This is a genomic window from Geofilum rubicundum JCM 15548, assembly GCF_000974365.1.
Lineage (GTDB): Bacteria > Bacteroidota > Bacteroidia > Bacteroidales > Marinilabiliaceae > Geofilum > Geofilum rubicundum.
In genome coordinates this window covers 1-57671 of the sequence record NZ_BAZW01000021.1, presented here as the reverse complement: position 1 = coordinate 57671, position 57671 = coordinate 1, and the positions used below count along the sequence as shown (strand labels likewise).

General features: G+C 41.8%; 46 protein-coding genes, 1 other RNA gene and 4 pseudogenes. 23 read left to right on the top strand and 28 right to left on the bottom strand.

Going from position 1 to position 57671, the window contains the following annotated elements; genetic code table 11:
- Positions 1-120 precede the first annotated feature (120 nt).
- The 8 genes and pseudogenes from JCM15548_RS10875 to sucD form a co-directional block, all read right to left on the bottom strand.
- Entirely contained in the window at positions 121-903 is a 783-nt protein-coding gene (locus JCM15548_RS10875) for an amidohydrolase (protein WP_062125218.1), read from the bottom strand.
- A gap of 16 nt (positions 904-919) precedes the next feature.
- Positions 920-2373 (bottom strand): annotated as a pseudogene (gene dacB / locus JCM15548_RS23855) (D-alanyl-D-alanine carboxypeptidase/D-alanyl-D-alanine endopeptidase).
- Positions 2318-3376, bottom strand: a complete 1059-nt coding sequence (locus JCM15548_RS10860; RefSeq protein ID WP_157482665.1) for a DUF6340 family protein — start codon at positions 3374-3376, stop codon at positions 2318-2320. The pseudogene dacB and the gene JCM15548_RS10860 overlap by 56 nt, the downstream one beginning before the upstream one ends.
- Before the next feature lie 28 nt (positions 3377-3404).
- Positions 3405-4568: an iron-containing alcohol dehydrogenase gene (locus tag JCM15548_RS10855; protein WP_062125210.1), complete on the bottom strand. Its 1164-nt coding sequence runs from the start codon at positions 4566-4568 to the stop codon at positions 3405-3407.
- A 246-nt stretch (positions 4569-4814) separates the two neighbouring features.
- Complete coding sequence (gene fabG / locus JCM15548_RS10850) at positions 4815-5561, bottom strand: 3-oxoacyl-[acyl-carrier-protein] reductase (protein WP_062125208.1); 747 nt, start codon at positions 5559-5561, stop codon at positions 4815-4817.
- Positions 5562-5719: 158 nt separating this feature from the next.
- Positions 5720-6778, bottom strand: a complete 1059-nt coding sequence (locus tag JCM15548_RS10845; RefSeq protein WP_062125206.1) for a mechanosensitive ion channel family protein — start codon at positions 6776-6778, stop codon at positions 5720-5722.
- A 6-nt stretch (positions 6779-6784) separates the two neighbouring features.
- Positions 6785-7522 (bottom strand): SIR2 family NAD-dependent protein deacylase, encoded by a 738-nt coding sequence (locus JCM15548_RS10840; protein WP_062125204.1) that lies wholly within the window; start codon positions 7520-7522, stop codon positions 6785-6787.
- 185 nt (positions 7523-7707) lie between these two features.
- Entirely contained in the window at positions 7708-8592 is an 885-nt protein-coding gene (sucD, locus tag JCM15548_RS10835; RefSeq protein ID WP_062125202.1) for a succinate--CoA ligase subunit alpha, read from the bottom strand.
- A gap of 169 nt (positions 8593-8761) precedes the next feature.
- Here sucD and mnmE point away from each other — a divergent pair.
- The 9 genes and pseudogenes from mnmE to JCM15548_RS10790 all read left to right on the top strand — a co-directional run bounded on the left by mnmE (position 8762) and on the right by JCM15548_RS10790 (position 20054).
- Positions 8762-10173, top strand: a pseudogene (gene mnmE, locus JCM15548_RS10830) (tRNA uridine-5-carboxymethylaminomethyl(34) synthesis GTPase MnmE).
- Between the two features lie 240 nt (positions 10174-10413).
- Positions 10414-10782 (top strand): helix-turn-helix domain-containing protein, encoded by a 369-nt coding sequence (locus JCM15548_RS10825; protein ID WP_062125200.1) that lies wholly within the window; start codon positions 10414-10416, stop codon positions 10780-10782.
- A gap of 142 nt (positions 10783-10924) precedes the next feature.
- A pseudogene (locus JCM15548_RS10820) lies at positions 10925-11886 on the top strand (IS30 family transposase).
- A gap of 44 nt (positions 11887-11930) precedes the next feature.
- Positions 11931-13118, top strand: a complete 1188-nt coding sequence (locus JCM15548_RS10815; protein ID WP_083985091.1) for a hypothetical protein — start codon at positions 11931-11933, stop codon at positions 13116-13118.
- Between the two features lie 6 nt (positions 13119-13124).
- Complete coding sequence (locus JCM15548_RS10810) at positions 13125-13691, top strand: condensin complex protein MksE (RefSeq protein WP_062125196.1); 567 nt, start codon at positions 13125-13127, stop codon at positions 13689-13691.
- Complete coding sequence (locus tag JCM15548_RS10805; protein WP_062125194.1) at positions 13675-17328, top strand: ATP-binding protein; 3654 nt, start codon at positions 13675-13677, stop codon at positions 17326-17328. Before JCM15548_RS10810 ends, JCM15548_RS10805 begins: the two co-directional genes overlap by 17 nt.
- 2 nt (positions 17329-17330) lie before the next feature.
- Positions 17331-18191, top strand: a complete 861-nt coding sequence (locus tag JCM15548_RS10800) for a DUF7281 domain-containing protein (RefSeq protein WP_062125192.1) — start codon at positions 17331-17333, stop codon at positions 18189-18191.
- Between the two features lie 178 nt (positions 18192-18369).
- Positions 18370-19095 carry a DUF6088 family protein gene (locus JCM15548_RS10795; protein ID WP_062125191.1) on the top strand — a complete coding sequence of 242 codons (726 nt, stop codon included), beginning with the start codon at positions 18370-18372 and terminating at the stop codon, positions 19093-19095.
- Positions 19092-20054 carry a nucleotidyl transferase AbiEii/AbiGii toxin family protein gene (locus tag JCM15548_RS10790; RefSeq protein ID WP_162198220.1) on the top strand — a complete coding sequence of 321 codons (963 nt, stop codon included), beginning with the start codon at positions 19092-19094 and terminating at the stop codon, positions 20052-20054. Before JCM15548_RS10795 ends, JCM15548_RS10790 begins: the two co-directional genes overlap by 4 nt.
- A gap of 177 nt (positions 20055-20231) precedes the next feature.
- Here JCM15548_RS10790 and JCM15548_RS10785 read toward each other — a convergent pair whose 3' ends face one another.
- The 3 genes from JCM15548_RS10785 to JCM15548_RS10775 form a co-directional block, all read right to left on the bottom strand.
- Positions 20232-20582, bottom strand: a complete 351-nt coding sequence (locus JCM15548_RS10785; RefSeq protein ID WP_062125187.1) for a hypothetical protein — start codon at positions 20580-20582, stop codon at positions 20232-20234.
- 59 nt (positions 20583-20641) lie between these two features.
- Complete coding sequence (locus JCM15548_RS10780; RefSeq protein WP_062125185.1) at positions 20642-21811, bottom strand: ATP-binding protein; 1170 nt, start codon at positions 21809-21811, stop codon at positions 20642-20644.
- A gap of 100 nt (positions 21812-21911) precedes the next feature.
- A complete protein-coding gene (locus tag JCM15548_RS10775) occupies positions 21912-23324 on the bottom strand; it encodes a sensor histidine kinase (protein ID WP_062125183.1) in 1413 nt (470 codons plus the stop codon).
- Positions 23325-23454: 130 nt separating this feature from the next.
- Between JCM15548_RS10775 and JCM15548_RS10770 the strand changes: the two genes are divergently transcribed.
- A complete protein-coding gene (locus JCM15548_RS10770) occupies positions 23455-24366 on the top strand; it encodes an NAD(P)-dependent oxidoreductase (protein WP_062125181.1) in 912 nt (303 codons plus the stop codon).
- Positions 24367-24504: 138 nt separating this feature from the next.
- Here JCM15548_RS10770 and JCM15548_RS10765 read toward each other — a convergent pair whose 3' ends face one another.
- Together JCM15548_RS10765 and JCM15548_RS10760 are read right to left on the bottom strand one after the other, a co-directional pair.
- Positions 24505-27663 (bottom strand): cadherin-like beta sandwich domain-containing protein, encoded by a 3159-nt coding sequence (locus tag JCM15548_RS10765; RefSeq protein ID WP_162198219.1) that lies wholly within the window; start codon positions 27661-27663, stop codon positions 24505-24507.
- Between the two features lie 218 nt (positions 27664-27881).
- A complete protein-coding gene (locus JCM15548_RS10760; RefSeq protein ID WP_162198218.1) occupies positions 27882-30620 on the bottom strand; it encodes a LamG-like jellyroll fold domain-containing protein in 2739 nt (912 codons plus the stop codon).
- A gap of 471 nt (positions 30621-31091) precedes the next feature.
- Here JCM15548_RS10760 and JCM15548_RS10755 point away from each other — a divergent pair, with 471 nt between their 5' ends.
- Positions 31092-34079, top strand: coding sequence for an insulinase family protein (locus tag JCM15548_RS10755; protein WP_062125176.1), 2988 nt, complete (start codon positions 31092-31094; stop codon positions 34077-34079).
- A 71-nt stretch (positions 34080-34150) separates the two neighbouring features.
- Here the strand turns inward: JCM15548_RS10755 and JCM15548_RS26620 are convergent, their stop codons facing one another.
- Together JCM15548_RS26620 and JCM15548_RS25460 are read right to left on the bottom strand one after the other, a co-directional pair.
- A complete protein-coding gene (locus JCM15548_RS26620; protein ID WP_439645449.1) occupies positions 34151-34408 on the bottom strand; it encodes a hypothetical protein in 258 nt (85 codons plus the stop codon).
- Between the two features lie 89 nt (positions 34409-34497).
- The gene (locus tag JCM15548_RS25460; RefSeq protein WP_262487005.1) at positions 34498-35025 is read right to left on the bottom strand and encodes a tRNA-dihydrouridine synthase family protein; all 528 of its coding nucleotides are present in this window, start codon (positions 35023-35025) and stop codon (positions 34498-34500) included.
- A 348-nt stretch (positions 35026-35373) separates the two neighbouring features.
- On the opposite strand from JCM15548_RS25460, the gene JCM15548_RS10745 reads away from it, so the two are divergent.
- The 4 genes and pseudogenes from JCM15548_RS10745 (at position 35374) to JCM15548_RS10730 (ending at position 39501) form a co-directional block, all read left to right on the top strand.
- Positions 35374-36078, top strand: coding sequence for a DUF6250 domain-containing protein (locus JCM15548_RS10745; RefSeq protein ID WP_062125174.1), 705 nt, complete (start codon positions 35374-35376; stop codon positions 36076-36078).
- Positions 36079-36101: 23 nt separating this feature from the next.
- Positions 36102-37459: pseudogene (locus JCM15548_RS25455) on the top strand (exo-rhamnogalacturonan lyase family protein); the annotation flags it as partial.
- A gap of 87 nt (positions 37460-37546) precedes the next feature.
- Positions 37547-38779: an exo-rhamnogalacturonan lyase family protein gene (locus JCM15548_RS25450; protein ID WP_369403693.1), complete on the top strand. Its 1233-nt coding sequence runs from the start codon at positions 37547-37549 to the stop codon at positions 38777-38779.
- A gap of 50 nt (positions 38780-38829) precedes the next feature.
- Entirely contained in the window at positions 38830-39501 is a 672-nt protein-coding gene (locus JCM15548_RS10730) for a DUF2293 domain-containing protein (RefSeq protein WP_062125168.1), read from the top strand.
- Here JCM15548_RS10730 and JCM15548_RS10725 read toward each other — a convergent pair whose 3' ends face one another.
- From JCM15548_RS10725 to JCM15548_RS10710, 4 genes are all read right to left on the bottom strand, one after another.
- Entirely contained in the window at positions 39502-39714 is a 213-nt protein-coding gene (locus JCM15548_RS10725; protein WP_062125166.1) for a putative Se/S carrier protein, read from the bottom strand. It lies immediately after the preceding gene.
- Between the two features lie 2 nt (positions 39715-39716).
- Positions 39717-40841 carry an aminotransferase class V-fold PLP-dependent enzyme gene (locus JCM15548_RS10720; protein WP_062125164.1) on the bottom strand — a complete coding sequence of 375 codons (1125 nt, stop codon included), beginning with the start codon at positions 40839-40841 and terminating at the stop codon, positions 39717-39719.
- Positions 40838-41176, bottom strand: a complete 339-nt coding sequence (gene yedF, locus JCM15548_RS10715) for a sulfurtransferase-like selenium metabolism protein YedF (protein ID WP_083985089.1) — start codon at positions 41174-41176, stop codon at positions 40838-40840. The genes JCM15548_RS10720 and yedF overlap by 4 nt, the downstream gene beginning before the upstream one ends.
- 79 nt (positions 41177-41255) lie before the next feature.
- A complete protein-coding gene (locus tag JCM15548_RS10710) occupies positions 41256-42431 on the bottom strand; it encodes a PP2C family protein-serine/threonine phosphatase (protein WP_062125159.1) in 1176 nt (391 codons plus the stop codon).
- A gap of 282 nt (positions 42432-42713) precedes the next feature.
- On the opposite strand from JCM15548_RS10710, the gene JCM15548_RS21650 reads away from it, so the two are divergent.
- Positions 42714-42875 carry a hypothetical protein gene (locus JCM15548_RS21650; RefSeq protein WP_157482663.1) on the top strand — a complete coding sequence of 54 codons (162 nt, stop codon included), beginning with the start codon at positions 42714-42716 and terminating at the stop codon, positions 42873-42875.
- Positions 42876-43117: 242 nt separating this feature from the next.
- Here the strand turns inward: JCM15548_RS21650 and JCM15548_RS10705 are convergent, their stop codons facing one another.
- Positions 43118-43309 carry a cold-shock protein gene (locus JCM15548_RS10705; RefSeq protein ID WP_062125157.1) on the bottom strand — a complete coding sequence of 64 codons (192 nt, stop codon included), beginning with the start codon at positions 43307-43309 and terminating at the stop codon, positions 43118-43120.
- 301 nt (positions 43310-43610) lie between these two features.
- Between JCM15548_RS10705 and JCM15548_RS10700 the strand changes: the two genes are divergently transcribed.
- Positions 43611-45248 carry a DUF8614 domain-containing protein gene (locus JCM15548_RS10700; protein WP_062125155.1) on the top strand — a complete coding sequence of 546 codons (1638 nt, stop codon included), beginning with the start codon at positions 43611-43613 and terminating at the stop codon, positions 45246-45248.
- A 109-nt stretch (positions 45249-45357) separates the two neighbouring features.
- Here the strand turns inward: JCM15548_RS10700 and JCM15548_RS10695 are convergent, their stop codons facing one another.
- The 4 genes from JCM15548_RS10695 to JCM15548_RS10680 all read right to left on the bottom strand — a co-directional run bounded on the left by JCM15548_RS10695 (position 45358) and on the right by JCM15548_RS10680 (position 48632).
- The gene (locus JCM15548_RS10695) at positions 45358-46155 is read right to left on the bottom strand and encodes a M48 family metalloprotease (RefSeq protein WP_062125153.1); all 798 of its coding nucleotides are present in this window, start codon (positions 46153-46155) and stop codon (positions 45358-45360) included.
- 64 nt (positions 46156-46219) lie between these two features.
- Positions 46220-46684: a MaoC family dehydratase gene (locus JCM15548_RS10690; RefSeq protein ID WP_062125151.1), complete on the bottom strand. Its 465-nt coding sequence runs from the start codon at positions 46682-46684 to the stop codon at positions 46220-46222.
- A gap of 56 nt (positions 46685-46740) precedes the next feature.
- Positions 46741-47901 carry a THUMP domain-containing class I SAM-dependent RNA methyltransferase gene (locus tag JCM15548_RS10685; RefSeq protein WP_062125149.1) on the bottom strand — a complete coding sequence of 387 codons (1161 nt, stop codon included), beginning with the start codon at positions 47899-47901 and terminating at the stop codon, positions 46741-46743.
- 227 nt (positions 47902-48128) lie between these two features.
- Positions 48129-48632 (bottom strand): ferritin, encoded by a 504-nt coding sequence (locus JCM15548_RS10680; protein ID WP_062125146.1) that lies wholly within the window; start codon positions 48630-48632, stop codon positions 48129-48131.
- A gap of 233 nt (positions 48633-48865) precedes the next feature.
- Between JCM15548_RS10680 and accC the strand changes: the two genes are divergently transcribed.
- Positions 48866-50377 (top strand): acetyl-CoA carboxylase biotin carboxylase subunit, encoded by a 1512-nt coding sequence (accC, locus tag JCM15548_RS10675; RefSeq protein WP_062125143.1) that lies wholly within the window; start codon positions 48866-48868, stop codon positions 50375-50377.
- A 129-nt stretch (positions 50378-50506) separates the two neighbouring features.
- The gene (locus tag JCM15548_RS10670; protein ID WP_062125139.1) at positions 50507-51010 is read left to right on the top strand and encodes an acyl-CoA carboxylase biotin carboxyl carrier protein subunit; all 504 of its coding nucleotides are present in this window, start codon (positions 50507-50509) and stop codon (positions 51008-51010) included.
- Positions 51011-51030: 20 nt separating this feature from the next.
- Here JCM15548_RS10670 and JCM15548_RS10665 read toward each other — a convergent pair whose 3' ends face one another.
- Positions 51031-51891, bottom strand: coding sequence for a histidinol-phosphatase (locus JCM15548_RS10665; protein WP_062125134.1), 861 nt, complete (start codon positions 51889-51891; stop codon positions 51031-51033).
- A 113-nt stretch (positions 51892-52004) separates the two neighbouring features.
- Between JCM15548_RS10665 and JCM15548_RS10660 the strand changes: the two genes are divergently transcribed.
- The 4 genes from JCM15548_RS10660 to JCM15548_RS23845 all read left to right on the top strand — a co-directional run bounded on the left by JCM15548_RS10660 (position 52005) and on the right by JCM15548_RS23845 (position 54822).
- Positions 52005-53582 carry a peptide chain release factor 3 gene (locus JCM15548_RS10660; RefSeq protein WP_062125130.1) on the top strand — a complete coding sequence of 526 codons (1578 nt, stop codon included), beginning with the start codon at positions 52005-52007 and terminating at the stop codon, positions 53580-53582.
- 126 nt (positions 53583-53708) lie between these two features.
- Positions 53709-54098, top strand: a complete 390-nt coding sequence (locus tag JCM15548_RS10655) for a thioesterase family protein (protein ID WP_062125125.1) — start codon at positions 53709-53711, stop codon at positions 54096-54098.
- Between the two features lie 140 nt (positions 54099-54238).
- Positions 54239-54643 (top strand): DUF2179 domain-containing protein, encoded by a 405-nt coding sequence (locus tag JCM15548_RS10650; RefSeq protein ID WP_227625713.1) that lies wholly within the window; start codon positions 54239-54241, stop codon positions 54641-54643.
- The gene (locus JCM15548_RS23845; protein ID WP_227625712.1) at positions 54622-54822 is read left to right on the top strand and encodes a DUF2179 domain-containing protein; all 201 of its coding nucleotides are present in this window, start codon (positions 54622-54624) and stop codon (positions 54820-54822) included. Before JCM15548_RS10650 ends, JCM15548_RS23845 begins: the two co-directional genes overlap by 22 nt.
- Before the next feature lie 399 nt (positions 54823-55221).
- On the opposite strand, the gene JCM15548_RS10645 is transcribed toward JCM15548_RS23845, so the two are convergent.
- The 3 genes from JCM15548_RS10645 to JCM15548_RS10635 all read right to left on the bottom strand — a co-directional run bounded on the left by JCM15548_RS10645 (position 55222) and on the right by JCM15548_RS10635 (position 57587).
- A complete protein-coding gene (locus JCM15548_RS10645; protein ID WP_227625711.1) occupies positions 55222-56535 on the bottom strand; it encodes a YihY/virulence factor BrkB family protein in 1314 nt (437 codons plus the stop codon).
- A 38-nt stretch (positions 56536-56573) separates the two neighbouring features.
- An RNA gene (gene rnpB, locus JCM15548_RS10640) (RNase P RNA component class A) lies at positions 56574-56952 on the bottom strand.
- A 5-nt stretch (positions 56953-56957) separates the two neighbouring features.
- Positions 56958-57587, bottom strand: coding sequence for an SPOR domain-containing protein (locus JCM15548_RS10635; protein ID WP_062125120.1), 630 nt, complete (start codon positions 57585-57587; stop codon positions 56958-56960).
- Positions 57588-57671: the final 84 nt, after the last annotated feature.

Genomic DNA, 57671 nt, shown 5'->3' with positions numbered 1-57671 from the left:
TCGGGGGATAAACAGGTCATATTTATGGATGTATTATAAGCAAAGACAATCAGAATATTACATAATCATCCTTCTTTTAAACACGTATTATGTTATCATTTTGGAAGGTAATCCAAGGGCTTAGGGCAAAAAATTGAACTGGTCCGCATCCATCCAAGCAGGAAAGGTGGTTCTGAACGCTTCGAGGTCATTAAGGTTGACCATACCTGTCACAACAACTTCTATATTATCAGCAGCTTCATTAAGAACCGCTCCTTGGTAGTCGATCAACATGGTTTGGCCGGAATAGTACTCCGAGGGGGACTTTCCTACCCGATTAACTCCCACCACGTAACATTGATTTTCAATGGCTCTGGCCTTCAAAAGTGTTTGCCACACCTCTCTTCTTTTATGTGGCCAGTTGGCCACATAAACAGCCATATCATATTCCTTGAGATTGCGCGACCAAACAGGAAATCTCAGGTCATAACACACAAACAACGCAACCCGCCATTTTCCAACCTGAATAATGACGCGATCCTCCCCTTTTTCATAAACATTTTGTTCCCCCGTCATCCGAAACAAGTGACGCTTATTATATGAGGTAAGGTGTCCGTTCGGCTCAACGGCTAAAAAACGGTTGTAATAGCGTCCTTCCTCATGATAGGCCATACTTCCGAGGATGGTAGCTTCATGCTTATGAGCCATCTCCTTCATCCAGTTAATGACTCTCCTATTGGTCTCATCAGAAGCAATCCGCTCAGGACGCATCGTAAAACCAGAATTAAACATTTCGGGGAGTATTATCAAGCCTGAATTAAAGTGATCATTTTCAAGCATTTCTGAAACCTTGTGAAAATTCACTTCCATGTCTTCCCAGGCAATATCAAACTGTACCAATGAAAGTTTTAATTCGTCAAGCATTGATTTTCTTCTTTAATTAATAGCGTATAATTAAGTCTGAAATATAGGATTCTATCGACTGGCGAACGATGGGCAGATCATTGGTCATTTGGTTGACCATTACTGAAAAGGCCAAAAAATCACCCTTTTGGGTGTATATGTAACCACAATACCCCAGTGTACCTTCCATATAACCACTCTTGGCCATAACTTTCCCCTGCAGTGCCGGCGCTTTCCACATATGGACAAGTGTTCCTGATTGTCCACCGACAGCCAGAGATGACCTGAACAAATCAAAGTTAGACGATTGATACATAAATTTCAACACGCCTACCATAAAATCAGCAGAAACAAGATTTTTAGGGGATAAACCTGAGCCGTCGAGTATTCGAACAGGCGTCAAAGAAAGGCGCTCCTCCCAAAACTTTTCAAAATGGTGGCGGGACACATCCCAGTAATAGGCAGTATTTTCTGTCCGGCCTGCAGCCAAAAACAGATGATCGGCCAGCAAATTGTGACTTTTCTGATTAACTACCTGAATAATTTCTCTGACAGGTGGCGATTCTATTTCCGTTAGTTTTATCAGACGGTCATAATTGAATGGACGACTGGAAATCTTCACATCTATTTTTCCTCCGGGAGACAACAGGGCGGCTACTTCTTCTCCCAGGCGAATTCCAGGAAAGGGCAATGCACCTTTTATTCGAAAGGATGACTGACTGGCAGGAATACTTCCCCGAACTTCCCATTCAGTACTTCCGGGATATCCAAAAATATAGGCACTGTCCTTTCGACTGGCAGCTGCTTTTACTGAACTCTGGAAGCGAATATCGGAAAAAACCGGATCCGTTCGGACAACTTCACAGACAGACCCTATTTGATCAGGTGATTTCAAGAACAACTCAAAAGTATTGTCACGCCAGGTAACAGCGGCCGGCGGAGCGCCATAGTAATTCGCCATATCCTCCATAATCGCCCGGCAGGATAGTGATGGTCGGGGAAAAGAGATGAATCGATCCAAATGGAACCTTCCATATGGATGATACCGGCGCCATGTAGCTTTTGCTGAAGGTGAGCGATGACTTGTTTGGCGGAGCCTGAAGAAAAATGAGCGGAGCCTAAGGTGCCATCTCCGCCTCCCTTAATTAGCAAATCACCTTTTAAGGTGCCATTTTCAATGACGCCATCTATATAAAAACCTGTAGTGAAGGTATAATCGCCACCTAAAACCTCCAGTGCCAAAGCCGTGCTGGCCACTTTCAAAGTACTGGCCGGAGTCATTAACAGATCGGCATTTTTTCTGTCAATGATTTCTCCTGAGATTAGGGATTCAACCTGCACTGAATAACGGCTACCATCCCCTCCGTTAATGGTTTGAGCCAACAGGGAAGCATTAAAATACAGAACAAAAATAAGGAGCTGGGTTATAATACCACTATAACCCGGCACCGACCTGCTCTTCCAACTTTTGTGTTTCTCTGATTCGTTCATTGAGTTCTTCCGTGTACAATGTTGTCCGGACTTTATCCGGAGTTGAAACCCTGACAGGACTCATCTCTTCAAAAAGTTTTTTGCTGATCTCAGCCCAGGCCACAGCCTCTTTAAAATCACCTCTGACCTCAAAGGACAAAGCAATGTTAAAAGCAGCCATGGCCTTTTGTTTCTTATTACCCTCATCAAAGACATAATACCACACCCGGGCGGCATGGTCCCAATTATTGGCTCTTAAAAGGTCTTTGGCCCGCGAAAACAGGTGATGTCCGGTAGAATAATAAAATCTATTCTGAGATTCCCAGTAAGGGGCGATTCTGTCGGGATAATATTTTCCCATAAAATCAGCCAAAGACTCCATGGCATATCTGATACCCGGAATAGAGGAATAGTCCCCTGAATACATCGCATCACTGTTATCCCAAAATATAGAATCCTGCTGTATATAAGCATCCATTGTTTGGCCCTGGGCATCGTATATCTTCCATAGGAGTCTGCTGTTAGCGTCCAGGCTGGCATAATAAAAACCTTCCAGGGTTTCCACTTTAAAGCGACTGCGGTATTCGACAGATTCAAGGGCTATAACAGCCTGAACATTATAGTCCTCCAGAATTCTTCCTACCTGGTAGGGCGACAAGGGCAAATTCGGCCTCCCGGCCGGAGGCCTGTTGAGTGATACAGGATGCAGAAAAACGGAATCAAAGAAGGCCCGATTATCCAATTCAACGGCCATCGACTCTGCAACTCTCAACCCAAAATCATCTATCCAAATGGTATCTACAACGGTGGTTTTTTGTGGCGACAGACTGAGTACATGGGTACTGTCTCCCCTATATGGAAAGGAAAAATCAACCACCACTACAGACAAAACATCCGGAGGAACGGAATAATCGGCCGGGCGCATCACCTCAATCGGAATGGTGGAAACGGATGCACACGATACGAAAAACATAGTTGACAGGGTAAATAAAAACCCGAATTTCATTTTTTTTACTATTCTCATTAATCTATGGCTTTGAAAATTCCTTCCCTTACAAGGCACCCTCTAAAATCGACCTAACATCATCAATCTTAAGCTTTTTAATGTTGCCCAAATCACCGTAAACACATGCTTTTTTAGCCATTACAGCAATATGCGTGCCATCTATGTTCAAATCACTTAGTCGGGAAGGCATGCCCAAACGACTAAAAAAGTCGCGTACGGCTTCAATACCCTGCCGGGCAGCCGTCAGGTCATCCTTCTCACTTACCCCCCACACATTTCTCGCCATTTGCGCAAAACGCCAGGCATTGTCCGCGTCCAGCACATACTCCATCCATACCGGGAATATAATGGCCAATCCGGCACCGTGCGTCACGTCGTAGATGGCACTGATCTCATGTTCAATCATGTGCGTGGCCCAATCACCCGGCAATTTACCAAAACTGAGCATGCCATTCAGGGCCAAAGTGCCCGCCCACATCAGATTGGCTCTGGCCTCGTAGTTTTCCGGCTCATCAATGGCCACCAAGCCATACTGCAGGCAGGTTTTCATCAATGCTTCAGCCATAGCATCAGGCACAAATACGCCTTTATCGGTTGTATAATATAGTTCAAAAATATGACTCATTATGTCCGTTACACCAGCACCCGTTTGCCATTTATTGACCGAAAATGTATAGGTCGGATCCAGGACAGAGAACTTAGGCCGCAAGGAAGGGTGTCCCATCGGCCTTTTATCCAGCGTCTCATCGTTACTGATCACTGCACCGCCATTCATTTCTGATCCGGTGGCCGCCAAAGTCAATATCGTACCAATGGGTAACGGATTTTCAACCTGGGCCTTACCAATCATAAAATCCCAGGCATCTCCTTTATAATTCACGCCCGCAGCAATGGCTTTACAGGCATCTATAACGCTGCCCCCACCAACGGCCAAAATCAAGTCGATCTTATGCGCCCGGCACAACCTCACACCTTCTCTGACAGAACTAATGCGTGGGTTGGGCTGAATGCCGCTCAATTCGACAACAAAAATATCGTTCTTTTTAAACAAGGTCACTAAAGTATCATAGAGCCCGTTCTTCTTAATGGATCCTCCGCCATAAGCCAGCAAAAGGCGGCTGCCGAACGTCTTTATTTCAGGCATCATCTCCTCTACCTTGTTCTTTCCAAACAAAATTTTTGTAGGGATATCGTAATTAAAATTTCTCATATTTCGCAGCTTTTGTGACCAATTCAATTTTCGTTTTGATAATTAATAAAAGTACAAAAGATTTTGAAATGAAACCACCGCATAAGGGTATTTAAGTTTTTATTAAGTCCACTAAACAGCTATTTAATGACAACCATCCGATTCAGTAATTACCCAAAAAACGGGGACTGAATTTTCATTCAATCCCCGTTTTTTTAGTTTCAAATCTTTTTAACAGAGGGCTAAACCATCCGGTAAAAAGCGGTATTACATATTCATTCCACCACAAACATGAATGACCTGTCCCGATACATAGGACGACAAATCAGAACCCAAATATACGCAGGTATTGGCTACATCTTCAGGTGTTCCGCCACGGCGTAATGGGATTTGTCCTTCCCAGGCCTTCTTTACATCATCGGGTAAGGCACCAGTCATCTCAGTAATAATAAAACCAGGTGCAATGGCGTTGCTACGAATACCACGCGATCCCAGTTCTTTGGCAATGGATTTGGTGAAACCGATCATGCCTGCCTTAGAAGCAGAGTAGTTCGACTGACCAGCGTTACCACTAACGCCAACCACAGAACTCATATTGATAATGGAACCGGACCGCTGTTTCAACATAGTACTCTGAACCGCTTTGGTAAAGTTGAAACAAGATTTAAGGTTCACATTGATGACAGCATCCCACTGATCTTCCGTCATGCGCATCAAAAGCGTATCTTTAGTAATTCCGGCATTGTTAACCAGGATATCCACACGGCCAAACTCCTTAACAATTTCTTCAACCACTTTCTGGGTTTCTTCAAAATTAGCTGCATTTGAAGCGAAGCCTTTTACTTTAACCCCAAGCGCTGCAATTTCTTTTTCCGTTTCCTGAGCTGCCTCATTAATGGCCAGGTCGGTGAAAGCCACATTACATCCTTCAGCAGCAAAACGCAAGGCTATGGCTTTACCAATACCCCGGGCAGCGCCAGTAATAATTGCTGTTTTTCCTTCTAATAATTTCATCTCTATACAATTAAGTTGTGTTAATTGAAATTACAAACGTCACATAAGTAGTTATACGGACCAACTGCCCGCTTACTCATGCAACATTCATCGTGTATTTATACCTCAAACAGGACAAAAAACAGAGCAAAGTTAGAATTTTTTGTCATTTCAGCAATCTAAGATTTAGGCTCTTCCATTTTCAGGCGATTCTGAGGCAGATAATCGGGATAATTGATTCGGATAAATTCAATCAAATCTTCGCGGAGCTTAACCCTTAAATCCCATGCCGTACCCGAATCTTTGGCACTGGCCAGGGCCCTTAATTCCATCGACTTCTCCGTACAATCAGTCACCTGCAGCACATTCACTTTCCCATCCCAATAGGGGTTCTCCGACAATGATTGCGTCATAAACTCCCTCAAACGTTCCACTGGAAAACCATAATCCACATAAATAAAAACAGTTCCCAGAATTTCAGATGTCTGGCGTGTCCAGTTCTGAAAAGGCGTATCAATAAAATAGGTCACAGGTAACACGAGCCGCCGCTTATCCCATATGGCCACCACCACAAAAGTCAGCGTAATCTCCTCTACCTTACCCCATTCTCCTTCCACAATCACCACATCATCCAGCCTTATCGGCTGTGTAATGGCCAACTGAAAACCTGCCAGAAGCATGGAAATGCTTTTTTGGGCAGCAAAACCAATGATAATACCTGCGATACCGGCCGAAGCCAGCAAGCTCACCCCCACCTGACGTATGGCCTCAAAGCTAAGCAAAGCCATGGCAATGGTAAAAAAAACAATCAAGACCACAGCAATCCGCTCAAACACCTTTATTTGGGTATGAATTTTTCGTGCTTTTAAATTATCCTCAATACCCACATCGTAATTGGCAATGATCACGGCCTTTACCGCCTTAACAACAGAGATGGCTAACCAGGTAATTACCGTTAAAAACAAGATATAGAAGAGCTGCCCAAAGTTACTACCTTCAATAAGAATGGAACTCTGCAGATGCACCCGCACAAAGTTGAGCGCTACTAACAGCACCAATACTTTAAAAGGATATTGAATAATGGAGGCAATTCGCTTAAATGCGGGATTTTTGTATTTTTTCAATATCTTTTTTAGGATTCGAAACAGCCAAATAGAGGCTACAAAACCGCCAATAAGAATCAGAATCGATATCAGAATGACCTTCAATATGTCATTGTCAATTTCAGGTAGCGTCATAATCAATTAAAATAAATGTTTTTCCAATTCTGAAAATACAGCACCAGCCGTACCTTGCAAATGAATGTGCGTTACCTCTCTGGTAAACAGGGAATCCTCGGGATTTATTTCGATAATCACGGCACCGTTTCGTCTCGCCTCCCGCGGAATCATTGCAGCAGGCATCACTTCGCCGGTGCTGCCGATAATAAGACAGACATCCGCTTTCCGGGCAGCTTCCAGACTATTCTGATAAGCCGTTTCAGGTATTCTTTCCCCAAAAAATATAAAATCAGGCTTAACCAGCCCTTCACATCTGGAACATTTTAAGGGCAGGGTCAGATCAACTTCATCGGCCGTTTGCGAATTACCACATGCCAAACAAACAAGATGATGTGAGTTCCCGTGAAACTCATAAACCTCCTTAGAACCAGCTTCCTGGTGCAGGTTATCAATATTCTGAGTCACGATGCATTTTACAATCCCCTCCTCCTCCAGGCGTGCCAATATTTCATGTGCCTTATTGGGCCTGGCTTTTCCAAAAAAATCATAAAAAATTTCTTTTATAACCGGCCATGAAGCTTCGGGGTAGTTTTCAAAATACGTCAAATCCAAAATAACGGGATCGTATTTGGTCCAGATACTGTTCTCACCCCTAAATGGCGGAATGCCACTCTCTACCGAAACACCTGCTCCGGTAAACGCCATACAATATTTAGAATCTCTGATGATTTCCGCTACATCACGTAAAGTTTGTTCATCCATACACGCTGTTATTCCATTTTTTAAAAGTCCCGTTGCTGATCCAAACAGAATCAAACTCTTTAAATATAAGCATTTTGAAGGAGATTCAAAGACTGGCGATCGATATTTAAGATAATTTACCCATCAAAAAAGCCGCCATTTGAGATATCTGCAAATGGCGGCCACGCTATCTTATTTTCTTTTCCTTACACTGCTTTTTTTTGCTTCAAAGCATTTTGCATGGTTTCTCCAATGGCGGCAGGCGAATCAACCACGTGGATTCCACACTGTTTCATCACCTTCATTTTGGCAGCTGCCGTATCATCCTTTCCTCCTACAATGGCACCGGCATGTCCCATACGACGTCCGGCAGGCGCTGTTTGTCCCGCAATAAAGCCCACAACCGGTTTGGTGCCATGCTCCTTAATCCAGCGAGCAGCATCGGTCTCCATACTGCCACCAATCTCTCCAATCATAACAATGCCTTCCGTATCCGGATCATCCATCAATAACTTAACCGCATCGAGCGTGGAAGTCCCAATGACAGGATCACCGCCAATACCAATACACGTACTCTGACCCAGCCCCAGCTTGGTCAGCTGATCCACCGCTTCGTAGGTCAGGGTACCCGATCGACTTATGACACCAATGCTCCCTTGTTGGTGAATAAAGCCCGGCATAATGCCCACCTTGGCTTTTCCGGGTGAAATAACTCCCGGACAATTGGGACCAATCAATGTCACATTTTTCATATCGGTAAACGACCTTACTTTAACCATATCTGCTACAGGAATACCTTCCGTAATGGCTACAATAACGGAAATGCCAGCTTCTGCTGCCTCCATTATGGCATCGGCCGCAAAGGCCGGAGGCACAAAAATGACCGATGTATCTGCACCAGTTGCTTCAACCGCCGTCATTACGGTATCAAAAACAGGTAAGCCCAAATGCACCGACCCGCCTTTTCCGGGCGTTACACCCCCTACGACATCTGTACCATATTCCAACATTTGTCCGGCATGAAAGGTCCCTTCACTACCGGTAAAACCCTGAACTATTACTTTCGAATGCTGATCAATTAATACGCTCATATATAAAGAATATTTAGATGGTATGTTTTACATTAAAAATAGTCTTTCTTATAACAGGATGCAAGGGCAAAGGTTCATTTTATTACCACTACTATTGCTGCTTATAGCAGGCTGTGGCTTTAATCAGCTCGCAAAAATGAGTAACTTTGTATTCGAAAATATTTGAAACATGACAACCGACGATACGATTTGTGCCATATCCACCGCCCCGGGCATGGGTGCCATTGCCGTGATACGCTTAGCAGGTGAGCAAGCCTTTTCCATTTGTGAAAAAGTTTTTATTCCCGCAAAAAGTGGGAAAGTTCTTTCGCAGCAGCCTGCCAATTCCATTCACTTTGGAAAAATAACTGACGGAGAAAAGGATCTGGATGAAGTCCTTGTCTCAGTATTCAAAGCCCCTCATTCATTCACCGGCGACCATATCGTAGAAATTGCCTGTCACGGCGCTCCCTACATACAGCAACAACTATTACAACTACTGGTTAAAAACGGAGCCCGGCTGGCCCTGCCCGGCGAGTTTACCCAACGTGCCTTCCTCAACGGAAAAATGGACCTGAGTCAGGCCGAAGCAGTGGCCGACCTGATCGCCTCCAGCAATGAGGCAGTCCGCCGGGTTGCCCTGCAACAAATGCGCGGTGGTTTCTCCTCCGAGCTGATCAAACTTCGTGAGCGTCTGTTGTGGTTCATATCCCTCATTGAGCTGGAACTCGACTTCAGCGAAGAAGATGTCGAATTCGCCAACCGGGAGGAGTTAATTGCTCTGGTGAATGAAATTGAAGCACACATCGCCCGACTGGTGACCTCCTTTTCATTGGGTAATGTTATCAAAAATGGCATCCCCGTAGCCATTGTTGGGCATACCAATGCCGGCAAAAGCACCTTGCTCAACGCGCTTCTCAACGAGGAGCGCGCCATCGTCTCCGACATCCATGGTACCACCCGCGATGCCATTGAAGACAGCATCAATATCGGTGGTATCGCTTTTCGTTTCATCGATACTGCGGGTATCCGGACCACCGCCGACAAAATCGAAAGTCTGGGCATTCAACTAACCTACAGCAAAGTCAAACAAGCCTCCATCGTTTTGCTATTGGTCGATGTCACCGACCCGGAAGACAAAATTCACGAAGCGGTATCAGACATAATGGAAAAAATAGATCGAGAGCGGCAACAATTAATCGTCATCGTCAACAAAATTGATTTATCCGACCCCTCCACCATTCAGGAAAAATTTTCACAGAAAGCCTTTTCAGAACTAAGCGGTCACCACAGCGTGGTTCCCATCGCCGCCAAATTCCGGACCAACCTGGACCAACTCACCACCGAGCTGCTCCGCACCATCGACCTGCAAGCCGTCAACAACGATGAAGTGATCGTCACCAACGCCCGCCACCACGAAGCCCTCACTCAGGCCCTTCAAAGCTCCTTAGGGTAAAAGATGGCCTGCATAGCAACATCTCCGGCGACTTTCTGGCTCAGGACATCCGCGAAGTCCTCCACTACCTCGGCAGCATCACCGGCCAAATCAATACCGACGAAATTCTAGGCAATATATTCAAGCATTTCTGTATCGGAAAATAGGTTTGGTGTTTTATGTTTTCACTTTATTTCTTTTCTTACACTATACCAACTACTTAAAAGACTTATTCCTGTTATTTGACATTTCATAATTTCATGTTTTTTAATTATTATTGTTGCCAATCTGTTGCCCAGAATGAAGATTTGTTGCCCTGGCACCAAATATTTTAGAAGTGGCGAAAAATTGCACCATATAGCACTATTTAGCACCATAATGCTACTTAGTACACAAAATTGGAAAATATGAGTAGTAATATTAGTTTACCAAAATTCTGCGAATACTGCGGTGCTTCTTTTATAGCAAAGCAAGTGCGAACTCAATATTGCAGTCATGCATGCGCGAGTAGAGCATATAAACAACGCAAACGAGAAAGCATGGTATTAAATGCTCTCACGAATGAAATTAACAAACAAAAAGGGAGTAGCTCAAAAGCTAAATCTTCAACACTCCCCTTGCAAATAGGAAACCATGTTAATCTCAGAGACAAAGACTTCCTTAGTGTAATTGAAGCATCCATATTATTAGGTGTTAGCAGATGGACAATACAACGCCTTATTAAACAGGAAAAGATATTTGCTTCTAAAATTGGCAGACGAACTATTATTACCTAAATTCAAGTAGTAAATGCAACTTTTAGAGGAGAAGTAATTGATAAAAATATTTTTTCAGAAGAAAGAGAGAAAAATAATTCCTCCCTTTCCTGCTGAATGGATATATGTCTTTATATTGCGTCTCCGTTGAAAAAGTTTTAATATGAGCCATATAACCAGAGAGCAAAGATACACTATTGAGGTATTATTATCAAGAGATGCATCGCAAGTATTTATTGCAGAAATCATAGGGAAATTAGCCGCAACTGCGATAAGCGTAGCGGACAGTATAGAGCTGTTTTGGCGCAGCGAAAATATGAGCAACGTAAGGTGTGCATACCAAAACGAAAGAAATTTACAACCTCAGTTCAAGCCTGCGTTGACCAACTACTTAAAGAGGATTATAGCCCCGAACAGATTGTGGGCTACTGTAAGGATGTTGGAGAAGAGTTTGTTTCCCCTGAACGGATATACCAGTATGTGTGGTCCGATAAGAAGACTGGGGGATCCCTTCACACCCATCTTCGCAGAAAAGGTCGGCGCTATCGCAAGCGGGGCAGCAAAAAGGATACAAGAGGTATTATAAAGAATAGGGTGGGAATAGACCAACGTCCCAAAGAGGTTGAGGACAAGAAGCGTTTTGGTGATTTGGAAATAGACACCATAATAGGGCAGAATCATAAGGGAGCAATAGTCACTATAAACGATAGGGCGAGCGGCTTTCTATGGATGAAGAAAGTAGAACGACGAACCAGCAATGAGGTGTATATAGCAACTGTAGAGCTGCTTAAGGATCATAAGGAGTTGTTGAAAACCATAACGAGCGATAATGGAAAAGAGTTTGCTGAGTTTGCTGACCATTCTGAGATTGCTCAGAGCCTTCTTGTTGATTTTTATTTTGCCAGACCCTACCACTCCTGGGAAAGGGGAGCAAACGAGAACCTGAATGGCCTGATTAGACAGTATATTCCGAAGAAAACAGATTTTAAAAACATAGATGATGAGTACATTAAGCAAGTGGCGCAAAGGATCAATAGCAGACCCAGAAAGCGGTTTAACTATAAAAATCCAATTTTTGTAAAAACCCAATTGTTAAACAAGACAAAAGTTGCATTAGTGGCTTGAATTCTGCATAGGAATGATATGTTTATTTCAACCTTAAGCTAAATATGTACACCTTCCATTCCATAAAAGAGTTACTCAATGCTCTAGTTCTAGGAAAAGATTTGCTCGGGGAAATGTTTGGCAAACGAAAATCGTTTGATTACCGTTACGACCAGGCTATTGAGTTGATGGAAGAAAGCAAGGTAGATTCCTTAATTGAGAAAGGGATTATTATTCGAAATGGCCGTTATCTGGAAATCGAAGACCAGTTGCTTTCATTTTTTGAGCAAATACTTGATGTTAACGAGGAAATTAACATCTCTCTTATTACTGAGCATATCACCTTGTTAAAGGAGAATATTGATTACTATTTGGCAGAAGATAGTGAGCACCGAAAATATAAATATCTCAAATCAGTAAAGGGCTCTCTGCGTAAGATGGGGTTTATTTGTTTACGTAATATTGTTGACCTTAACCGGAATATCGATAATACCTTTAAAACAGAACCCAACTATAAGGTTAAAATAAAGAAGCTTGAAAATTACGACCAACGCAGAATTGACATCAAGAAGCTTATAGCAGTTACGGAACAATTTTTAACGGAAGACGAACTTACTTTTTTTGCAACAGCCAAAGATGATGAATTAAACCACGTTACCACAGAATTAAGGTTGCAGCTGCAAGAAGCACGCCATAACCTGATTGAAACAGAGAAACAAATCATCGATTTTCTGAACCAGGTAAAACACCAAAGTAAACTTATCGAGAAAATTCGTCAAGTTAAGTATTTAAAAGACCAATTTGAACTAGAAAGCAAATCGGATATTGTTAAGCTACTTAACAAAATGAATCCGGTGGCGTTCGAAAACAGGCCTGCTTTTCCGGTAAAACTTTCGTTAGATATTTTACAGGATGACGATACTTATGAAATAATTAAAGCGCTAAGCAAAAAAATTAAAAGTACCGTTAAATTAAAAGTACCACTGGCAAAAGCTATTGATGAAACATTTTTTAATGATACGGTAGAAACTGATATTTTTATCGATTTGGAGAAAATGAAAAGTAGTTTTACTGCATCTGGCTATCATTTACTCGATTTTGTAAACCAATATGATTATCCAAAAGAAGTAAGCTTTGAAGAAATAGTAACATGCTATTGCCAACTCATTTCTCTCTATGAAAATGACTTTCGGTTTACAGATAAATATGTGATTTATAAAGGAACAGAGTTTTCAGTCATTTACCCTAAATAAGAAGATATGGCTATAAATAACTTAAAGAAAGACGTATTCGAACAACTTAGTAAAGGTGGTTTTATTTGTTCAAACAGTTCAAGGTCACAAGACCAAAAATTGTTCAGCTTTATTGATGAAAACTTTGATGCTTTAGAGGACTACTTTTTAGAAATCAATTACATATTAACTCAGGGTATTGAATATTATCACTTTACCCGTCCCGAACAAAAAGCAGATATTACCCGCAAACTGGAACAAGCATTCCGATGGATTGACATGGTTGATTTTTTTAAAACCTACGACTCTTCTTTTAGCTCAGGATTTCGGTTCGAACCTCAATCAATTGCTGTAGAATTGAAAGTAAATGCCAATCTAAAAAGCAAACTAAAGGCTTTAAAAAAATATACCCAAACCGATAACGAACTGGATGGAATAAAGAAGCTGGTAGAAAAATTAAAGAGCGATGGCTTTGTGGAACTTGAAAATGAGATATCTGATTCCTATAAAGTATTAGCCTCGTTTAGTTATCTGGAAACATTAATATTAAGTATTAACCTGTCAGAAGAAGTACAAGATGAGATACCTGAATAAAATTGTCTTTATCAATAGTGCCACTATTCCTTATTCCGAAATTCAACTGGATGGTAACATTCATTTCATTGGCACACAAGGCGTAGGTAAAAGTACTATTCTTCGTGCCATTCTTTATTTTTATAATGCCGATTCCCGAAAATTAGGCATTCCAAATGGTCCTACTGTTAAAAGCTTTGCCGATTGGTATTTAAGCTATGCAAATTCGTACATTATTTATGAAGTGGCAAGAGAAACTGGTGCCTATTGCGTGGTTGCATTTAAATCGCAAAACAGAGTATGCTACCGTTTTATTGATACACCATATTATGCTGAATATTTTATAAAAGAAACTGGAGAAGTATACAACAATTGGGATACAATAAGAGAAAAACTGGATGCCAATAGAATCAATGTATCGTCAATGGTGAATAGTTACGACCAATACCGCGATATTTTATACGGTAATTTTATTGGCAAAAATGAATTTAAAAAATATGCTTTACTCGAAGCAAAACAATATAAAAATATCTATCGAACGATACAAAACGTTTTCTTAAATACAAAACTGGATGCCAATGAGATAAAACAAACCATTATCTCTTCAATGGAAGATGAACACATAACTATTGATTTAGACCAGTATAATCATCACCTTAAAGGATTTGAAACAGAATTAAATGATATTAAGCGATTTCGTTTCCCTTCAGTTCAAAAGCAAGCCGAAAATTCTATTCAAACACTATCTGCAATCAGGCATTTAAAAAGGGAGCAAAGCTCGTTAGCCGGATTTCTTAAATACAGATTAGAAATAATTGAATCCGAAAAGCCAGTACTTCACCTACAAAAAGAAGATAAAAAAAAGTTACTCAATGCAGAGAAGCAAAAACTCAACTACGAAAAGGAATTATTTGAAAAGCGTAAAGTTAAGATTAATGAGAGTGTAAGCCAGTTAAATGGTAAGTTAAAAGATGCCGCTAATCAGAAGAAATTTTACGAGAGCATTAATATTTCAGAGCTTATCAAACGAGTATCTGCTAATGAAGAAAAGAAGTTGGAATTCGAGTCTTTAAAAAACGAACGCACCCTGCTTACAAATAAGTTTAGTGATATCAATAATAAATATGAAGCCCTCATTAAAGAGCAGGAGAATCAGCTAAATGCTTTTGTAAACCAAAAGGATATTCAAAAAGTTGAAATAGAAAAAGAAGTAGTCAAATTCATTTCTGACTTAAATAGCGAGTATGAAAAGCTTTTTAATGCCTTAGAAAGTGAACATGAAACTGAAATAAAAGACAAGGAAACTGAGCTTGATAGAAAAAAAGAAGATGTTCATAATCTTGAAAAGCAAAAAGTTACCATAAAGCATACCAAGTTTTATGAGAAAGAAATCGAGCAGGCTATTCAATCAATTAACGAAGCGAAACTAGCTTACAAAGAAGAGTCTAACAATATTATTAGTTACAAACAACAAGTTGAGACACTGCAAACTAAATGGAATTACGAAAAGTCGGAAATAGAAAAAAACAGTGAACGAAAGAAGGAGAAATTACAAGAAGAACTAGATACAATACGACTACATAAGGATGAAATAGAAGATAGAATCAACAAAAGCAAAGATTCGCTCTATGGGTGGTTAAATCAAAATAAGCCTGGTTGGGAAAATACAATTGGAAAAATTATCGATGAAAAACTCTTATTCCAGGATGGATTATCGCCAAAACTACATAATGATTCTTCTTCAATTTATGGCATCGAAATCAACCTGAATGAGATTGATTTAAAAATTAAAAACATAGATGATTTTCGGTTTGAGTTGAACAAGTTAAACGATAGTATTGAACATTATCAAAAAGATATACAATATATTACAGTTGTATTAGAAAAGGATTTGGATAATATACAACGTAGAAATCTGCCAAAAATAAAAGGACTTAAAGAAAAAGCGAGACAGGCTGAATATTTGTGTGAGCAATTGACAAAGCAAATAGAAAAATTTGAATTGGATAAGAACAGTTTCACAAATAAAGCTTTAAATGAAAAACTTGATGAGATAGAGAAAATTCAAGTTGAAATAGATAAAGCGATAGTTATTAAACAGGAAGCGTATAAAGATTATGAAACCTGTAAGACTAAACTGAGAAAGAACAAAGAAATAAAGCAGAAGGAAAAGACAAGAAGAATCAATGAATTAAAAGCAGAGAACAATGCTAAAATTCAGGAGTTACAACAACAAATAATAGAAAGGCAAACGCTAATTGCTGAAAAGATTGTTATCCTTAAAACCGAAAGAAACAATGAATTGGATAACAAAGGAGCCGATACCGGACTTCTTTCAGAAATTGAAAAGCAAATTATTACTGTTGAGAATGAATTAGCTTTCATTGAAAAAAAACGAAATACAGTAAGCGATTATTATAAAGATAAAAGGGAGCTGTTCGATAAAGAAAAGGAATTTAAAAATGAAATAAAGGTTCTTGAAGAAAAGTTAACACATTCGCAAAATGAGTTCTCCACTTTGAATAAAACCTTCTCCAAAAAAGTTACAGATATTCAGGAAAGTATAACTGAAATAGAAGCAAAAATAATTTGTTTCCAAAACGATGAGGAAAAATATGCCAAACAAACAGGCTCATCTGCTCTCGAATTTTTTGAAAGCACTAAAAGTACAATACAGCCAATAAGCAATAGTAAAACGGCTGTCGATATTATTGATGATATTATCGATAACAATAGTAAAGTAACAAATAAACATCAGGAACTCAGGGAAAGTATCGACAAGTTCCTGTCTCACTTCTCGGAAGGAAATATTTTCAATTTTCCATCTAAGTTAATTGAAATAGAAGAATTTATAAATTGGGCGGAAGAGTTAAGCGATTTTATTGAGGAGGGTAAAATAAACCAGTTTGAAAAAAGAACGAATGAGCGTTTTGCTTACATCATAAGTTCTGTTGGAAAAGAAACTACTATGTTAATTTCCAAAACAGGTGAGATTAAGAAAATTATTAATAAAATCAATGCTGATTTCAGACAAAAAAACTTTGTTACAGCAATTAACAACATTGAATTAGATATTACAGACAGCAAGAATACCGCTGTAATGTTACTAAAGAAGATAAAGGAATTTAATGATGACAATTCCTTAAGCCTTGGGGCTGCCAACCTTTTTTCAGGTGTTGATCAGGATAAAAACAATGAGAAGGCAGTTGAACTTTTAAAACAACTGGTTCGGGAAATAAATCAGGCAAAGGATTCTGTAATTCAATTAACGGATTCTTTTGAATTATCATTTAGAGTTGAAGAAAATGGGAACGACACCGGATGGGTTGAAAAATTATCAAATGTTGGTTCAGAAGGCACTGATGTCTTAGTTAAAGCCATGATTAACATTATGCTCCTGAATGTATTTAAAGAGGGAGCTTCAAGGAAATTCAAGGATTTTAAGCTTCATTGTATGATGGATGAAATTGGAAAATTGCACCCTAATAATGTGAAAGGAATCCTGAATTTTGCTAATGATAGAAACATATTATTGATTAATGGTTCACCTACCGAAAGTACTCCGCTGAACTATCGACATATCTATAAAATTAGTAAGGATGACAGCAAACAATCTAAGATAAAGCGAATTATCTCAAACCCAGTATTAGTTGAATAATTATGGATAAAATATCCATTAACATAGCGAGAAAAATTCAATTGCTCATTCAAGGTGAGAGCATACCTTATGGACAATTGAAAAGTAAAGTGATTAATCAGATGATAGAAGATGGAATCTTGAATATAAAATTACAGGGCAGAAGTCGGAAAACCATATTTACAGCAAAACCGGAAGCTGTTATCAATTTCATGAGTAGTCACTTAGGCATAAATGACCTTAAAACTTACATCAACAATGAGGAAAGTGGTCTTACAAGAGCTGAAAATATAATTGCTTCTTCTAATTCAAAGTCATCAACAAGAAGGACTTTTAAAGGGTTTCTTGTCAATTGTTTTTACCCAGTTCAAGCAAGGATTAAGGGACTCAAATTTGTAATTGAACCACTAGAAGGAACATACACCTACATTCATAATTTTGAGGATTTTAATATCCCGGCGGAAACACTTATTGTTGGTATAGAGAATCCTGAGAACTTTAGGTTTATTGGTAAACAAGCTCATCTATTCGAAGCAGAATCTATTTTGTTTGTTAGTCGTTATCCTCAATCCAAAGATTTAGTAACCTGGCTACAAAGCATACCTAACAAATACCTGCATTTTGGCGATTTTGACTTTGAAGGCATTCGTATTTTCAGAGATGAGTATTTGCAACACCTTAAAAACAAAGCATCTTTCTTTATTCCTCAAAATATAGAGGAATTAATAATTAAGTATGGCAACAAAGGATTGTATGACTCTCAATATAAATCAAATGCTTCTGTAGCCTTGAACTTAAATAGCGATATAGAAAATTTAATCTCACTGTTTCATAAATATAAAAAGTGTCTGGAGCAGGAGGTTTTAGTTGAAGTTGGCTTGTAGTTTTATTTATTTTATGATTAAGGTAGTATCACTACCCTAATGTGAACTTATTTAAAAAGCTATAAGGAAGTATTTGTCACGTTTATACCGGGAAAAACGTGACATATACCTCATGCATTTGAAATGTTTTTGCCCGTATTAACATTTCACTTAACTTTTTATCTTATATTTGTACCGTATGAGAACTACAGCAGAAATATTGAATGTAATAAGCAAATTTAAAGATGGTTATGTCTTTACCTATGATAAATTAGGCTTTGAACCGGAAAAAACGAATGCTGTAATTATTGCTTTAAACAGATTGGTAAAAGAAGGCAAGCTTCGTAAAATTTCAAAAGGTAGATACTATAAACCCCAAATGACAGAGTTTGGGGAATTAAAACCTGATACCTTTCAAGTAGTAAAAGACTTACTTCAAAAAGATAAAAAAGTAATAGGCTATCTAACCGGATTTTCAGTATTTAATTCATTATTCCTAACCACTCAGCTTTCCAATACAATACAAATTGGTTGTAATAATGAAAAAAAGGCTATTTCTCGTGGTATGTATAAAATAAGGTTTATTAAGCAAGCCAACAGGATTACAGAAGACAATATTCCATTATTACAGATATTAGATAGTATTAGGTTTATTAAAGATATACCTGACACAAACCAAAACCAATCCTGCAATCGCTTTATTGCCATTTTAAAGAAACTTGCACCTGAAAGGCTTAATCAACTTAAAAAACTGGTTTTAAAATACAATGCTTCAACGAGGGCTTTAACAGGCGCTCTTATTGATATGGTTGAGGCTGATAATGGAACACAAATTATATATGAATCGCTTAATCCGGCTACTGCCTACAGCTTTTCAATTTCAACACAAACACTACCGACAAAAGATAAATGGAGAATACGATGAACTTACATACTAACAAAGAAGCTTTTAACAATGCCATATTGGTAACAAGTGACAATAATAATATAGCACCGGATTTTATCGAAAAAGACTATTGGATTAGCCTGGTATTAAAACGGCTGTCTGAAAGCAAGTATGTTGATTCAGTTGTATTTAAAGGTGGTACATCTCTATCCAAGGGACATAAACTGATTAACCGCTTTTCGGAGGATGTTGACGTAGCTGTAATTCTTACGCCTGGCACATGCGGAAATAAAATCAAAACCTTAATCAGAACAGTTGAAAAGGAAATAGCTACAGACTTAACAGAAAAAGAAGTAGATGGTGTAACCAGTAAAGGTTCACGCTTTAGAAAAGCTGTATATGAATTCCCGGTAACACTGACACAAAAACAAAAATCAGCAGTTCCGGAATCAATTATCGTTGAAATTAACTCATTTGCAAATCCATTTCCATACCACAAGGTTGGTATTCAAAGCATGATAGGCGAATACATACAAAGCCAAGGTCAAGATGAGTTGCTTAGAAATTATGACTTAGAAGAATTTGAAGTTAATGTTCTGGATAAAGAGCAGACTTTAATTGAAAAATTGGTATCACTAATTCGATTCTCATTCGATGAGAAGCCAATCGAAAGTATTTCGGGTAAAATAAGGCACTTTTACGACCTTTATTACTTACTGCAAGATGAAGCTTGTAATAAATATGTAAACTCCGATGAATTCAAGACGCAGTTTCGCAAAGTGCTGGCACACGACCAACGGCAATTTGATGAACCGACAGGATGGAACAAGAAAACGATGAAGGATTCTCCTTTAATAAAAGATTTCGATTCAATTTGGGAGAAATTGAAAACAACCTATAAAAATGAGTTATCAATGTTAGCGTATTCTGAAATACCAAACGAGAAAGAGGTGGCACAAAAATTTGCAGCATTGATAAAAATTCTGGCTAAATTGTAGTGGTAGAATTTTTCCATTTTTTACCCCCTGATAGCACTTTTTTGATGAAAAAAGTTTCCTATTTGTTGCCCTAATCGCCTAATTGATTGATTATTAGCAGGTGATTACATTTTGTATCGGGAAGTAAGATGTATTAATACTCATATAAAGAGAACATGGTAAAACCGAACCCCAATCCTAAAATTCATCCTTTTCAATTTCTTCACCAAGGGTATCCATAACCATCGACTGAATACTGTAATGAAACCAACTATTAAAAAGTTCCCAGGATAAATTATCAGGCCAAAGGTTATCATCGGTTATCCAACTAAATAACTGATGTTCAAATATTTCAACATAATAATCTTTCAAAAAATCAATAGCATCATCAGGATGATCAAATTCTGGAATAAGATAAACCTCTCCTTCGTCATGCGCCATGGGTTTAGGACATTTCATCTTAGTATCGGTAGAAATATAATTTACCCAATCGTATAACGGCTGTTTTGGGAACAGAATTAATGCGTCCCTATTAATTGTCTCAATCATAAGTATTTTTTAACCGGTTTATATAACTCCTCAGAAATTTAATGAAATTCAATTAAACCTCAATACAAAAAACCAAACTGCCACAATGGAATTGTATTTAAAAAGCCCTGCTCAATATCATCTTTAACCACAAAAGACTTCTCAACCTTCTGAATTTGTTGGTTTCCTTTGTTTTTACCTCCTACCTCAAAAGTAAGTTCGCCGACCAAAAAATCTGCCACCGGGGAAACAATGATCTCATGCTTTGCCCTAAGCTGGTTAAAGAAAAAGGTTTCTCTGATATTACCGACATTGGCGTTTTCACTGGCTAAGTTGTATATCAGATTGGTATTATCCAGATATATTTTATCAACTTTCCCCAGTCCTTTAATACCACCGGTAGCATTCCTTAATTGTGCAATCATTCCTGCTTCTTCTATAAAAAAGCAATAATCAGCCATATTATTCCGGCTGACAGAAAGCGTTGTAGCTATTTTTGTCATATTGGGTTTAAAAGGCACACTTTGCGCTATTATCGACAAAAGTTGTTTCAGTTTCCGCCCGGTAGCCATATTCATCCCGGCAAACAAAGGAATATCTGTTTCCAATGTTTGATTGACCACCTGCTGCAAGCGCGTTTCAAAATCTTCTTCCAGGGCAAAAGGGTAATAGCCTCTTTTCAGATAATCCTGAAACAAAGGTAAAGGATGTTCTATTTCCGGTAACTCAATTTTATGGTCCAGAATTTCATCTAAGGAATAGGGAGTAACCGAAAACTGATGAAAAAGCTCAAGATACTCTCGAAATGAAAGCCCTTGCATATGGTACATAACAGCCCTGCGGCTCAGATCGGAAGATCCCTTTTCCAAATCCAGAACCGAAGACCCGGTAAAAACCACTTTTAAATCAGGATAATAGTCATAAATCAATTTTAGTTCTTTTGACCAATCATGGTACTTATGAATTTCATCAATAAACAAGTTCTTTCCTCCTCGCTTTACAAAAGCGTCTGCTAAATGAAGTAGCCTGTTATCTGCAAAGTAAAAGTCCTCAGCAGTAACATATAAGGTCTCTGACGGATTCAGGGCATTTTTGATATGTTGCAAAATGAGAGTGGTTTTTCCGACTCCTCTTGGGCCAGTAAGTCCAATCATTCGATTGTTCCAGTTAATATCGGCATATATATATCTAAAGAAACTGATGTCCGTTCCTTTTATGAGTTTGGCCGAAACCTCGAGAAGCTTTTCCATATTGAGATCATTTACTATACAAACTTAATAAAAATGCACTATTGCAGTGCAATGCATCGCAATCTCGTCATTTAAATTTCAGATAATAGTCATTAAAGCATCAATTAAGCGGAAACAAACACTTGAAAACGCTGCCCTTGCCGGGTTTACTTTCTACATCAATCACTCCGTTATGTATGTCCATAAACTCCTTGCACAAAAGCAGCCCTAATCCGGTACCTTCCTCATTATTGGTTCCTTTGGTGGAGGTTTGTTCTGAAATTTCAAAGAGCTTCGACACGAGATTTGCTTCCATCCCTACACCATTATCAGCTACCGATATTTCAACCATATGCCTCCCCTCACGTTGAATGAATTGCGCATCAATGCCAATTTTTCCATCCAGGGGCGTAAACTTGATGGCATTGGCCACCAGATTGCGAATAATGGTCTCAAACATATTGCGATCGGTAAATAGCTGAAAGTCGGCCGGAATATTGTTTTCAACAGAAATGCCCTTTTTACCGGCCATGGGTCGCAGAGCCTTCAACTCTTTCTCAACTACCTTATGCGCATTGTGGTTCTCAGGAAGGAAGGTCATGGAATCACCTTGTGCCCTGGCCCAGTCCAGCAGATTCTCTAAGAGGCGATGCGTATGCAATATGCTTTCATTAATTAATTCAATGAATTTGTATTTTTCCTTTTCTTCCAGACGCTTGTCGACCAACAACAAATCGGATAGGCCACAGATATTTCCTATGGGATTCTTTAAATCATGGGCAATAATCCCAAGAAATTTATCTTTGGCCACATTCAGTTTTTTGAGCTCTTCATTTTTGACTTCTATTTCTTCCTTTATGACACGGGCTTCAATGGCCTTTTGCTCCAGCAGGCGATTGATCGTTAAACTTTCTGAATAGAGGGCCTTCGTTTTGTTTTGCTCATTGAGCAATAATTTATTGGTTTTAAACAGCTTGAATCGAAGATTATATTGTACCCGGTTAATGATAAACCCAATAATTAATATCGGATAAATGTCTGCTATGATTAAAAACTCCTGATCGCTGGGCTTCCCGAAAAAAACCAGCACAAGAGTAAATAAAAGGATGGGAAGTCCAAAGATGAAAGCCGTCCATCCTTTATTCTCCTTGGCGTCCAACGAAACAAGAAAAATGACCAGTATGGCACCTGTAACACTGGGCGCCAAAGCATCGTCGTGTAGATGAAGCAGGCATTTGGCATACATCATCAGCTGAACCGCCAGATAAACGGCGATATATAATATTTTTTTTATGTGATAGAACCGATGCCTGGCCACAAAATGCAGCATGAGTAACACAACAATTATAGCCATCGGCACAGCCCGTATCAACACGGCATTGTAGTTGTTTCTTACGCTCCAGTCGGAGTATATATAGTAGGAGAGGAAAACAGCCCCCATTGTTAAAATGAGGGCGAGGTTATCTAAGAAAACCCTTCTCAGATAATTTTCAAATTGAGTTTTAATCTTTTCCGAATCCAATGCCTTACTCATACGCTCAATTATTCGGTTTTTTCATCCCAGTCATGGGCCATACTGGTTAGCGGGAAAATTATTATGTTGGAAATATAGCCATTTTTAGTTTTTTTGCAGGACTAATTCACTATTATTGCAAAAAAAATTGATGTTTAAAAAATTAGTTGCCATAGAACCCATAGGTCTTGTACCATCGGCTGAAGATCAATTAAAGGACTTCGCCACTGAGGTAATACTGCATGACAACCTGCCATCCGGTAATGAAGAAATTGCGGCACGCATCGGTGATGCCGATGCGGTTTTGCTCAGTTACACCACCTACTTAGGCGCTGAAGCTTTGGAAAAATGTGCCCATGTGAAATATATCGGTATGTGTTGTTCCCTGTACTCTCCTGAAAGCGCCAACGTGGACATTGCCTATGCAAAAAAGCGGGGCATAACGGTAACCGGCATACGCGACTACGGCGATGAAGGGGTGGTGGAATACGTCATCAGCGAACTGGTTCGTTGCTTACATGGTTTTGGCCACAAGGCCGACGGCAGCAAAATAGTTGCCTGGTCCGGAGAACCCCGTGAAATGACGGAGCTTAAAGTGGGAATTATCGGTCTGGGAAAACTGGGAGGAATGATAGCCGATGCGCTCCATTTTCTGGGAGCTGATATCAGCTATTTTTCGCGCAGCGAAAAACAGGAAGCCCACAACAAAGGTTACCGATTCAAAGTGTTAAACGAACTTCTGACAAGCAACGAAGTGGTCATTTCCTGTCTGAATAAAAACACGGTTCTTTTACACAAAGAACAATTTCAACACCTCGGCAACAACAAGATATTGTTTAATGTGGGCTTATCACCTGCCTGGGATGCCGCGCCATTTAACACATGGATCAATGGAGATAACCGGTTGTACTGCGATTCAAACGGTGCTTTGGGAAATGATGATTTTTTGGAACACCCCAATGTTTATTGTATGGGCGTATCTTCGGGAAGGACGCGTGAGGCCTTTGTCCGACTAAGCGAAAAGGTTCTTTCGAACATCTCGGACCATCTAAAAAGAAGATAGCAAAAGTGCTGGTTCAAAGGAAAAACAAGCGGTCGCATAAGGGCTGATGTCCCATCCAAATGAAAGAAAAAAGGGCTGCCCGTCGGGCAGCCCTTTACTTATAATCCGGCCTAAAAAATCAGCCCAATAACTACTTACTTAGTCTCTTTTAATCACTTTAAAGACTTTAACTTCATCCTGCGTATCCACCTTCAGAATATACATACCTGCTTTTGGCAAGCTGATGGTATCCTCTGAGGATTGCAGTGGCTGACTAACAACAACCCGACCAGTCATGTCATAAACAGTAACCATACCGGCCTGTCCTTTGGTCTTAATGGTAAAGGCTCCGTTGGTAATGGTTGGATAAACAATAACCGTTTCCTCCTTAGCCTCATCGATAGAGGTGGAAGTCATCACAAACTCGATGGTATAGGTATAGCTTGTAACACCATCAGCAGCAACGACTTCAACAGTAGCTGTACCAGGAACTTGAGGAGCTTGTACAATGGTAATATTGGCTCCGGCATTCTTGGCTTCAGCAGAGATGAATGGCTCATAGCTTTCATCAGCTACCTCCACTGTATAATCAAGTACACTGGAAGAGAAGCCTTCTAAAGAAACACCATCCAACATTAAGTCTAACAAGGTAGCGTCTTCAGAACCATCTTCTATCGGGAATGCTGTTGAGCGCTGAGCTACAGTTTCTTGATCCATAATTCCGGCATAGATATTATACTCCAGAACAGAACCATTCCAGGTTTCGTCACCGGCATAACCACCTTTACAGAGATAAGCCAATTCATTGCTCAAATTGAAGACCTTATTCGCATCTCTCAATTGGGCAGAACCAATAAAGGTACCATCCACAAATAGAGCAATTGAATCATTGTTTAAGGTGGCTACCATGTGATGTGGAAGACCATCCTCCAAAAGAATTGAATTAACACCATCCTCAGCACCCCATGGAGCAGAATAGCTACCACAACTAATGGCTGCGCGACTCTTATGGGACATAAACACGCCGTCGACCCCAAAATTATCAGCAGAGGTATTACCCAACCAGGTGATCATGGTATTGTTACCATTGACACCGTCACCGGCTACAAAATAGACTTCCATGGTCACAGATGGATAGGTATTGATGGCAATCTTATCGCCCGGGAATGATATGTAATCACCCTCTGTTCCGGCCACATAAACACCGTCTTCAATTAAACCTCCGTTAAGTGTACCATGTGCGTCACCCACCACATCTTTGGCCGTACCATCTGCAAAAGTGTAAGAGTGGTTCAACGTGAGCGGCGAATCTTCCAGATAATTGATCACATATTCTCTGAAATATTGGGGATCAGTAGCTGTAACTGTTATGGTCAAACTACCTTCACCACTCACGGCTTGCACGCCGGCACCGCTTACGCTAGCAGTTGCATCGCGGGGTATAGCCGTGATATCAAGAGAGGTCGTACCAATTGGTAGTACAATGAAATAATTCGTTTCAAACATGTTGAAGGATGGGAATAGCTTTACATTTTCACCTGCAACAGAAAGATCTGAAAGATAAGTATCAAAAGGATCCACCACATCTGCGGGTGCTTTGATGTTCCAAACCGCCAAAGTATTGTCGATGTACTTATCGGAATAAACACCACCTTCAACAGATGAATTATTGGTACCCATGTACTTATTAACAGTTTCTGCACGAGCAACAGAAATCACTCTGAAGCGCCCTGGCTCAAACTCACTCAATTCGAAGCGGCAGCTATCCAGATCGGTTGTCAATGCATCCACCATTTTCATGTCCCATACCGGATCACTTGTCAGTGTCAAATAGCGGTCGTTTTGACTTTTAATGTAGAACTGACCTTCCACACCACTTTCTTCAAACTGGAACAATTGTGAAGGCTCATCATTCAACGGATTATAGATCCGGATTAAATTAGGATCTGCTCCGCTCTCTCCTACCACATATCCGGATGCTTCATGTTGAATAAAATAGAACTGACCAGTTGTTACTGCCGTTTCATAAATATCAACTGTATAAGCCATACTATTAAGTCCATCCTCCGAAATAACCGAAATGGTCGTTGAGCCTACACCATCAGTGAGGGTAACGGTGCCATCACCTGAAACGGTGGCGCCTTCCCACATGGGCACCCCTGTGACATCCACAGAAGTTGTACCCTGCGGAGCAATAACGGTATAATTGGTCGAATCAGGATCAAAAGCCATGGTCAACTCGCCCACTGATAAATCAATACCCGAAAGTCGGGCCGACTCCTCAGCCGGATCTTGAGAGATGGATACATAGTAAATAGCTGAAGTGGAACCATCCAGGGCGGTCACTTCAATACTTACCTCAATGCCATCCAGACCAAAAACAACTTCTCCACTTTCCGGAATCTCATTATTTAAGCCATCAAATATGGCCATATTGGCTCCACCAACTACGGTACTTGCTTCAAGTACGACGGAGGTTGTACCATAGGGCACAAACAGGTCATAGAACAACTCTTCAGAATTAAATTCGGGCGACAAAACGCCTTTATTTACGGATAAAGTTTCCAGCCTTGGATCGAAATAGGCATCGCCCATGAAATCTTTAAATCGCTGATCTAATTCCGCTTCTGTCATTACACCTTCGAAAATATTCAGTTCTTCAACAGAACCCTGCCATTTGGGATCGTTTTGATAAACGAGCATACCAATTAAAGCGGTGTCGGAACTAATAGCCGATATGGCATTACTTCCAGTAAGAAGTTCTGTACCAATCAATTCTCCATCAAAATACAGACGAATTTCTGTGGCTGTCAATACACTTACCACATGGTGCGTTCTGGTATCGGTAATGGCCGGACGATTGACTCCAGTTTCGGTTGCCCAAGGATTATCTATATTGCCGGTTGAAATGGCAGTTCTGGAATTGCCATCTCCTCTGGTAGGCTGAAAAAAGTAATAATCCAGGCCTTTCCAGTCCGTTTCGGTATCCATTCGTCCAAAACTGAAAAGGGTTGTGTTGCCTGTTAAGCCGGCCGACTGGGTAAAGAAGGCCTCAACCGTCACACTTTCATAGGATGGAATGTCGATAACTTTGGCAGGAAGGGTTGCAAAACCGGTTCCCGAAAGCACCAACGCGCCATTTTCAACCACTGCGTCCTCATGTAAAACACCATCTGCGCCACCAATTGCATCGGCAGCTGTACCATCTTCAAAGGTATAGGAGTGCTTTAAAGTTTGAGCCATGGTTATTACCGACCCTGAAAGGCCCATAATCACCATAATCATCCAAAATTTAAATAGTAAATTTTTTCTTTTCATAATCATAGATTTAATTAATACACTTATAATTGTTACACACTAAACTTGATTCTTTTGATTACAATCATTAATTATTACGATTTAACCTCCTTAAATATTAAACAATCAGTAACAGTACTTCTCTACCATTTTCATAAAAAGGTAAAACTGCGCCTTTCGAAAAGGACAAAAAATCGACACTAAAGATTGGGAATCAGGAATAAGGATCAATCAAATTATCAACGACTTACAACAATCTTCCTGGTAGAGACAAAGGAACCACTGAACAGCTTAAGCAAGTAAATTCCATTGGGCAATCCAGAGATGTTTAAAATGGTTGTTTCAGCACCGGAGGAGATGAATGGATTCATCACCATACGGCCATTCATGTTATAGATTTCAATATCCAACCCATTCTGGTTTAAGGGTTGGCTAAAACTCAGGTTCAACACATCATTCGCCGGCGTTGGCCATACCGAAAATGTGTCAGAAAGATCAGGTTCCGAATCTGTCAAACCCGTTACAGGTGATGCGGAAATATCCACCACCTCTTCGGGTGTCAGGGCGTAATTGTAAATTCGGAAATCATCCACACGTCCATTAAACAATGCGGCCGTATGTTCTCCTCGTCCGATATAATTTAAAACAGGTTTAAAATCCAGGGGACGCACAACAATATCCTGAGATGTGTCCACCAGCTCTCCATTAACATATAATTCTGCACCAGACTCACTTAAAGTTACAACAACATGTGCCCACTGTCCAGTAGGTAATGCAGATCCGTTTAACCTTTGCTCTGTGCCACCATTCTTAATGGCAAACCGAAGTCGCGGCGTCAGGTACATGTATTGGGTCAGATCATTTCCAAAACCAAAGATGGGCTGCCAGGAAGCACCTCCATTCCAGTAAACCCAGGTGGCTATGGAAAGCTCTTGTTGATTGGCTATGGTTGGAGGAAGCTGTAAAAACGAATCGGAGCCATTCAGGCCTATTGCAGAGGCACCAATTGGTCCCTCAACAAAATCGACTTCCCCATTGGCTTTTGCATGGTTAAGATTGACAGAACTATCCAAAAAATTCTCTTCAAATTGAAATTGGGCAACCATCGTATCATCACCTGTGGTCATGGCAGATACTTCATTGGCGGAGGCGGAGGTGTTCAGGGAGTGGTCTGTGGCTTTGACCGTATAATAATATACCGTGCCCGAAGCAGTGCTATGGTCCACAAATGAGGTGCCTGAAATATTACGGGCAATGGTGCTGTAGGGACCTCCGGCCGATTCAGCCCGGAAAACAGTATACCCTTTTAGATCGGAGGCCGGACTGGCAGACCAGTCCAGTTGAATGGATTCAGCGTTGGCCGTGGCGCTCAAATCCTCCGGACTATCTGGTGCCTCAAATTCCACGGGCGCATCGATGGGCAGAAAACGCCATTGTTGATTGGCCCCGCCATCCTTATCCCATTGTTGGATATTGGCTCCTGCTGAAGAACTGGAGTTGGCAATTTCCAGACATTTGGCACTGTGTCGACTCCGGATATAGAACCATCCATCTTCCGCATAATCAAGGTACCATTGTTGATTAACACCTTTAACATCATCCCATACAATGATATTGCCGCCATTGTTGAGCGACCAATTTAAAATATCCGGGGCTTTACCACTGTGCACAGCCGTCATTGAGAAATAACTAAAATCACCCCCAACCCTTGAATCAACCGGCCTTACATTCCACTGTTGATAGATAGCGCCATTATTTATCCCTTGTTGCAGATTGGCACCGGCATTAGTGGCTCCGTTAGCCACCTCCATTACCAGGCCGCTATGCCTGTTAACCAGAACATATCGACCGTCTATGACCGGCTGAATATCATCTCCCCATGTAATATTTACCACTCTTTCGGCATTGGTCTGTCCCGCCTGGTAACCAGTTCCTCCTGGTAACACCATGGTGTATTCCCGCTGTGGTCCATGACCGTCGAAGTAAACATCCCGCTCCAAGGAGACAAATCGATAAGAGGTGGTCACAGCCATGCGTTCTGAAGTACCGCCAAAAGCCTGCACCTTACCCTCCGGATTCCGGTATACAGAGGCAGCCGTCCAGTTAGGTCGATGCTCGGCATAGGCCAATCGCTCACCATCACTGGCCTTTACAAATTCCCCTCTGGCCAACTCTGCCGTTCCCCACCAAATACCGGTTTGCATACCATACTCCACGCCCACCATGGCTTCCATCACATTGTGCAATTCATCATTGGTCGCATGGTGCCCATTGGCCCTGACCGTTTCATAAAAATGGGCATAATTATCAAAGCTACCGGCTAACTGATGGGTATTCCCCTCGTCCAACCGCGACTTCAAAAAATTATACCAATTGAGCGCTTCGTCATTATTTAGCGTATTTCCTCCGGAAATGCGGATATTATCAAAACGAGGGTTATCACGCAACTCTCCGGCAATATTGTAGAAATCCAACATGCTGCCTTGTCCCCAACCATAATCCGGTTCATTAAATGGCGAAACAGTCACCACTGTCCGTCCCGCCTCCTGATGATGTCTGGTGGTTACATCAATTAATTGTGCCCATCTGGCAGCATGGCCGTCAAACCACGGGTCAACAGTAGGATGATCACAATTGAGGACAACTTTGGTTTCCGGATTAAGCAAGGCAATGATATCCAAACGCTCATTCAGTCTGCCGAGCTCTACTGATTGTAATTCACCATCCACCAATGGCGCAGTGGGTGTAAACGAAGATCTCACCAAATCAACCCGGTCGGCCCCCATAAATGCCATCCCACGAAGAATGTTGCCTTCACTCAACCAGGCCAAATCAAGTCCCCAAATTATCGGCATGGCTTCGCCACTGTCCGAAACATTAAAAGGAACGGTTCTATCAGGTATTATTTGAGCGTTAATAGTCAACAGACAACACCCAAACCAAATGATATACAAGGAAGACAAGAAACGCTTTTTCATTTTCATTATAATTATTCACCTATTCAAGATGTCTACTTTCACCAATCAACAAGCACATTCATCTAAGCACTACTTACAATTAACGCTTATACAACTATTGTTACAAATTTAAACAGGACCGACCGCTATCATTGTCACTTTTTCGACGAATAACCATCATAAAATCGACTAAAACCAAAAAAGTAATTTCGACTTTTATTTGAAATGTTAAAAAAACCTAACAGAAGAATCTGTAAAAAAGTGCGAATCATTCAAACCTGTTTTAAAACACAATTTTCGTAAACTTCTGAATATCAATATGTAATTTCAAAGACTATCATCCTTCAAAAATTCTCTTTCTTAAAAATAAATCACCAAAAAAAATTCTCCTATCAATTTTTATGGTAAATTTATTGAATGATTGAGCAAAGAAGTCATATATTCACACACCTGCTGATTTTGCTCCTGAATCTTCACTTTAAACCTTAAAAAATGAAACACATTGCCTTACCATTAATGACTATTGTCATCATGGCCCTCTTGGGGGCTTGTACTAAAAGTGCTTCTTACCAGGAAGGAGAAGTTTACCATGGCTTCCAATTAATTGAGAACAGATTTGTGGAAGAAGTCAATGCCAACTGCCTCTATTTCGTTCATGAGAAAAGTGGGGCACGACTCATGAAAATTGCGGCCGATGACGCCAACAAACTATTCTCTGTTTCCTTCAAAACAACACCGGCCGATGATTACGGCACACCCCATATCATGGAACATTCCGTTTTAAACGGTTCCAAAAACTTCCCCGTTAAAAGTCCCTTCGACCAACTTCTGAAAGGTTCTTTAAATACCTTTTTAAATGCGATGACCGGATCCGACTTCACCACCTATCCGGTGGCCAGCATGAACGAAAAAGATTATTTCAACCTGATGCATGTATACATGGATGCAGTATTCAATCCCTTGTTGCATTCCGATCCCAACATTCTGAAACAGGAAGGCTGGCACTATGAACTGGATAGTCTGGATGGCGATATCGTTTATAAAGGCGTTGTCTATAATGAAATGAAAGGTGCCTATTCAAGCCCTGAGCGGGAATTGGATTATCAGATATACAAACTATTGTTTCCTGACAATACCTACGGCGTTTCCTCAGGTGGATACCCTTCAGCCATTCCCAAACTGACCCAGGCGTATTTTAAAGAGTTCCACAACACCTACTACCACCCCTCCAACAGTTTTGTGCTTTTGTATGGGGACGCTGACCTGGATCAGGAACTGAGCTTTTTGGATCAAAATTATTTCAACGCGTATGAAACCTCCGACAAAGTCATTGAGATTCCTTTGCAAGCACCTTTTGATGCCAAAAAGACCGCTGTAAAACCTTACAGTGTTCCTTTGGAATCCGAAACGGAGGACCAGACCTTTTTAAGCTACAATTTTGTGGCCGGACTGAATACCGATGAGGAACTGGTTATGGCTTTGGACATTCTGAGTGAAGCACTGGTTAACCATGAATCGGCCCCATTGCGCCTGGCCATTCAAGAGGCCGGAATAGGCAAAGATATTTACGCATGGGTGGACAACACCATGCAAAATGTTTTTCAAGTAACCGTTCAGAATGCCAATCTGGAGGATCAGGAACAATTTGACGACCTGTTCTTCAACACTTTAAAACATGTAGTGGACAGTGGATTTGACACCGAAACGGTGGAGGGAATCGTTAACCGTATGGAGTTTCGATTACGAGAAGGCAATACACCGCAAAAAGGTTTAATGTATTTATTTGCCCTGAAAAACAGTCTGCTTTTTGACGAAAACCCTTTTGCCGGATTGGAATTTGAAAAACCTCTGGCCGCTGTTAAGGAGGGGATAAAAAATGGTTTACTGGAATCGATTGTTCAGAAGCACCTTATTGACAATCCACACGCGCTGCTTATGGTATTAGAACCACAACCGGGACTGGAAAATGAGTTGGCAGAAAAAACAACACAAGAACTGGCTGAATACAAGTCCAGCCTGAACCAGGAAGAACTCGAACAACTAATTGCGGATACCAAAGCACTTAAAGAAGCTCAGCAAAAAGAGGATTCTCCGGAAGCATTGGCCACCATACCTATGTTGGCGCTCTCCGATGTGAGTGAGGATGTACAATGGTATGAAACAGTAGAAAAAAGCGTTTCTGAGGTTCCTGTATTGCATTACAATGATTTTACCAACAATATAGTGTATGCCAACCTGTTTTTCGACATGCATGCCCTGCCAAAGGAGCTGATTCCATACGGAAGGTTAATGACAGAACTTATCGGAAAGCTAAATACGGAGAACTATACATTTGGGGAGCTGGACAATGCCCTGAATATCCATACCGGCGGATTCTATACCTATTTAAGCTCCTATCTTGAAAACAATTCGGATGACCAACTTCTTTCCAAATTTGTTGTAACGGCCAAGGCCACAGAGGACAAAACCGGCCAGCTGTTCGACATTGCCTCAGAAATTCTCAATCATTCAAAGTTGGAAGATGTGGAACGTCTGAAAGAGGTCATCACCCGTCATCAATCTCAGGTTGAATCGGAAGTAAAGAACAATGGTATTAAGTATGCCATGACCCGGACAACCTCCTATTACACCAACCGGGGCATGTTCAATGAATTAACCGATGGGCTGTCCTATTACAACTTCATTACCGACTTAACCGACAATTTCGACAAGAATGGTGCTGAAATTGTTGAAAAGCTTCAACAAACAGCGAGCCTGCTTTTTAACAAACAAAACCTCATAGCCGGTATCACCTGTTCTGAAGAGAACTATGTAATCTACCAGCAAGAATTGAAAAAATTCATAGGGACACTGCCCAATGAAAAAGTCCAGTCCAACACCTGGGCTTTCGACTTTGAGGTCAAAAATGAAGGACTCACCTCTTCATCAATGGTCCAGTATGTTGTTAAAGGCTATGACTATAAAAAGCTCGGATATGAGTGGGATGGCAAAATGCAGGTTCTGAATCAGATATTGTCGCGCGACTATTTGCAAAACAAAATTCGCGTGATGGGCGGTGCATATGGCGGATGGGCACAAATTTCTTCCACAGGCAATGCGCTTTTTGCTTCTTACCGCGACCCGAATTTATCGGAAACTTTGGAAAACTTCGATGCAGCTCCTGAATTTTTAAAAGCATTTGACGTGGATTCCACAGAAATGACCCGCTTTATTATTGGCACCATTTCGAATATGGATCGGCCCACTACCGCCTCTCAAAGAGGCTCTATGGCTATTAATAACTGTTTCACCAAACAAACCAAGGCGAAGCTCGAAGCAGAGCGCCATGCCGTGCTCACCACTTCAGTGGAGGACATCAGAAGTTATGAAGAGATGATGGCCGACGTATTGGCTCAGGATGTCATATGTGTCTATGGAAATGACCAGAAAATTAAGGACAACGAAAATCTGTTCATGGAAATCAAAAGCGTTACCAACTAGTAATTAATTAAAATTTAAGTCCTTACATTGTGCCGGAACGGTTTGTTCCGGCACAATTGTTTGGTTGGAATTCAAACCCGTTCCCCAGCCAAAATAGTACGGACCGCTTCATGGTAAGCAGAAATACTCCTGGCCTTTTTAATGATTTTATGGGCCTTATGGGGATTGGAAAATAAGCGCGAAAAGTACTCCCAGAAACTTTGCATTTTCAGCACAATGTGTTTGGTCCCTGACAGCGCCTCATCATAATGTTGGAAAAGCGTATCATGAAAATGACCAAATAATTCTATCCAATGGTCGGGCCATTGTTCATTGTCCGTTTTTATCATCTCCGCTAAAAAAGGGTTAGAAATGATCCCTCTCCCAAGCGCCCAACTATTTATACCTGGAAAGCGCAGGTTAAGCTCCCTGAATTTGGCTACTGAGTGGATGTCGCCATTATAGGTGATAGAATGACTGGTATTTTCAATACATTGTTGAAATGTATCCAGATCGACTTCTCCTTTATAAAGTTGCTTTCCCAATCTGGATGAATAATTAGATTTTTGATTTTATGCTTTTCCAAAACAGGCAGTAAATTCAAAATTTCGTGGCTATCGTCATAACCCAAACGTAATTTAAGAGATACCGTAATCTCTGATTCGTCTGAGACCCTTCTTAATAAGTCATCTATTTTGCCCGTGTGCTTTAAGAGTCCGGAACCAAGACCTCGTCTGGTAACCATGGGATAGGGACATCCCAAATTCCAGTTAAGTTCCTGATATCCTAACCCCTGAACAAAAGCGGCCACAAAAAGAAATTCCTCGGCACTATTGGTCATCACCTGGGGGATTAGCTGTCGGACGCTGTTGTTGACGGGCAGCAGATCCCTCATATAGGATTTTTTTATGTCTAAATGCCCCTGCAACCTAATATAAGGCGCATAGTAAGTATCCACCCCGCCCATCCATTTTTCATGGGCATTTCTAAACCTGTAATCTGTAAACCCCTGTAATGGAGATGATAATATGGTACAACTCATGAATCAACATATGAATAAATGAATGGGGCTGCCCAACACGATGATGATGAGTGTTTTTTCAAGGCACTGAAACCCAAACAGTCAATAAAACAAAGACAAAAACTTGGGGCAGTGGCTCAATAAATTAAAAAGCTTCTAAAAGCACTTCTTGTGTAAACAAGCTTAAAAAATCTCATTCGTTTTGTTTATATTTACACCTCTTATGAATAAATCCTCTGCCATTAATCCCGCAAAGATAGTTAAATTGGTAAAAACCAGATAAATAAAAAATCTATGAAAAACACAACCCCCATCCTGAGCTTAATCATCCTCCTGGTGAGCTTTAGTTGTTCTTTTGGTAAACGTTCAAACGATGAAGAAACACCCAGGTTGATTTTCAGCGAAGATTTTTCAAAGGGCTTAGATCCTGAAGTCTGGGTGGTCGAAATGGATTCCACCCCAAACTCCAGTGTCTACGTTGAAGACGGGCAACTCATTACCGATACTGAAGGTGGTGTCACGGTTTGGCTCAATCAGGAATTAGAAGGCAACTATATCATTGAATATCAACGAACAGTAATGGTTGAGGAGGGAGCCAACGACCGCTTATCTGATTTAAACCAATTCTGGATGGCCTCCGACCCAAAACAAGAAAATCTATTTACCCGCAGTGGGAAATTTGAAGAATACGACGATATCTCTCAATACTATGTGGGTGTTGGCGGGAACTATAACAGCACCACCCGATTCAGAAAATATGACGGAGAAGGTGAAAGGATTATCATTGAGGAAAAAAACGAACCGGACTTTTTGCTAAAACCCAACAAAACCTATCTGGTAAAAATTGAGGTTGACAATGGCCACATATCCTACTGGATGGATGATGTGTTGTTCTTTGAGTATGAAGACCCTCAACCCTTAAGCAGTGGATATTTTGGTTTTCGCTCTACCTGGTCACGACACCACATCGATTACATAAATATTTATGCCCTAGATTAGTCCATTATTTAAATCCCTTTGCTATGCGTGCAACCAGTGCTTTTTTAGTGATCCTTTTAACCCACCTGATGACCAGCCCGTCATTAAACGCCCAGGAAACGGCTGTTAATTGGCTGGATAAGCAAATGCCGGAGCGCTTTTCGGGCACTACTTTTGGCGTACCCTGGGCCAAAGGCACTGTTCAGCCCCATCAAAGCTTTAACTTGTTGAGCGACAACGATGGTGCGTTACCGATACAGACCTGGCCTCTGGCCTTTTGGCCGGACGGCTCTGTTAAATGGACAGCAGTTGCGCTGGCTCCCGGTGAAGACCTGTCGGCCAACCTCAGGCTGGCCGCTGGCACACAAGCGGATCGCCCCAAAACCATTGCCTTGAGTGAGGATGACCATGCCATCACCATAAACACTGGTTCTATAGAAGCTGTGTTAAACAAACAGGGAAACAACATCATTCAATCGATACTGAAAAATGGTGTTAAGACAGCCAATAACGGACACTTAGTGGTATTGCGGCAAAACACCCCGGAGACAGATGCGAAGACGCCTGTGGTGACCACAGCCTTCAAGGGACAAATAAGTGGTATTGAAGTGGAACAGGACGGACCGGTTCGCGCAGTGGTTAAGGTGGAGGGGACACATATAGCCGGTAACAATGAAACCCTCCTGCCATTTGTCGTACGACTCTACTTTTATGCCGGTAGCGATAACATCCGGCTGATGCACACCATTATTTATGATGGAGATGAAGAAAAAGATTTTATCAGTGGCATCGGTTTAAGATTTGAAGTGCCCATGCACGCATCAGAATTGTACGACCGCCACATTCGTTTCACGGCTGAAGAGGGTGGTCTATTTGGTGAATCGGTACAGGGTCTCACCGGGTTGCGTCGCGATCCGGGTCAGGAAATTATTTCGGCTCAATTGGATGGACAAAAATTGCCGCCACTCGAAGCCTTTCCGGAAAGGGTCAGAAAGGGCCTGCCCTATATACCCTCTTTTGGCGATTACACCCTGCTTCAATCATCGCCGCATGCTTTTCAAATTCGAAAAAGAACACAAACAGGTCATACATGGCTGAACCCGGCTCAGGGAGAACGTTCCAACGGAGTAGCTATGCAGGATCACCTGCAGGCGGAATGGCCTTCGGCATCCAAAATTTTTGGCAATCATACCCTGCCCAGCTGGATATCCGCAACGCCATCAGTGACCAGGCCGAGGTGACGCTTTGGCTGTGGGCGCCAGACGCCAAGGCAATGGATTTGCGCTTTTACCATGATGGAATGGGTATGGATACCTATGAAGCGCAGTGGGAAGGACTGGAGATTACTTATGAAGACTATGAACCCGGTTTTGGACGCCCCATTGGCGTTGCCAGAACCAGTGAAATTAACCTCTGGGCGGTGAGTGCAACACCAGCCCGAGAGGACCTCGTTTCTTATGCGGCCTCGGTGGCACAACCACCGGTGCTCATGGCAGACATGAATCACATTCAGGAGAGTGGTGTATTCGGGGGACTGTGGACGGTTCAACAAGAAACGGAGCCACACCCGGTGAAGGCACAAATCAATGAGCGCCTGAATTGGCTGTTTGATTATTACCAGCAACAAGTGAAACAGCATAACTGGTATGGTTTCTGGGATTACGGTGATGTGATGCATACCTATGATCCGGATCGCCACGTCTGGCGATACGATGTGGGTGGTTACGCCTGGGACAATTCAGAATTGGCGACCGACATCTGGCTGTGGTACTATTTCCTGCATTCGGGCCGGGCTGATGCCTTTAGAATGGCAGAAGCCATGACCCGGCACACCGGTGAGGTGGATGTGCACCATATAGGACCGTTTGCCCCGCTGGGTTCCCGGCACAACGTGCTCCATTGGGGGTGCAGTGCCAAACAATTACGAATCAGCACCGTTGCCAACCGGCGCTTTTATTATTACTTAACGGCCGATGAACGCATCGGCGATTTAATGGACGAACAGCTGGAAGCCCATAAATCCTTACACGATGTGCCTCCCATGCGCAAGCGGGCCAATGTGGATGTTTCTGACTCGACCATGGTGGGACTGAGTTTTGGTACCGATTGGGGCTCAATAGCTTCGGCCTGGCTGACCGACTGGGAAAGAACCGGCAACGAAAAATCCTATCAGCGGCTTGTAAATAGCATGGAGACCATTGCTGCGCAGCCCAAGGGCTTTTTTACTGGGTCTGGCCGAATGAATGTTGAAAGCGGCGCCTTTGACATTTCTGATAGAAAGGGCATTAGCGTTTCGCACCTGAATGCGGTGTTCGGACTGGTCGAAATCTGTAGCGAATTGGTTGACTTGATCGATATGCCTGCTTTCGAAAGTGCCTGGATTCGATATTGCGAATTCTATAACGCCTCTCCCAACAAGCAGAAAAAGGAATTGGGAAGTGTATCGAACAATCGCAGTCTTCCGCAGGGGCACTCGAGATTAACAGCGTATGCCGCCATGAAAAAAAACAGTGACAAGCTGGCTGAAAGGGCTTGGAATGAGTTTACCCGAAATAATCCGGAAAAAACGCTTGCTATTCCGGAAGTAAAGGTGGTGGAAGGACCTTATTCCTTAAATCCGGTAAGCGAGGCAGAAGGGATATCAACCAATTATTCGGCCCAATGGGGTTTGGCGGCCCTGCAAATATTGCGCTTTATTGAGAATTTTCCGGAAGAATTGTAGCCAAATATAACCTGCATGGCGCATACAACAAATTAAGCATAATCAGACGGATGGATATTTGCATAGTAACACCAGGCCCCAACGGCACGCTCATTAATCAATACGGAGAAAAAACAAGCCCGCCTGCCAATTGGGCCTTTCAACCAGCTGGTGATGCCGGGATAACCCGAAAAATAACCGCGAAGGGTCAATACTGGCGGGTCCAAATAAAAAAGGGAAGGCGCACCATTTCTAAAGGGGTTTGGGCGCCTTCCCAAACCATTCGTCAAGCACAACAGGAAGTGGCAGCAGTGCGTGAGACGGAAGCTTATAAAAAAAAGCAACTTTCAGCGTTTGCCCGACGTGACCAAAAACAAAGCGCTTATGCGTCTGAGTTTTTTCAGACGATTCAACAATTTCTCAACTTTCACGAAACACACAAGGAGATTGAGAAGCGCATCGCCCATGCGGTGACTGCTCATGCCATTCCCATTGGGAGTGGCACCGTAGCGCGTACTTCCATGATTCCTATAGAAGAAAGGGCTTCACGTGCAGTCATTGCCTGGATGCGACACAACACCACCGCCTATGATCAACTCTCCATTAAACGCATTAAAGGAGAAAGGCGGCGGGTCCGGCGTTTATTGGCCGAGCATTCCGTTGCACTACTCAGGAAATATCGGCAAGGTATAGCTGTGGACGCCAACTGCCCGCTTCAAAAAGCAATTGGCCGCCCTGCTTAATCAAATGTGAACAGTATGTTCCATTCTATGGCCGCGCAACAATTGCTGAAGTTGTTGCAGGTTAGCGATGTTGGTTTCGATACACATGCCACACTCTGAGGAGATATGTTCCGGGACCGGTACTATTTTACAAATAAATTGCCGTTGCCGCAGCAGTTTATCGGCTTTAATCACCAGATGAACATTTTGAAAAGTAATAAGGACTATTGACATAACTAAAATCGACTGGCTATTTCTTTTAAGGCACCGAACAGGTAGACCAAATCATCCGGGAAGTGATAAGCAGACAAGGCAATACGCGTTGATCCTTGCGGAAAGGTTGAATAAAAGCGATGGGCTGCAGGTGCACAATGAAGGCCGGAACGCACCTCTAGGCCGTACTTATCATACAACTCACGTGCCAACTGTGAAGGAGATAACTCCGCGTGTGTGAAAGAGAAGCTGCCCCCCTGCTCATGTTCTGAGGAGGCACACAGCACTTTGAAACCTTTTAGTGAAGCTACAGATTGAATCCCCTTACGCAGGTCGGCCGATGTTGTCATTGGCTGAGGGACGTTATTAAGTGCCGCCAGCAAACCCACAATTCCAACGATATTCGGCGTTCCTGCCTGATACTTATCGGGCACAAAAGCAGGCATTTCAAAACTATCAGAAGCACTGCCTGTACCACCATGAATAAGTGGGGTTATATTTCCAGGCTCACGGGCGTAGAACCCACCCACACCGGTCGGCCCTAATAAACCTTTGTGTCCGGTAAAGGCAAAATAATCCACCCCCCATTCTTCAAGATGCAAGGGGATATGTCCAACCGACTGACTCCCATCTATCAGAACAGGAATATCTGCGGCCCATTTACAAATATCTGAAACAGGCTGCACAACACCACTCACATTACTTTGATGATTGATGACCACCAAACCAATATTAGAACGGGTAATTAGATCCAGGGCCTCAATATCAATCACACCATCGCTATGGGTCTTAAGCATTTCAATCGCGACCCCTTCCGTCTCTTTCAGAAATAACAAGGGACGCATCACGGCATTATGCTCAAGAGGTGAGACTAAAACCCGCTTACCACGTAATGACAATCCCTTTATTATGGTGTTAATGGCAGTGGTTGAATTGGCCGTGAAAGCGATTTGGGCACTATTAGATCCCCCCATCAATTCGGCCAATTTATCCCGGCATTCTTCTACTAATACAGTTGCTTCATAGGCGCGGCCATAAGCAGCTCTGCCATAGGTTCCTCCACCATCCTTTAAATATCTGGAGATCGCTTCAGCTACCTGAGGAGGTTTGGGAAAGGATGTGCCTGAGTTATCGAAGTAGGTATTCACAAAGTAATTATTTTAGCTGCATCGATGAGTTGTGAGGTTATAGCCATCATGTTACTGACCTTTCCAAGAGCCATTTTATCCTTTAACTGGTAATAATCGATGCAGGTGCCACACATTAAAATTTCAACACCTCTTTTTTCCAGCTCCTTCAAGGCGTTGGCAGAATCAGTGCCGTCCAAAGCCAAAAGCACCCCACTGTTGTATAGGACAATATGAGAAGGCAAGATTTTTTGGGTAATCAGATTATTCAAAAAGGATCGGGTGAGCATTTTTCCAAGCGCTTCATCCCCCACTCCCATACATTCACTTTTTATTTGCAAAAGGTATTGGTCCATTATTTCTTTATTTAAACTTGCCACCAAAATGGCAACAATTTCTGGGTTTGCCTACAAAAAACATGAAAAACATCAAACATTAGAGTCGGATACCAATCAGCAGGACGTCATCCACTTGCTCACCATTTCCCTTCCATTCTTCAAAAAACTGGTCATAAATGGTTTTCTGTTCACACATGGGCAAATGGTGATGCTCTATAAGCAATTGACGAAACCCGGTTGATTTTATTTTTTTATCATCGGGACCACCAAACTGACTGGCGTATCCATCTGTGAATAAGTAAAGAGCGTCCCCTTTTTGATAAGGAATGATATGATTGTGATAAGGCCTGTCAACTTCTCCTATAGAAACAGGCATATGATCGGCCGAAACAATGGTTAATTCATTATTTCGGATGATATACAGCGGGTTAAAAGCACCGGCGAACTCTATCTCTTTCCGGGTTCTGTCAATACTTAAAACCCCTATATCCATGCCATCTTTCACTTCACTTGATTCGGTCTGTTGAAAGGAATCAATAACAATACTCCTTAATCGATCCAGAATTTGTGAAGGAATGGAAACGCTTTGATAGCCCACAATCTGATTCAGATAGGCCACACCAAACATACTCATAAAGGCGCCCGGCACACCATGGCCGGTACTGTCAGCAGCTACCACCAACAATCGGCTGTCCACCTCTCCCACCCAATAAAAATCACCACTTACAATATCCCGGGGTTTTAACAGAACAAAATACTCCGGCATCACCTGATCCAAATACGTTTGTTTGGGTAGACTGGCATTTTGAATTTTTTGGGCATACCTGATACTATCTGTCAATTGCTTGTTCACCAATTCGATCTTCTGCAATAAACGCAGGTTCTGATCTCGGGCCATTTTAATGGTCAACTGGGTTTTTACACGCGCTTTTAACTCGGGAATATTAAATGGCTTGGTGATATAATCAACGGCGCCGACTTCAAAACCTTTTAAAATATGATCAGAATCGTTCTGTCCGGTAATGAAAATAACAGGAATATTCCTTGTAACAGCTCGCTCTTTCAATTTCCGGCAAGTTTCAAAACCATCCATTCCCGGCATGACCACGTCCAGCAATATAAGATCCGGCTTGGGCTCTGCAGTAGCTAACAGTAGGGCCTCTTTGCCATTAGTTGCCGTTAATAATGGATAGCGTTTAAGAATGTCTTTAAGAATCTCCAAATTAACATTGGAATCATCCACCAATAAAAGAACAGGTGCTTGTTGAAACATAGCGTTCAGTTTTATGGTTAATTAAATTTAATCAATTGGAATCGCTTTATCAAGCCCCTTGCCAAGCTTACCTGCCAATCTTCTCATAATCTTTAATTTGCACAACAACAAAAAAATCATTATCTTTATGAATTATTGCATATTGATAAACAGTTTTTTGATGCCATGCACATCCGTTAAACACTTGTAAATCTTCTTAATACAACTCATCACCAATAGCCCTTGCCGGCCATTCATACGAGATGCTTATAACAGATTATTAATAATAGAAAGGGGAACACTATGCAGGACAAAAAAGGGAATGTTATTAAATCGCCTGATTTAAACAAAATGCAAGCAGTAGTCATTGATGCCAGAACTACCATTTATATCAACGCTGAAGCCGATGCTGAAGAGGCAAGAAGCAGGTATATGGCTAGAAAAAATGAAGGCAAAAAGCCCTAATTGTACGCAAGATACCAATTAAGTCATCAAAACAATAACAGATTCCTATGGCGCATGATTCCCTTGTGCCGGAATCTGTTTTGTTGTTTATAGCAATTTTTTAATAAACCTTCGGAAATCTTTGGGGCAAACAGCTTAAATGCGAGCACCCTCTTATTAAACATCACTATTTAGTACAAAAAAATCCCTTTGCCTAAGCAAAGGGATTCTTTCAATTCATAAATACTTATAATGATATAAACTTAAGCAAGCTTAACATTTACTGCATTTAATCCTTTACGTCCTTCAGTCAAGTCAAAAACAACTTCGTCATTTTCATTGACAGTGTCAATCAGACCTGAAACGTGTACGAAATACTCTTCTGATGAGCTTTCATCTTTAATAAATCCGAAACCTTTGGTTTCATTGAAAAATTTTACTACTCCTTTATTCATGATAATATTGATATTAATTAATGATACAAACGTACGGTAATATTTTGGAAAATTCTAATCTTTTGAAAAAAAACACTTAATTTTATCACAATCTTTTAAAAAGGTCATTAGATTATTAGGTCGTTAGGTATTAGGTAAGAGCAAGTCCTTAATTATAAATCAATTAAGCATACAGGCAACTAAACCATAACTACTTGTAAATTAAGCAAATAAAAAACTTTTACGAACTATTGTCTTATAAAACAAGACATAAAACCCCGTTCTGTCATTAATCATTCTTCCATAAAAATACTTTCAACCAATGAGACCATTAACTGTTTTAATTTTTATCGGCATCGGCTGTTTAAGTCTGATAGCCTCATGTACGCCCCAAAAGGAAACAAGAAGTGACATGCAGAAAAAAGTAAATGATTTTGTAGAAGTGGAACTGACCACAGACCTCTCCCATTTGAGCGAGAATGAAAAACAGATGCTGCCCTTATTAATTGAAGCGGCCAGGATTATGGACCACATTTTCTGGACACAAGCCTACGGTGATAAAGACGTGCTGCTATCATCGGTTAAGGATGAAGCCACCAGAGCATTTATTGAAATCAATTATGGCCCCTGGGAAAGGTTGAACAACAACCAACCCTTTGTGGAAGGGGTGGGACCAAAACCGGCCGGTTCAGGCTTTTATCCGGCCGACATGACCACCGAAGAGTTTGAGGCTTTTGAATCGGACGATAAGCGCAGTCTATATACGCTCATTCGCCGCAATGCGGATGGATCATTGGTATCAGTTCCTTACAGCGTGGCGTACAGGGAACAGCATAAGGCAGCAGCCCTTTTGTTGCGACAGGCAGCAGAGCTGGCTGCGTACCAACCGCTGCAAGATTATTTGAACCTGCGGGCAGAGGCTTTGCTCACCGATGATTATCTGGCCAGCGATATGGCGTGGATGGACATGCGTGAGAACAACATCGATTTTGTAGTGGGTCCCATCGAGAACTACGAAGATGCACTTTTCAACTACAAAGCAGCCCATGAAGCTTACCTGCTCATAAAAGATATGGAATGGAGCCAGCGCCTGGATCGCTTCACGGCCTTGTTGCCCGACCTCCAGCAGGGTTTACCGGTGGATGACGCCTATAAGGCTGAAGTTCCCGGTAGCGACAGTGACATGGGGGTGTATGACGCGATTTACTATGCCGGCGATTGCAATGCCGGCAGTAAGACCATTGCCATTAATCTGCCCAACGATCCCATTGTTCATATTGAGAAAGGCAGTCGCAAACTCCAGCTAAAAAATGCCATGCGCTACAAATTCGATAAGATACTGGTACCCATCAGCGAGTTATTGATTGATGCAGCGCAACAGGAACACATCACTTTTGACGCCTTTTTTGAAAACACCATGTTTCACGAAGTGGCGCACGGCCTGGGCATTAAAAACACCATCAACGACAGGGGGACGGTCCGCGACGCACACAAGGAACTGTACAGCTCCATTGAGGAGAACAAGGCAGATATTCTCGGATTATATATGGTGGGACAATTGGTTGAAATGGGTGAGTTGAGTGAAAAAGATTTGATGGATAATTACGTCACCTTTATGGCAGGCATATTTCGCTCCGTTAGATTTGGAGCTGCTTCGGCCCATGGAAAATCCAATATGCTGAGTTTCTATTTCTTTGAACAGGAAGGCGCTTTTTCGCGCGATGCAGAAACCGAAACCTACAAAGTGGACTTTGAACGAATGAAAGCAGCCATCAATCAACTGGCTGAAAAAACACTCACACTGCAAGGCAATGGTGATTATGAAGGCGCTAAAGCTTTGTTGGCGGAAATGGGCTTTACCCGTGAAGCGCTGCAATCTGATTTAGACCGCATTAACCAATCAGGCATTCCCGTCGATATAAGGTTTAAGCAAGGTCCCGACTTGCTGGGCCTGCAATAAAGGCGGCATCTTAAGGTAAAATAGAAAAGGGGGCTCAAAGCCCCCTTTTCTATTTTAATGGCACAGCCACCAGTGACCTATTAGATTAAAATCAATTTCAAAATAAGACCTATGGCAATTTATTCTTGAGCTCCTGGTACTGGGTTGTGAACTTATCCCCTTCTTTTCCGCCCAACTCCTGATGGCGTTCATGAATTTTCTCTATGCGGTCAACCGGACTGGGGTGGGTGCTTAAATAGACTTCTACGGCAGATTGCTCTTCCGGGTCCATTTTCTCAAAGAAATAAGCCACGCCACGGGCATCATAATCCGTACGGTACAAATAAGTCACAGCCGCCTCATCTGCTTCATATTCATGATCACGACTAAATTTAAGCGAACCCAAGCCCATGGCCAGTGATTCTAAAATATCAACAGCGGTAGATTCATTGCTACCCAAAATGACAGACAACAAAACAGAGTATCCATATTGCTTCGTCATCACACTGGTGGAATGCCTTTTATCGGCATGGGCCATTTCGTGCGCCATGACTCCTGCCAATGAAGCTTCATTATCCAGAAACTTAATCAATCCGGTATAATAAAAAGTTTTTCCTCCCGGAACCGCAAAGGCGTTCAAAACGTTATCATCCTGAATAATATAAACATCCCAATCAAATCGATCGGCATACTTTAACTCTCCTGATGCCAGAATGCTGTTGCGAATATTTCTAACATGCGCATAAGCTTCCGGATATTCCGACTCTGACAATATGGGATAAGTGGCGGGATCTGCCAATATTTCAGCCAAAACTTCCTCACCGAACTGGATGTCCTGATTCACTGTGAAGAAGTTGACTTTGCCGTCATCACAACTACCTAACAGCAACGCTGCCAACACAGGAAATAAAAAAAACAGCTTTTTCATCTTCATCGATTTATTTAAAACAATCTGATTTACGCAAATCATCTGCCCAAAAACATTTACTGCACTACAAGAAATGGTATAAAAACACAATTTCTCCCTCATAGGCAGGCTTTCGATTGCCTTCAATCTCCAGTTTTACCCCAATATTGGCCTTTGTAACACCGCGAAGATTAACCGCATTAATTAATTTGGCCACCAATCGCACACGGCTGTTCACCAAAACCGGCTGATTAAACTTGAATTTTTCAATACCGTAGTTCACCTGAAGTTTTAGGTTTTTCACCTCTACAATCTGATTCCACAAATGTGGTAATAACGATAAAGTCAGGTAACCATGCGCAATGGTATCACCAAAGGGTGAGTCCGTTTTAGCCTTTTCCGGATCGGTATGTATCCACTGGTGATCAAGCGTGGCATCTGCAAACAAAAGAATCTGTTCCTGGGTAAACGTATGGTATTCTGAAATTCCTAACTCGTGTCCAATTAGTTTTTCCAACTCGTCAAAACTGTTAATCGTAACTTTGCTCATAGTGCTATTATTTAATTGTCAATAAGAAAACGCTTTGTTTTCCGTCCTCATCAGGACTATTGGTCACCTGACTTTATGGGGCGCCTGATCTTCTTGGACCCCTCATACATATCAAACTTCTGAAAGCGGCATTCCAGCGACCCGTTAAATAAAGTATGCTTTTCGGCCGGCTTCAGACTAATCACTTTAATGGCTTCGAAGTTAGAACTGATCACCCAAGCCTGCCAGCCATTGAATTTATGTTTCAACTGTGTACCTATTTCCGTGTAAAGCATCACGATATCCTTCGATTTTAAACGCTCATCGTAAGGCGGATTCATGATTACAATACCATTCCTGCCCTTGGGATGCACTTCACTAAAGGGCGCCACAGTAAAATCAATGTACTGCTTTAAACCAAAATCAAGTGCCGAATGCCTCGAAACATCAATCGCACTCAAGGCAATATCGCTACCGTTAATGCGCTCCGGCGGAGTCCGCACCTGATTCTTAGCTTCCTCGTAAACCTTTTTCCACAATTCCGGATCATAGTTGTTCCAACGTTGGAAACCAAACTCTTTTCGCTTCATGTTTGGTGCCATTCTGGCAGCAATCATGGTAGCCTCCATAACAATGGTACCCGAACCACACATGGGATCTAAAAAGGGCTGAGAACCGTCATAACCCGAAAGCATCACCAGTCCGGCAGCCAAAACCTCATTTATGGGAGCAGGATGTTCTTTGGTTCTGTAGCCACGGCGATTAAGCGGCTCATCAGAGCTGTCCATCGATAAGGTAAACTTATCTTCCGCCACATGCACATTAATTAAAAGGTTGGGCCGCTCCAAATTGACAGAGGGGCGTTTGCCCGTACGTTCTTTGAACTGGTCACAAATGGCGTCTTTTACACGCAAGGCCACAAACTTAGAATGGGTAAAATAACGTGAAAACACCACCGCATCAATGGCCAGCGTTTGATCTTCTTTCAGGTAGGGCGACCAGTCATAGGCTTTCACCGCGGCGTAAAGTTCATCTTCCTGCCGGGCAGAAAAAGTCGTTAGTGGTTGAAGAATGCGTATGGCAGTGCGCAACTGAAGGTTACTTTTATAAAGCAACTCCTTATTGGCATCAAAAGATACCGCCCTTTTAAGAATCTGAATGTTTTTGGCACCCAAGGCCTCTAACTCCCCTGCAAGCACCTGCTCCAGGCCATGAAATGTTTTTGCTACTAGCTTCACTTGAATACAATTATTATCGGTTATCAGCTACAACACGTCCCGTCCTTCAGGAACCGAATCAGCTTCTTCTCTATTTGGCCAGTTTGGCCATGCTAAGAATGGCACAAAAATAACACATCGCTTTTAAGTAACAATAAAAAAAAGGATGGCTCAACAAGAAACTGTTAAAATACAGATTAAAACAGTCTCTCAGCAGGCCATCCTTTTTTTTAGCTTACCGGGCTTTACTACTCAGCAGAATCGGCAGAACCACGCATGGTCATGATGTCGCGGTCAAATAAATACAAGCTGCCGTCGCCCACCAAATTCAGTTTATCCAATATGGCACGAGCCGAAGCCTCCTCTTCAATTTGCTCTTCAACAAACCACTGAATCCAATTGTGAGTGGTAAAATCCTTTTCATCGAGACAAACTTGTACAATGTCATTAATAGATTTGGAGACATACTGCTCATGTTCCAGAACCTGTTCAAACATCTTTTTGACACCATCAAAATCAACCGGCGGCTTTTCGAAACCGGGGATAATCGCACGGCCACTTCGCTCATTCACATAGTAAATGAATTTAAGCATGTGCATGCGTTCCTCATCGGCTTGCGCATATAACCATTTGGCAATGCCTTCCATCCCTTTACTTTCAGCCCAGCCAGCCATGGCCAGATAAAGATGTGATGAATAACCCTCTTTCTCAACCTGAGCTACCAGGGCTTTTTCTACTTTCTTATTCAGCATAACGATACTTTTTTAGTTTTATGTACCAAATATAAGGGTTTAAGCGACCAAAGGTTCAACATCTCCGGACCAAAATCCACAATTTGGAACCATTCTAATTAAACAACTTTCTAATCTGGCTGTTTACTAGAAGATTTTAGAAATCAATCATTTTTATTAACAAATTTTGCACTTTTTCCCTGACCAATCAAATGGTTCAATAAACTAGATCATTACCAGGTAAAACGAGAATTATGATAAAAAAAGTATTGGTAGCCAACCGTGGCGAAATTGCTGTTAGAATCGTCCGCTCCTGTCGTGAAATGGGCATTAGAAGTGTGGCGGTTTATTCAGACGCCGACCGCACATCTATGCATGTTAGATATGCCGACGAGGCCTATCGGCTGGGCCCTGCCCCTTCTTCCGAAAGTTATTTAAATATAGATAAGATAATATCCATCGCCAAAAAGAGCAAAGCAGATGCCATTCATCCGGGCTACGGTTTCTTATCGGAAAACACCGATTTTGCGAATCGCATTCTTCAGGCGGGACTGATATTTATTGGGCCCTCCGCTGAAGCCATAACAGCCATGGGCGATAAAATGACGGCCCGGTCACTGATGAAAAAAGCCGGCGTCACTATTGTACCCGGAACAGATGAACTCCCCGAAGCGGATGAAGACATAAAAAAATTGGCGCGTGAAATTGGCTACCCCGTGATGTTAAAGGCCTCTGCCGGTGGTGGTGGCAAAGGCATGCGCCTGGTGAAATCGGAAGAGGATTTAATTCCCTCGCTCCTGCGGGCTAAATCAGAGGCGCGTACTGCTTTTGGAAACGAGGCCGTGTATATGGAGAAATATCTGCTGGAGCCCCACCATATAGAATTTCAGATCATGGCTGATAACCATGGCCATGTGGTGCACCTCTTTGAAAGAGAATGCTCGGTGCAGCGCCGCCATCAAAAAGTGGTTGAAGAAACCCCTTCCCCATTCATAACCCCTGAACTACGGGCTGCCATGGCCGAACAAGCCATCGCAGCAGCCAAATCTGTCAACTACTCAGGGGCAGGAACGGTTGAATTTCTGGTCGACAAAGACCGAAATTTCTACTTCCTTGAAATGAACACCCGCCTGCAGGTAGAACACCCCATAACCGAGCGGGTGACGGGCATAGATATCGTAAAGGCACAAATAAAAGTAGCCAATAACGAACCCTTAGAAATGTCTCAAAATGAGATTATTCAACGCGGACATGCCATTGAGGCCCGCATCTATGCCGAGGATCCGGTCAATAATTTTAACCCCAGTCCGGGCTTAATACGCCACATAACGGAACCACTTGGCTTAGGTGTTCGGACGGATGGCTACGTTTATGAAGGTTTTGAAATACCCATGTATTACGATCCGCTCATTTCCAAACTCATTGTATGGGCGCCTACCCGCGCTGACGCCATAGAGCGCATGAAACGGGCGCTTTACGAATACAAAATAACCGGTGTTAAAACCAATATATCCTTTGTTCAAAGCATCATGCAAGCCCAACCCTTTGTGGATGGCAATTACAACACCCATTTCATTGATGACCATATTGATGAATTAACCAAACCGGATACAAGCGACGAGGAGAGCGAAGACATTGCCATGATCATGGCCTATCTGGATTATCAGAATCAACAAAATAAGCGCATGGATTTCACCAAGAAACAAAGCCCGGGTGGCTCTAACTGGAAAAACTTTGGTCGTTTATTCCGACACAATCCTTATTAAGATCAGCGCCAAATTTGAAGAAAAACTCAATTTTATTACAGATGAAACGAGCCAGAAGTCAGCCTTCCACACACAGGATAATGACTATCTGGCGAGTTCCATGTGGCAAATAAAACAAAATATAAACACATGAAAATGCATGTAAAATCAGGGAATAAAGAAAAATCCATCAAAGTTCTTAAAAAGGAGGGAGATATTTTTACCGTCTCCGTTGGAGAAAAGACCTACGAATTGGATGTGGTAAAAGTCGAAGAAGGCGTTTACTCCATTTTAAACAACGGAAACAGTATCAATATGGAAATGATTGCCAGCGACCAGCCAGGCAATTACAAGGTCAATACCCTCTATAATTCGTTCAACATTGACGTTCTTCCGGCTGTCGCATTTAGTCCGAACGGGAAAGTGAAAAAAGAGGCGCACCAGTTAATAAAATCCCCCATGCCCGGCAAAATCGTCAGAGTAAAAGTAAAAGTGGGTGACACGGTTGAAGCGGGCACGCCGTTGATAGTCCTTTCGGCCATGAAAATGGAGAACGAAATAAAAAGCGAAGGAAAGGGCACTGTGACCAAGGTAGCCGTAAAAGAAGATGATTTGGTAAAGGACGGACAATTAATGATTGATATAAAAGTTTAAGCCCCTCTTCAAAAATACCATCAAGACCAGTTTATCCCCTCTTCACTAAAAGAATGAGGGGAAAACTGGTCTCCATCCCATTCCCATAAATGGGTAAAGCCAGCCTTTAACAGGAGCTCAGCAACTTCCGCAAAACCTGATAATAAGGCTTCCGGACGGTGTGCATCGCTGTTAATGGTGACGCGAACGCCATTATCAAACATGTATTTGAAATGGTCCTGCGACGGAAAAAAGATGCCTTTGCGTGTAAAATACTTGGTATTGATTTCAACAACAACCTGCTTTTCGGCCGCCAATTTTAAAAGGTCATGAACCTCCCGGATGTACCATTCATCGGTCTCACTAAAATGAGGGTGCACCAAATTGTGCATGCGAATCTTATCACAATGACCTAAAATATCCGGACTTCCCTCCATCAACATTTGGCGCTGAAGTTCAAAATATCTTTGGATGGCCAACTGAACATCCCCTTTAAATATTTCCTGGATACCTTCTGCAAACTCGCTGTTACTGTTGTCAATTGACCAGTGGTTGCCGTTGGGAAGCCGGTCGACATAATGTACCGAACCAACCACATAATCGAGGCCCAAAGCCTGAATGTCGGGGTGGTTGGGACCCATAATACCGGGAATAAAATCCACCTCTAAAGATTTAAGAACCGTCAAGCCCTGCGGGGCATTCCGCGTAACCTGATCTATTTCTGTCAAATAATCGTCCAATTTGTCGGCCGGCATCGTCCACCCCGTTTCAAATGGCAAGGGTGCATGACACGAAAATCCAATGACCCGCATTTGCTGTTTCAGGGCCTCTTTTACATAGGCCTCAGGCACTTCCTTTCCATCGCAATAGTAGCAATGACCATGATAATTACTCCAACTCATACCTTCGTCTGTTTTGCATGTATTCTATTCAAAAGTAAGACAAAATCGGATGAATAAAAAAACAACAGAACCATAGAATTTGACTATTTTTGCCACTTCAAAAGAAAGACCACATGACATTCAAAGAAGAAATAAAAAGAAGACGCACTTTTGGAATTATTAGTCACCCCGATGCCGGAAAAACAACCCTCACTGAAAAACTACTTTTATTTGGTGGTGCCATTCATGTAGCAGGAGCTGTTAAATCCAATAAAATAAAAAAAACGGCCACCTCCGACTTCATGGAAATTGAAAAGCAAAGGGGAATTTCAGTGGCTACTTCTGTCATGGGTTTTGATTACAAAGGTTATAAAGTCAACATTCTGGACACACCCGGTCACCAGGATTTTGCTGAAGACACCTATCGGACATTAACAGCCGTTGACAGTGTTATTATTGTGATTGATGCTGCCAAAGGTGTGGAAAGTCAAACCCGAAAACTCATGGAGGTTTGTCGCATGCGCAACACGCCGGTGATGGTTTTTGTCAACAAACTGGACCGGCCGGGTCGCGATGCCTTCGAAATTCTGGACGAAATTGAAGAAGAACTAAAAATTGGGGTGCGTCCCCTGGCCTGGCCCATTGGCAATGGTACGGAGTTCCGTGGCGTTTACAATATATTCGAAGAAAACCTGTACCTGTTCACACCCAACAAGCAGACGCTTGAGCAAGGCATTGAATTCAAAGACATCCAGGATTCGAAATTGGATGACTATGTTTCTCCAAGAGCAGCAGCAACGCTGCGTGAAGACATCGAATTGGTACAAGGTGTCTATCCCGCATTTGACCATGAGGAGTACCTGAAAGGAAAACTGGCTCCCGTATTTTTTGGGAGTGCGCTTAATAATTTCGGGGTTCAGGAATTGTTACACGCCTTCCTTCAAATAGCTCCGTCGCCGTTGCCATCAAAAACCGAAACACGTGAGGTTGAACCCGATGAAAACAAATTCTCCGGATTTGTATTTAAGATTCATGCCAACATGGATCCCAATCACCGCAACCGTTTGGCCTTCGTAAAAATATGTTCTGGTCATTTTCAGCGTAACACCAATTACTTGCATGTCCGTTTGGGCAAGCAAATGAAATTCAGCAGTCCCACCGCCTTCATGGCCGAAAAGAAGTCCATTATTGATGAGGCTTTTCCGGGAGATATCGTAGGCATACCCGATTCCGGTAATTTCAAAATCGGAGATTCCATTTCTGAAGGCGAAGTCCTTAATTTTAAAGGGTTACCAAGCTTTTCGCCTGAGCTGTTTCAATACATTGAAAATGCCGACCCTATGAAATCGAAGCAGTTGGCCAAGGGGATCGACCAACTGATGGATGAAGGTGTGGCACAGCTTTTTACCAACCAGTTCAATGGACGAAAAATTATTGGCACAGTAGGTGCCCTGCAGTTTGAGGTGATCCAATACCGTTTGTTGCATGAATACGGAGCCTCCTGTCGCTATGAACCCATTCATTTGTACAAGGCCTGCTGGATTCAGTCGGATGACCCCAAACAGCTGGATGACTTTAAAAAGCGGAAAACGCAGTTTATGGCTAAAGACAAGCATGGCAGAGATGTTTTTTTGGCAGACTCTTCCTACATGCTTCAAATGGCACAGGAAAGTTTTAAAAACATAAAATTTCATTTCACCTCCGAATTCTAATGCTTCGATAGTCCGGCCTCCCTGTTGGTTATTATTGACATTTCATTTAACTTTGATTAATGAATAAATCAGCCGCATGAGCGGCTGATGCTTCTATTAAATTAAATACAAGAAACCAGCGTAAAAATGACTACCAATCTCCTGGAAGAAGGACTTCGTTTAACCTTAGAGAAGCGTGTGGAGCCCGAAGATTTGGCCAGTACACTTGAAACATCGAGCGTACAAGCCTTATCCACCTCTTCCCTTATACTGATTATAGAGAAAGCAGTGGCCAATTTAATTGGCCCCTACCTGAAAGAGGATGAAGAAACGGTCAGCACAGCCATCAATATTAAGCATTTCAAACCGGTAGGTTTAGGACACAAAGTACGGTGCATCGTCCATCTTAAATATATTGAAAATAAAAAGTTATTTTTTGACATTGCCATTTTCAATGAAAATCATGAAGAACTGGCCATTGGAGCTCACAGCCGCTATATTATTAATAAAAACAGTTTTGACGCATCCCTTAAATAGTCTTTTTTAGGAAAATGCCAAATACGGTCCCGAAAAATCTGGATAAACCTTATTCGTGATATTAACGCATTCTTCAAAAGACCAATAATCAGCAGGTAATTAAACAGCCTGCATAACCCCGACAAAAAAGAGAACAGCATATGGATTTTTTATATGAAGGATTTTGGTTTACCTGGGTATTTATCCCACTTCTCATTTTTTTAGCGCGCGTTTCTGACGTAACCATTGGTACGCTGCGTATTGTATTTGTGTCCAAAGGATTTAAAATATTAGCACCTATTTTAGGCTTCTTCGAAGTTTTTATATGGTTATTGGCCATGAGTAAAATCATCCAAAATCTGGATTACTGGATGTATTATATTGCTTATTCTGCTGGATTTGCTGTAGGAAATTATGTGGGTCTGATAATAGAAGAAAGATTGGCCTTGGGATTTGTGAATCTGCGCATCATCACCCACGAACAGGGTGATGCTCTGATAAAAAGGCTGGCCAACGAAGGCTTTGGCGTAACAGCCACCGACGCATGGGGACCCGTTCAAGGGTGAATATTATATACTGCGTCATCAAACGCAGCGATTACAAGCTGGTGGCCAATATCATTAAAGAATACAACCCCAGAGCCTTCTATACCATAGAAGACATCCGTTTTGCCAGTCAGGGCGTGTTCCCTACCCGCTCCATCATGCGGGGCTATGGCAGTTTCCCCTGGCGCAAAGGCAAGTAGGATTTTGACCGGCACAATCCGGTTAATTTGCTTGCATACCCCGTTTCAAAATGCTATATTTGTTATACGTTCATTGAAACAAAAGAAACCGCATCAGTTACTAGTGATTGTTAAACTCAACACTAATAACATACCGAGTAAGCTATCTTTTTTAAGGACAGGCCTCGCCCTTCGGGGATATCGAAAGATACGGAGGATCTTCGCGATTGAGATGCACTCAAATTCCTGTTTTCTAGGAGTTTAATTAGTCTCAACTGGTGCGGCTCCCATAATAAGGCAGCATTTTTTTCGAAAAAATGCTGCCTTTTAATTCTAAATCATGCACCTATTGACTTCGAGCGATTAAAAATAAGACCTGAAATCAGAAAATGTGCCAAGTGTTTAGGTCGATAATTCCATCTACAAATCACGTAACAGTTTATTGGCCGGCATTTCAATCTGAACTTTATTAAACTCATCCAAAATGCCACGCAAGGTCTTATAATCCGCCGTTTCTTCAAAATGAAAATCAGATGCCCCGGACTTCTCCAGTTTCTGAACAATGCAGGTAATGGTCATTTTGTCAATATCAAAAGCAGGAACATAGCCCGCTTCCTTTTCATTATCCTCAAAATTAACTTCCACTAAAATGCCAGAATTCTTTAATTTATGAATTAACTCGGACACCAAACGGATCGGTAATTTAAGGTTCAGCGACAGATCAGATAAACTGGGGGCAGGCCATTCATTTTTGAAACAACCTACGACATATTTTACGACCAACAAACTTACCAATCGGCGATAGTCATCACTTATTGTCTGCGTATCTGCATCAAACTCATAACTTTTTTCATTTTGATGCGCATAGGATAACTCAGCGCCTAATAAAACGATTAACCATGACACGTTCATCCATATTAAAAACAAAGGCAAAGCAGCAAAGCTACCGTAAATAGCGTTGTATTTCGACATGCCCACCTGAAAAGTAATGTAGGCAAACTGGACAACAAGAAATAGTGTGCCTGCCACCATGCCCCCAAATAAGGCAGAAGTGAAGTGTACTTTGGTGTTGGGCATGAGCATAAACATCATGGTAAACACCACCCAAATCAGAAGATATGGGGAGGCCCAGGCAATGATGGGCGTGGCAATTTTTCCTAAATTAAAAACATCAATGGAATTGGTGATAAAAACCATAAAACTGGACGATACTACCAGTAAAACAGTAGATACCAACATAAATGAAATATAGTCGCTAAATTTGCGAACCATGCTACGGGCTGTTTTAATGTCCCAAATGTCGTTGAATGACGATTCTATATCACTCAAAATCTTTATAACACTAAATAGAAGGATCACTACACCCACACCGGCAATCATCCCCCCTTTGGTATTATCCAAATAACTCAAGGCAAATTCTTGTACCCATTGTACGACTTCCTCGTGACCGGTTAAACGGTTATGCAGTTGCTCTTCCAGACTTTCCCGAAAACCAAAGCCCTTGGCAATGGCAAAAGCCAGAGCCACAACAGGAACTACTGAAAGCAAGGAGTAATAGGTAAGCGCTGAAGCCTTTACCATACAATCATCAATAAGAAAACGCTTAACGGCCAAAACAAAAATGCGGAAAGTCCGAATAACCCAAAACTGTCGCGAGGAAGTATTATCCTTGCGCATGCGCCAGATATCCTCCTCTATAAATTTTTGTATGGCTTTTACTTTCTCACTAATCACAATCAAGGGAATTAAAATGGTTTGCAGAAAAAATAAATTGAAGCAGCAAGCCTGTAAGCCGGATCCTGTACCAAATAAATTTGGCGCCTGTCATTAATCTAAGGTTTTAGTCACCTATAACCTTTAGCGACCTACCCTTCCCGGCTGTTTTCAACAGGGCGAGCAACCCTGCTCCCAGAGGGAACCGGGATATACATGGTCTTGCAACCCACGTTACGTACGGCTACCATAGTCACCTACAGTACCGGTGGGCTCTTACCCCACCTTTTCACCCTTACCCCGACAAGCAGGGCGGTTGTTCTCTGTTACGCTACAATACCCTTGCGGACATCTTCCCGTTAGGAAGCGTGGTGCTCTGTGTTGTCCGGACTTTCCTCTGACTGCAAAAAAGCAGTCAACGACAGGCCGGCCTGCTGCACAATTTATTCTATTTTAAAGGAGGCATACTTTTCAACGGGTACCAAAAAGGCATCCGGATATCCGCTCTGCCGTACCTTTGACAACTCATCAAGAGCAACTGCCCCATCAAAGTTACCGACACAATATCGATAAATACGATCCCGCATATAATATTCCTGAACATCCTCAAATTCTTCAAATTCACTGACATATACCGGGTACCGAAGGGCTGCCACCTGTATGGTATACGCCACTCCGGCAACAGGTTGCGCATTTTTATCGATAACCAGTGTCTGATTCGAATTCTTTAAAGAGATTTTTCGTGTATTAAGCACAAAAACATCAGAAAACCCCTGAGCTTTAAGTGCCTCCAAATCACGTGCTGCCTGTCCAAATGTGTCATATTCGCCTATCGTATACCTGACAAATCCATCGGTACAAATGAATTCTCTGGCCTGTGTCAATGTCGTGAAAAACGCAGCATTACCAGGGGGCTCTTTCAGAGCTACCACTTGAATGGTATAGTAGGGGGCAGTTATAGATTCCACGGTGACAATTTTTCTGGCACTTCTAAGATGCGCCAGCTTATCGCCATAAGCCGATAGGGCAGAAAAAACAAACAGGGTTAATATAAAGGTTCGTATCAGCTTCATTGCTTAATATTTTAATTAAAACAATCCATCTTGTCAAAATTCGCAATTTTCCATAACATATGAAAGTATTAGCGTCCAAAAGCC

Bases quoted from the DNA above. Each gene is read 5' to 3' on its own strand.
- JCM15548_RS10875 (WP_062125218.1), bottom strand. From the start codon at position 903: ATGCTTGACGAATTAAAACTTTCATTGGTACAGTTTGATATTGCCTGG.
- JCM15548_RS10860 (WP_157482665.1), bottom strand. From the start codon at position 3,376: ATGAGAATAGTAAAAAAAATGAAATTCGGGTTTTTATTTACCCTGTCA.
- JCM15548_RS10855 (WP_062125210.1), bottom strand. From the start codon at position 4,568: ATGAGAAATTTTAATTACGATATCCCTACAAAAATTTTGTTTGGAAAG.
- fabG (WP_062125208.1), bottom strand. From the start codon at position 5,561: ATGAAATTATTAGAAGGAAAAACAGCAATTATTACTGGCGCTGCCCGG.
- JCM15548_RS10845 (WP_062125206.1), bottom strand. From the start codon at position 6,778: ATGACGCTACCTGAAATTGACAATGACATATTGAAGGTCATTCTGATA.
- JCM15548_RS10840 (WP_062125204.1), bottom strand. From the start codon at position 7,522: ATGGATGAACAAACTTTACGTGATGTAGCGGAAATCATCAGAGATTCT.
- sucD (WP_062125202.1), bottom strand. From the start codon at position 8,592: ATGAGCGTATTAATTGATCAGCATTCGAAAGTAATAGTTCAGGGTTTT.
- JCM15548_RS10825 (WP_062125200.1), top strand. From the start codon at position 10,414: ATGAGTAGTAATATTAGTTTACCAAAATTCTGCGAATACTGCGGTGCT.
- JCM15548_RS10815 (WP_083985091.1), top strand. From the start codon at position 11,931: ATGTACACCTTCCATTCCATAAAAGAGTTACTCAATGCTCTAGTTCTA.
- JCM15548_RS10810 (WP_062125196.1), top strand. From the start codon at position 13,125: ATGGCTATAAATAACTTAAAGAAAGACGTATTCGAACAACTTAGTAAA.
- JCM15548_RS10805 (WP_062125194.1), top strand. From the start codon at position 13,675: ATGAGATACCTGAATAAAATTGTCTTTATCAATAGTGCCACTATTCCT.
- JCM15548_RS10800 (WP_062125192.1), top strand. From the start codon at position 17,331: ATGGATAAAATATCCATTAACATAGCGAGAAAAATTCAATTGCTCATT.
- JCM15548_RS10795 (WP_062125191.1), top strand. From the start codon at position 18,370: ATGAGAACTACAGCAGAAATATTGAATGTAATAAGCAAATTTAAAGAT.
- JCM15548_RS10790 (WP_162198220.1), top strand. From the start codon at position 19,092: ATGAACTTACATACTAACAAAGAAGCTTTTAACAATGCCATATTGGTA.
- JCM15548_RS10785 (WP_062125187.1), bottom strand. From the start codon at position 20,582: ATGATTGAGACAATTAATAGGGACGCATTAATTCTGTTCCCAAAACAG.
- JCM15548_RS10780 (WP_062125185.1), bottom strand. From the start codon at position 21,811: ATGGAAAAGCTTCTCGAGGTTTCGGCCAAACTCATAAAAGGAACGGAC.
- JCM15548_RS10775 (WP_062125183.1), bottom strand. From the start codon at position 23,324: ATGAGTAAGGCATTGGATTCGGAAAAGATTAAAACTCAATTTGAAAAT.
- JCM15548_RS10770 (WP_062125181.1), top strand. From the start codon at position 23,455: ATGTTTAAAAAATTAGTTGCCATAGAACCCATAGGTCTTGTACCATCG.
- JCM15548_RS10765 (WP_162198219.1), bottom strand. From the start codon at position 27,663: ATGAAAAGAAAAAATTTACTATTTAAATTTTGGATGATTATGGTGATT.
- JCM15548_RS10760 (WP_162198218.1), bottom strand. From the start codon at position 30,620: ATGAAAAAGCGTTTCTTGTCTTCCTTGTATATCATTTGGTTTGGGTGT.
- JCM15548_RS10755 (WP_062125176.1), top strand. From the start codon at position 31,092: ATGAAACACATTGCCTTACCATTAATGACTATTGTCATCATGGCCCTC.
- JCM15548_RS26620 (WP_439645449.1), bottom strand. From the start codon at position 34,408: ATGATAAAAACGGACAATGAACAATGGCCCGACCATTGGATAGAATTA.
- JCM15548_RS25460 (WP_262487005.1), bottom strand. From the start codon at position 35,025: ATGGGCGGGGTGGATACTTACTATGCGCCTTATATTAGGTTGCAGGGG.
- JCM15548_RS10745 (WP_062125174.1), top strand. From the start codon at position 35,374: ATGAAAAACACAACCCCCATCCTGAGCTTAATCATCCTCCTGGTGAGC.
- JCM15548_RS25450 (WP_369403693.1), top strand. From the start codon at position 37,547: ATGGCAGACATGAATCACATTCAGGAGAGTGGTGTATTCGGGGGACTG.
- JCM15548_RS10730 (WP_062125168.1), top strand. From the start codon at position 38,830: ATGGATATTTGCATAGTAACACCAGGCCCCAACGGCACGCTCATTAAT.
- JCM15548_RS10725 (WP_062125166.1), bottom strand. From the start codon at position 39,714: ATGTCAATAGTCCTTATTACTTTTCAAAATGTTCATCTGGTGATTAAA.
- yedF (WP_083985089.1), bottom strand. From the start codon at position 41,176: ATGGACCAATACCTTTTGCAAATAAAAAGTGAATGTATGGGAGTGGGG.
- JCM15548_RS10710 (WP_062125159.1), bottom strand. From the start codon at position 42,431: ATGTTTCAACAAGCACCTGTTCTTTTATTGGTGGATGATTCCAATGTT.
- JCM15548_RS21650 (WP_157482663.1), top strand. From the start codon at position 42,714: ATGCAGGACAAAAAAGGGAATGTTATTAAATCGCCTGATTTAAACAAA.
- JCM15548_RS10705 (WP_062125157.1), bottom strand. From the start codon at position 43,309: ATGAATAAAGGAGTAGTAAAATTTTTCAATGAAACCAAAGGTTTCGGA.
- JCM15548_RS10700 (WP_062125155.1), top strand. From the start codon at position 43,611: ATGAGACCATTAACTGTTTTAATTTTTATCGGCATCGGCTGTTTAAGT.
- JCM15548_RS10695 (WP_062125153.1), bottom strand. From the start codon at position 46,155: ATGAAAAAGCTGTTTTTTTTATTTCCTGTGTTGGCAGCGTTGCTGTTA.
- JCM15548_RS10690 (WP_062125151.1), bottom strand. From the start codon at position 46,684: ATGAGCAAAGTTACGATTAACAGTTTTGACGAGTTGGAAAAACTAATT.
- JCM15548_RS10680 (WP_062125146.1), bottom strand. From the start codon at position 48,632: ATGCTGAATAAGAAAGTAGAAAAAGCCCTGGTAGCTCAGGTTGAGAAA.
- accC (WP_062125143.1), top strand. From the start codon at position 48,866: ATGATAAAAAAAGTATTGGTAGCCAACCGTGGCGAAATTGCTGTTAGA.
- JCM15548_RS10670 (WP_062125139.1), top strand. From the start codon at position 50,507: ATGAAAATGCATGTAAAATCAGGGAATAAAGAAAAATCCATCAAAGTT.
- JCM15548_RS10665 (WP_062125134.1), bottom strand. From the start codon at position 51,891: ATGAGTTGGAGTAATTATCATGGTCATTGCTACTATTGCGATGGAAAG.
- JCM15548_RS10660 (WP_062125130.1), top strand. From the start codon at position 52,005: ATGACATTCAAAGAAGAAATAAAAAGAAGACGCACTTTTGGAATTATT.
- JCM15548_RS10655 (WP_062125125.1), top strand. From the start codon at position 53,709: ATGACTACCAATCTCCTGGAAGAAGGACTTCGTTTAACCTTAGAGAAG.
- JCM15548_RS10650 (WP_227625713.1), top strand. From the start codon at position 54,239: ATGGATTTTTTATATGAAGGATTTTGGTTTACCTGGGTATTTATCCCA.
- JCM15548_RS23845 (WP_227625712.1), top strand. From the start codon at position 54,622: ATGGGGACCCGTTCAAGGGTGAATATTATATACTGCGTCATCAAACGC.
- JCM15548_RS10635 (WP_062125120.1), bottom strand. From the start codon at position 57,587: ATGAAGCTGATACGAACCTTTATATTAACCCTGTTTGTTTTTTCTGCC.